The organism is Brevibacillus sp. FIR094 (genome assembly GCF_050477165.1).
In the GTDB taxonomy this organism is placed as follows: domain Bacteria; phylum Bacillota; class Bacilli; order Brevibacillales; family Brevibacillaceae; genus Brevibacillus.
Map to the genome: position 1 here is coordinate 57,672 of NZ_JBEAES010000018.1, position 57,671 is coordinate 115,342.

Below are 57,671 nucleotides of genomic sequence, written 5' to 3' on the forward strand. Positions count from 1 at the left end.
TTTATTCTGCACAAGAATCGTCGCATGGAATGGACGTCCACTCTTGTAATCCGCCTCTTCGTTGCTTTTTTCATTTAGCTCGGCAAGCGATTGGATCTGTGCTTCCTTTATGTCCTTCAACATCTGCTGGAACACCTGGGCAAGTGCCACGGTATCGTCCAGCGCACGGTGAGCATTAATTAGATCCACGTTAAACTTTTTGGCTAATGAGCCCAAGCGATAATTGCGCATTCCTTTGTACATCAGCCGGGCTAATGGCAACGTATCTAAAAATGGATTGTTCCACGGTTCCATGCCAATCCGTTTAGCACATGCGTTGATGAATGCTTTATCAAACTCCGCGTTATGTGCGACAAGAATAGCATCGCCAGCAAAATCCTTGAATTTGCGCAGCACTACATCAAGTGTCTCTTGCCCGCGGAGCATCTCGTTAGTAATACCCGTGATCTCCGTCGTTTTCGGTCCTATCTCCAACTGAGGATCGATCAGCTCTGTCCATTGATCAACAATTTCTGCGCCCTTCATTTTGACCGCAGCGATTTCGATGATCGTATGCTCTGAGGCGTTCAAACCAGTCGTCTCCGTATCAAATACAACGTATTCTGTGTTCTCATCAATGGAAAGATTGTTGTCTGCTTGCAGGTTGTAAACGATATCGATACCATCCTCGACTACGTACGCTTCCATACCGAGAATGCATTTGATGTTATTCTTTTTGGCGATGGAATACGCCTCTGGAAAAGCCTGTACGACACCATGGTCAGTGACAGCAATTGCTTTATGACCCCACTTTGCTGCCGTCGAGACCAGCGATTTTACGGATGCAACAGCATCCAGCGCACTCATCGGCGTATGGCAGTGGAGCTCGACACGTTTTTCTTCCGCGTGATCTTTGCGAATAACCTGCTCAATCTGGTTCAAATCATTGGCATTCATCACAAGATCGCGTACAAATGTGTCATGCTGTACACTTCCGCGTACTTTCACCCACATGCCGTCTTTCAGCAATTCAAGCATTTTCACGTCTTCTTTATCGCGGGAGAACATCTTCACCGTGAGAGAATCCGTATAATCTGAAACGTTGAACGTGAGCAAATGGCGTCCACTGCGAAGCTCTTTAACTTCTACGTTAAATACGGTTCCTTGGATGACAATACGGCGTTCCTCATCTTGAATCTCGCAAATCGGGATCGGCGCATCTTTGATTTCATAGCCCATCATAAGCGTAGTGACAGCCTCAGATTTATCAGACGATTTGTTCTCTTGCTGAACAGCTGTCATCACAACTTCGACGAGAGCACGCTCTTCCTCTTTACGTTGCTCCTCAAAGGCCTTATACGCGTCATCGCTCTCTTCCCCATGGAAAGTAAAGCGCATCGAGCAATCGGTAGCTTTTTGGAAAGCAGCCAAAAGCTCATTATCCGCTCGTTTACGCTTCGCAACCTCAACGGTCATCTCCGTTGGCAAGTACACCTTGACTTCCTGTTGGTCGACTTGCTTACGTGCTTGACGCATCGTAACTGCCAAGGAGTTCAGAGTTGGCTCTAGCCCCGCCAGTAAGACATCCCAATACTCTTCGACTACTTGATCGAGTGATGGCTTTTGGAGATAGCGAAATCGGGTATCTACTTTGGCTAGATGTGAAAATGTATGCGTCAATCGCTTGGTAAAAGCTGCATAAACATCCGCAGGTATTATTCTCGGGAGGGCAAAGTGAAAAACCCATTCTTTGTTCTGCTTATACAGCTCTAACTTTTCAATCTGAGCATCAAGAAAAAATCGCTCCACCCATTCGTCAGGAACTTCCATTTGCTTGACCAATAGGGAGAAGCGATGTTTTTGCTCTTGTAAACGGTCCACGGTTTTCCCACCTTCCCTATAAGTGAGCGTTTAAACAAGAAAAAGAGGCACTCCCCATTAATCTAGGGGAGTACCCCGTAAAAATTCGACAAAATCCTTCTTATTCCTGCATGTAACTAGTTACCGAACAATGCAGCTCCTGTTTGGTCAACACGAGATAAGTGACCTTTCACTTCATCGACCAATTGATCCAGCTTCACATCATGTGTCTCACCGTTTTTGCGGATACGCACTTCAACGGTTCCTTCTTGTGCAGCTTTATCGGAAACTGTAATACGCAGAGGTAATCCAATCAAATCGGCATCTTTAAACTTCACACCAGCACGCTCAGGACGATCGTCAAACAAAACTTCTACGCCAGCCTTGCGCAATGCTTCTGTAATTTGTTCACTAGCTTGACGTTGCTCTTCTACTTTAACATTGACCGGAATCACATGCACATGGAAAGGTGCTACAGATACTGGCCAAATGATACCATTTTCATCATTGTTCTGCTCGATCACTGCTGCAATCGTACGAGATACACCGATTCCGTAGCAACCCATGATCATTGGTTGACTGCGACCGTTCTCATCCAGATACGTAGCACCCATCGCTGTGGAGTATTTCGTACCCAGCTTGAATACGTGACCGACTTCTACACCACGTGCAAACTTGATAACACCACCTGTACGAGGGCACTCATCGCCTTCTGTAATGTTGCGCAAGTCAGCGTACTGGGAAACTGTGAAGTCACGGCCAGCAACTACGTGAGTCAGATGATAGTCTGTTTCATTGGCACCAACGACACCATCATAAACATCTTGAACAAAATTGTCCGCAACGATTTCCACTTTTTCAGGGTCAATGCCAACAGGTCCAACAAATCCTGCAGGCGCTCCTGTTACCGAAACGATATCCGCTTCAGACGCCAGCCCTACGATCGTCGCATCATACAAGTTTTTCAGCTTCACTTCATTGATCTCATGATCACCGCGCACCAGCACCATAACCAGCTTATCGTCTAAGCGATAAATGAGGCTCTTGATGATTTGCTTTGCTTCGATTTGCAGTGCTTGTACCAATTGCTCGATCGTTTTGGTACCAGGTGTATGCAATTTTTCGCGAGTTGGCGCTTCTGTTGCCGGCTTCGCAGATGGCTTGTACACGACTTCTGCTTTTTCCAAGTTGGCCGCATAATCGCCTTCTTCAGAATAAGCAATCGTGTCTTCCCCAATATCGCACAACGCCATGAATTCGTAAGTGCCTTTTCCGCCGATCGCACCTGCATCCGCTTCTACTGCACGGAAGTTCAAGCCTACACGGGTAAAGATGTTCGTGTACGCATCATACATCGCCTGGAAGTTGCGATCCAGACCGTCCTGTGACGTATCGAAAGAGTAAGCATCCTTCATAATAAACTCGCGGCAACGAATCAAACCAAAGCGTGGACGCACTTCATCACGGAACTTGGTTTGAATTTGATAAAGGTTGATCGGGAGTTTTTTGTAAGAGTTAATCTCATCACGCACGAGACTCGTAATGACTTCTTCGTGGGTTGGACCCAAGGCAAAAGGACGATCATGACGATCACGCAGGCGAACGAGCTCGGGACCGTATACATCCCAACGACCCGTTTGATGCCACAGCTCAGCTGGTTGCATCGCTGGCATCAACAGCTCTTGTCCCCCAGCATTATTCATTTCTTCACGCACAATCGCTTGGATTTTGTGCAGGGAACGGAGCGCCAGGGGCAGGTACGTATAAATACCGGAAGCCAGTTGGCGGGCCATACCTGCGCGAAGCAGCAGCTTGTGGCTGGCAATCTCCGCGTCGGATGGCACTTCCCGCAGGGTAGGGATCAACATTTGACTTTGCTTCAACACGTGCGTGTCCTCCTTATGCCTTATCAGCAATCAACGTGCATTACCCTACAGTTGTAGGTTTTTGCTCGTTTACAATTTCATTAATTTCTTTCATCAGCTCTTCAAACAACTCGGTTTCTTTTACTTTCCGAACAATTTCACCATTACGGAAAATCAAACCCTCGCCATTTCCGCCGGCAACGCCTACATCTGCTTCACGCGCTTCACCAGGACCATTTACCGCGCAACCCATTACCGCTACTTTTAACGGTACTTTCAGCGTCGAAATGGCATCTTCGACTTTTGTTGCCAAGCCGATCAGGTCAATTGCGCATCGCCCGCAAGATGGGCATGCAATAACCACTGGATCGTTGTTCACGATATCCAAGCTGCGAAGAATTTGTTTCGCTACTTTAATTTCTTCTACAGGATCAGCCGTCAGGGATACGCGGATGGTGTCACCGATTCCCATCGACAGTACCGTTCCGATTCCTACTGAAGACTTAATGCTGCCGGAAAACTGTGTGCCTGCTTCTGTTACACCGACATGCAGCGGATAGTTGCGTTTCTGTGCCATCAATGAATAGGTTTGGATCATTGTTGGAACATCGGAAGACTTCAAGGAAATGACGATGTTGTCGTAATTCAAGTCTTCCAGAATTTGCACGTGGTCTATCGCACTTTCTACGATCGCTTCCGGAGAAGGGTAACCGTATTTTTCCAAAAGTCTTCTCTCCACTGAACCGGAGTTGACCCCGATACGGATCGGAACATTGCGCTCGCGGCACGCTTCCACTACGCGTTGTGTTTTTTCTTTCGAACCGATGTTTCCTGGGTTAATCCGAATTTTATCAATCCCGCTCTCCAGCGCAATCAATGCAAGCTTGTGGTCGAAATGAATGTCGGCAACAAGCGGCAATGGGGAGCGTTCTTTAATTTTTTTGATGGCACGGGCTGCATCTTCATTGATGACGGCCAAGCGAACAATTTGGCAACCGACATCGTGCAGTCTCTGAATCTCAGCCAGAGTTTTTTCTACATCACGCGTGTCTGCTGTCGTCATCGACTGGATGACTACGCTTTTTTGGCCCCCGATTTGCACTCCACCTACAAAAACCGGTTTCGTCTCCTCGCGCTTGAACATTTTGCACCATCCTTTAAGGTATGTCTGTTTTTCTTTCTATCGTGTTAGTACGTGATTAGGAGAACAATCGTTGCAAATCATTCCAAGTCACTACCAAAATCAGCAACATCAAAAAGGCAAAGCCCAGGAAATGAACCATTCCTTCTTTATGCGGGTCAACAGGTCGACCGCGCAGCGCCTCTACTCCCAAGAATGCGAGACGTCCGCCATCTAAGGCTGGCAGTGGCAACAGATTGAACAATCCAAGGTTAATGCTCAATACAGCAGCCCATTTCAACAGAATCGCCATACCTTGTTGAGCAACCTCTCCTGTCATCTTGAAAATACCGACTGGACCACTCAAGTCCTTCAGTCCATATTCACCCGTCACGAGCATTCCCAAGCTTTTCAGGATCATCATTGTAAACTCGTAAGTGGAAGTTGCACCGTATTTGAGAACTTCTCCTGGAGCAAACGTGAGTGCATTGGTTACCATGATTTTGCCCACGTTATTTTCGTCTTTCCCTACTTTAACTGGCACAGTCATACGTTGGCCATTACGCTCGTACTCAAATGTTAATTGTTGGTCCGGCGCTTTGCTAATCTTCTCTACAACGTCTTTCCACGAGGATACAGGCTGACCTTGAATCGCGATCACCTTATCACCTGGCAATAATCCAGCTTGAGCAGCAGGTCCGCCCGGGATCACATTCCCCAGATAGCTGCCATTCGGTACGCCGTACAAGAAGCCGATCACGATAAACAAAACAAACGCCAGCAAAAAGTTGGCTGCAGGTCCTGCAAAAATCGCCCAAAAACGTTGTGAAACTGTCTTGCCTTTGAACTGTCTGTTCAGAGGAGCAATCTGTACTTCTTGTCCATCCTTGACGAGCTGAGCCTGTGGATGAACAGCAAACGTCTTCTGTTCACCATCCAGTTCAAGCACGATATTTAAATTTTGCTCCAGATCAAATTGTACCACCGTACCGGTAATCGCACGAGCAGAACCAGAGCTTGGTCCATCGAGCAAAATATGTGTGACCTTTCCTAACGCATCCCGCTCCACGGTTACTTCCATGTGCGGTTTCAACATATCCATCTCCGGGTCTTCTCCCGCCATGCGAACAAGACCACCGATGGGTAACAGGCGTAAGGTGTATTCCGTTTCTCCACGCTTCACGCGAAAAATTTTCGGCCCCATTCCCAGTGCAAATTCACGACATAAGATCCCTGCCTTCTTGGCCAGAAGGAAGTGTCCTAGTTCGTGCACAAAGACAAGTACCCCAAATACAACTACAATCGCGAGAATTGATTCAACGGAATCCAGGTTGGGCAAAGGCAAGTGAACAGCCACCTTTCTGTCAAGTATCTAACACTCATATTCCTTAGATGGAGACGAGCGCATAAGAGCGTGCCCACTCATCAGCTGCAAAAATATCTGCAAGCTCTGGACTCGCTACACCCGGGTGAGCTTCGCACGTTTTTCGGACGACCTTTTCGATGTCTAAAAAACTGATCGCTCCCTTTAAGAACCTATCAACTGCGACCTCATTGGCTGCATTCAGTACTGCAGTATGCGTACCACCTGCTATGCCGCACTCATACGCTAATTTTAACAGCGGATAACGCTCATAATCCATGGCTGCAAAATGAAGCGTGGCGATCTTGACCAAATCAAGTGGTTCCGTAGGTAGTTCTTTTCTGATGGGATAGCTCATGGCGTACTGAATGGGAACCTTCATATCCGGCGTACCGAGTTGGGCCATGACCGCTCTGTCTTTGTATTCTACCATAGAGTGTATGATACTTTCATAATGCAATACGCATTCGATTTGCTCATAAGCTAAATCGAACAACCAATGAGCCTCGATCACTTCAAAACCTTTGTTCATCATGGTAGCAGAATCGATGGTAATTTTTGCACCCATGCTCCAATTCGGATGAGCCAATGCTTGCTCTACTGTCACTTGCTGTAGATCCTCTCTGGAGAGGTGACGGAAGGAACCGCCTGAAGCGGTCAAAATGACCCGTGCCACATCTTCCTTGCGCTCGCCTTGCAGACATTGGTAGACAGCTGAATGCTCGCTGTCTACTGGAATAATCGATACGCCTTTTTCTTTCGCTCGTTTCATGACGACAGGGCCAGCGCTCACCAGTGTCTCTTTGTTGGCCAGTCCAATTGTTTTTCCCGCCTCAATCGCAGCGAGTGTAGGTGCGACCCCTACACTGCCGACAACAGCGGTCATAACGAAATTGGCAGCTTCATGACGGGCAACCAGTTCCAATCCTTCCGCCCCGTAAACGATCTCTGGTTGAGAATTACCCGCCAATCTATCTCGCAGTTCAACGGCAGCCTTCTCATTTCCCACAGAAACGAGCTCGGGCTTGAATTTTTCCACCTGGTGTGTCAATAGATCGACGTTTGTTCCAGCAGCCATAGCCACCACCGAAAAATCCTCAGGATGTTGGTCTACAACTTCAAGCGTGCTCGTTCCAATTGACCCCGTTGAACCTAAGAGCGCTATTTTTTTCACGGATTTCACCCTCTATATCTCTTTCTATATGCAAAAGGTTTTAGACAATACCTAATAGATGTAGAACCGGAAAGACGAGCAAAAAACTATCAAAGCGATCCAAAACGCCCCCGTGACCCGGAATGAGCTGTCCTGAATCTTTCACATGGAAATGTCTCTTGAAAGCCGACTCAACCAAATCACCCAATTGCCCGACGATCCCCGCAACAAGTGCGATAATTAAAGCCTGATCAATGGCAAAATGTCCAAAGCTTGCATTGATGGAAAGGACAATCAAGACAGAAGCGACAAGACCTCCTAATGCCCCTTCCACCGTCTTGTTTGGACTTATTTCTGGCCACAATTTGCGCTTACCTATTGCTTTTCCGACAAAATAGGCGCCCGAATCAGTCGACCAGATTCCCATAATGACCATGACCGTCAGCATGAATCCTTCAGGTAGGTTTCGGGTAGCGGCCATATAAGTAAAACCGTAGCCTATGTATAACGCCCCCACCAACGTAAGGGCGACGTGTTCAATGTGGAACTGATTTTTCCGTAAAACGGAGTAAATCAACAAGAGCAGGATGACGGGCAGCATCAGATCCGGCATGCTGATACTGAGCCAATCCGAAATTAATAGAGACGGCCACAAAATGCTTAACATCAATACATATCCGAGTAATCCTGCCAAATAAAATGACTGAATGCCAGCCATTCTCATAAATTCAAAATAGCCAATGACAGCCAGTAAAAACACCAATAGTGAGTACCAAACTCCACCAGCATACATCAATAATAGAAAACCAGCCCCACCAATCAGGCCTGTTATTATACGTTGCTTCAACTGATTCCACCTCTCGGTTATACCGCCCCGTAGCGACGAGCTCGGCCTTGGTATTCCACGATTGCTTGATAAAAATGTTCACGGGTAAAATCAGGCCATAGCACGTCCGTAAACCATAATTCTGTATATGCTAATTGCCACAGCATAAAGTTACTCAAGCGAATCTCTCCACTTGTGCGAATCAAGAGGTCTGGATCGGGAATTTCGCTTGTATACAGGTAGCTCGATATCAATTCCTCAGTCAGTTGCTCTGGTTGAAGCTCACCTGCTTTTACTTGTGCTGCCATCACTGAAAATGCTTTTGCAAGTTCATCTCGCCCACCGTAATTCAAGGCAAAATTCAGTTGCAGACCGCTATTGTCCTTCGTTTTCTCTTCTGCTTCCAACAGTGCTTTCAGCGTATGAGAAGGCAGCTCGTTTTTACTGCCCACCATGCGTATGCGGACACCACGTTCTATTAATTCATCCAATTCTGTCGACAAAAATTCCTGCGGAAGTTTCATGAGAAAATCCACTTCATCACGTGGACGCTTCCAGTTTTCTGTAGAGAATGCGTACATCGTCATATAACGAACGCCAATCTCGTCTGCAGCCTTGACGACTTCTTTTACTGCTTTCATTCCTGCACGGTGCCCGGCAACCCGGGGTAAACTGCGCTTATTGGCCCAACGACCGTTACCATCCATAATAATCGCCACATGTTCCGGAATCTTACCGGAACGATCCAACTCGGCTGGCTCCGATTGCTTTTCTTTGCGGCCCCATTTGCGCGCCAGATGTTCTAACATAAAGTGTTCCCCCGTAATGAGAGATATAGACGTACATCCCCCTCAAACGAGGGGGATTACCATTACCTATACTTCCAAAATGTCTTTCTCTTTGTCCTTGACGGTCTTGTCAACTTCAGCAATGAATTTATCCGTAGTCTTTTGGATCGTTTCTTGGTGACGACGGGAATCGTCTTCAGAAATGGTAGCAGCCTTTTCCAGCTTCTTGATTTCATCGTTTGCATCACGACGGATGTTACGAATCGCTACCTTTGCTTCTTCTCCACCTTTTCCAGCCAGCTTCACTAGATCTTTACGACGCTCTTCTGTGAGTGGAGGAATGATCAGGCGGATGACCACGCCATCATTGGATGGGGAAATACCCAGATCCGATTGTTGCAGGGCACGATCAATTTCTTTGAGTGCCGTTTTGTCCCATGGCTGAATGATCAGCATACGTGGTTCTGGCACGCTGATGTTAGCCAATTGGCTAATCGGTGTTGGTGAACCGTAATAGTCTACCGATACACGATCCAGCATTGCTGGGTTCGCTCGGCCTGCACGCAGGCTGGACAGGTCTTTTTTCAAAGCATTAATCGCTTTATTCATGCGATCTTCCATGTCTTTTAGCACAGTTTGTGGCATAATTATTCCCCTTTCACTAGAGTACCGATTTTATCGCCCATTACTGCCCGGCGAATATTGCCTTCTTCAGAAATGTTAAAGACGATCAACGGGATACTGTTATCCATACACAGGCTAGATGCTGTAGAATCCATGACACCCAATCCTTTGTTCAGCACTTCCAGGAATGTTAACTGGTCGTACTTCTGAGCAGTCGGGTCAAGGCTCGGGTCTGCAGAATACACACCGTCTACCTTGTTCTTCGCCATCAGGATTACTTCAGCTTCAATTTCAGCCGCGCGAAGGGCAGCAGTCGTGTCCGTTGAAAAATAAGGGTTACCAGTACCGGCAGCGAAGATGACCACACGCATTTTTTCCAAATGACGGATGGCACGACGGCGTATGTATGGTTCTGCTACCTGTCTCATCTCAATCGAGGTTTGAACACGAGTCGGGACGTTCACTTTTTCTAACCCATCCTGCAAGGCGAGTGAGTTCATAATTGTGGCCAGCATCCCCATGTAGTCGGCTGTTGCCCGATCCATGCCTTTCGAGCTGCCGGAAAGTCCGCGCCAGATGTTACCTCCTCCGACGACTACAGCGACTTGTACACCCAATTCTACGATTTCCTTGATCTGGTTAGCGACGGAGAAAATAACCTTTGGGTCAATACCATACCCTAAGTCCCCCGCCAAAGCTTCCCCACTCAACTTTAACACAACCCGTTTATAGGCAGGAAGTGGCATGTGAAACGGCCTCCATTCATGAATCATTCTCTGTGCCCAGTCTGCATTCCTTCTAATTGGGAACAGGTGCATACTGCTATTTACATGCAGAAAGTTTCACACAAAGTGAAACTCTCGCTTTAAAAATAGGGAACACGAAGGTGTTCCCTATAACCTTTATTATTGCTTATTAACTTGAGCCATTACTTCAGCTGCGAAGTCTTCTTGTTTCTTCTCGATACCTTCGCCTACTTGGAAGCGAGCGAATCCTTTCAAGGTAGCGCCTGCTTCTTTCAACAGAACAGCTACTTTCTTGTCAGTATCTTTTACGAATGGTTGCTCAACCAGTACGTATTCTTCGAAGAATTTGGAGAGGCGGCCTTCTACCATTTTCTCAACGATGTTAGCAGGTTTGCCTTCAGCCAGTGCTTGGTTTTTCAGAACTTCACGCTCACGCTCGATCTCATCAGCGGAAACTTCTTCACGGTTAGCAAAACGTGGGTTGGACGCTGCTGCGTGCATGCCCAGGTCGCGAGCCAGTGTCTCGTCTTGTGTACCTTCCAAAGTAACCAGAACGCCGATACGACCACCCATGTGGAGGTAAGCACCGAATGCGCCATTGTCTGTTTTCTCGGAGATTACGAAACGACGGAAGGAGATGTTCTCTCCGATAGTCGCGATTTTCTCGTTGATTACATGACCCAAAGTCTCGCCAGCACCTTTGAAAGGTTGCTCCAACGCTTCTTCAACAGATGCAGGGCGTTGGGATACAACGTGCTCAGCGATGTCTTTAACGAGTGCTTGGAACTCAGGGTTTTTACCTACGAAGTCAGTTTCGCAGTTTACTTCAACAACTGCTGCTACGTTTCCAGCTACCGCTGTTGCAGTCAAACCTTCTGCTGCGATACGACCAGATTTTTTTGCTGCTTTCGCTACACCGCGCTCACGGAGCAAGTCAATTGCTTTTTCCATGTCGCCTGCTGTTTCTTCCAGCGCGCGTTTGCAATCCATCATACCTGCGCCTGTACGCTCGCGCAGTTCTTTAACAGCTTGTGCACTAATTGCCATTGAGTGAAACCTCCTCGAAAAGTTACGATCTTATTATAGTCGAAAAGCATGTTGCGTGCTAATCCTGCACGGCAACAATATTCAACAAAAAAGGATGGACGGGGGTTCTGACACCCTCAGTCCACCCATTTTACACACATGCTTACGCAGTTGTTGTTGCTTGTTGCTCTGTACCTTGGTTTCCTTCTTGCAGAGCATCTGCCATTTTAGCAGTCAGCAGTTTTACAGCGCGAATTGCATCATCGTTACCTGGGATCACGTAGTCGATCTCATCTGGATCGCAGTTAGTATCTACGATTGCAACGATTGGGATACCCAATTTGCGAGCTTCTGCTACAGCGATGCGCTCTTTACGAGGATCGATAACAAACAGAGCGTCAGGCAGTTTATCCATGTGAGCGATACCGCCCAAGAATTTTTCCAGACGATCCATTTCTTTGCGCAGAACGATAACTTCTTTCTTAGGCAATACTTCGAAAGTACCATCGTTTTCCATGCGCTTCAGCTCAGCCAAGCGAGATGTACGTTTTTTGATGGTTGTGAAGTTTGTCAGGGTACCACCCAACCAACGTTGTTGATGAAGTAGTGACCTGTGCGTTCTGCTTCTTCTTTAACGGATTCTTGTGCTTGTTTCTTCGTACCAACGAAGAGCACTTTACCGCCGTCTTGAGCGAGTTCACGTACGAAGTTGTACGCTTCCTCTACTTTTTTAACGGTTTTTTGCAGGTCGATAATGTAGATTCCGTTACGTTCGGTGAAGATATAGCGAGCCATTTTCGGGTTCCAACGACGAGTTTGGTGACCGAAGTGTACACCAGCCTCGAGCAATTGTTTCATCGAAATTACTGCCATATTTCACACCTCCTTCAAAAATGGTTTTTGTGATGCGTACCTCCGCCTCACCGCATGTTCCTAGCAATTCTGCCATTGGCAGCACCGTTGCCGGAATTGGTGGACGTGCGATTTCAACACCGTAAATGAATATATCATATGGGAGTTTCAATTGCAACAAACGAATTCCATTTATTTCGTAAAAAAAGTTTTGCCCCTTTTTGGCGGACGACAAATGGACACATTTGGTTACATTGAAAAAACCGCCTATTTTTTAGGCGGCGTTGTTATCAACTTGACGATGTCTGCTTCCTTAGTGGCGCTCGACACTTCATAGGTACCCACACGAATGCGATTTAGCTTGTCGCTCGCACGGAGCTGTGCCACAAATTGATTGTCGGCAGGAAGGATTCCTTCCTTTACTAGAATCTGTGCTACATCCTCTGCGGTTGCTTTGTAAGGAACAGTGAAAGAAACCTTCTTATCTACTACTGGTGCTTCTACTGTCGGAGCTTTAGGTGCTAATGTAGTGGGTGAAGTTGGTATCTGCGTATTTGGTACAGTTGGAGTAGGCTGACCGTTCTTACTCTCTGGATTCGTTGGCGGAATCACCTTTTGTTCCGATGAAGCTGCAGGAGTCGTAGGCTGTACAGTTGGCGTCTGCGGTTGCTTAGTCACAGGCGCCACTGTTTGACCTACCTTTGGCGCAACTGGCTCCTTAGGCACTCCAGGAGCTGGCTGTACGTTTACTTTCTTTTCTTCCTGCCACTGTTTGTATTCTTCTGATGTAAGTACGACCATTTCCAGTTCTTGTGCTGCTACTTTCATTTGATCGACAGTCAGGGCTGGTACTTGCGCAGTTTGCTTAGGCGCTAACAGTCCAATAATGGAGGTAGCCACAATCAGTCCTGCTCCAAATCCAAATAATAGCTCTTGTTTACGCATCGGCAAGACCCCGCTCATGCCTGTCAGCTAAGGAAAAGATCAAATCGATTTCCCCTCTGCCGGCACCGAGTCGTTTTGCGATCTCATCCCGAGACAAACCTTCTTTACTCAGCTCAAAGGCACGGCGATAACGTTCTCGCAGTGCCAGCATATCCACCTCATGAACTTGAGGGGCTGGTTCTATCCTATTCGTTTCATTTGGAGCCTCTTGCTTGTGACTTTCTCTCTTTTGCGATTGCTCTTCCATATTGTCTAATCGCTTGCGCAAACTAGCGATATCCTCAAGAAGATCCACTCTCATCTCCTGCCATTCTGCAGCAAGAAGATTGGTTTCTTGCTTTAGCTGTTTTTGAAGACGCTGCACGCTTTTTTCGAGCTCGTCCTTGTCCGTCGTGCGTTGTGTCGGTATTGAGGAAAAGGAGTCAACAGGCTGCTTCTTTTTAATGACAAAAGCAAGAAGCATACTGATCATTCCTGCTCCAATCAGGATGGGATACACTACGTCCATGTTGTCCACCTTTATTTCTGGCTTGACTTCGTTTATAAAGAAATATCTATAATACGTCCACGCAATGGATCTCTCATGAGATCAGCATTCGTAGATACACCTTCGCTCGATTCGGACAATTGACTTCCAGCGGATTCTTTTTTGTCCTGATGCTCTTGCTGTCCTTGCTTTTTTTCTCGTTCGCGTATCTGGTTCTTTTGTGATTGCTCAATATCGCTCGGGCTCTGGCGCATATGTTTATCCAGGTCTCTTCGCTGGTCAATCATTGATTGCTGTTCATGCATGGTTCGTTGTTGCTGATGCTCCTGAATTCGGCTGACTTCTAGCGTACGTGGTATTGCCACCTGCAATTCAACCGCTTTCAAACTCATATGGCCCCAACTCCCTTTGTCACACTAAGTATGTTAGCATCCTGGATTAGATAAGAGTCGCTGTGCTAATTTCACCGTCTAGCACAATAAATCGCGTTCTGGCATACTCGTGCTTGATAAAGTGCATCAACTTTCCAATCGTCATTTTGATTCCTGGATACATGACATGATATGCTTCAATGGCTGCTGGGCCTTCCCCTTTCAGCTCAAGTTCAATATCATTTCTGCGTGCTTCCAGTTCCTTGCTTTCTTTTTCCAGAACCAAACGAGTATTGGTTAGCTTAACTTGCATGAGACGTTTATCTGATGGAAGTTCTTTGCTGACTTGGAGGATCTGGTTAATAACCCCTAGACCTTGATCAGTTTTGCGTAAATTTTCATACACATTTTGTAGTTCTTTTTGAATATTTGCTAGCTCTTGTCTTAATTCCGGTTTTACTCCTACTTCGAGTATCGTAGGAGTGGCGCTGCTGTTCCCAAATACTCGAGCCACAATCTTTTCCCCAGCTTGCAGCACACCGCCAATGATGAAGCCTTTTGCCCCTTTGCAAATGATTTGCTTTCCGGCTCGTACGGTTGAGAACATGATGCTTTGCGAAACAATCACTTTGTTTCCAGCCGTTACATTGGCGCTTTGAATAAAGGAGGACCGGACATCTTTCCCCGCAACAATGCAGCCTTTGTCCTGGGCGACAATCCCACTTTTGATTTCAATGGAGCCTTCCGCGTACAACTCTGCCCCTTCTACACTGCCAAGTACGCGTATATCTCCTGATGACTTTACGCGAAAGCCATTCAATACGTTCCCGCGAATGACCACCGTTCCCACAAAATCAATATTGCCAACACCAAAATCAACATCCCCGTTTACTTCAAATACGGGAAACACGTTCATTTTTGCCTGTTCCGTAAAGGAGACTTGTCCGTCAATGGCGGCGTATAGCATCGTCCGCTCTTGATTGAGCACAACATTTTTCCCAGGCTTTATGTTTATTTCCTTGCCGGCTTTGGGAGCGATGGGCTCTCCGGTAACTGCTTTGCCTGGTTGTCCCTGGCTTGCTGATATTTTACGTGCCAAGAGTTGCCCTTTTGCCACGTTGGGAATCGTCGTTACATTATAAAAATCAACCCGGCCATCCTCTAACTCTTTTGGACCTTCCCCTTCATTAATAGATGCCAAATAGGGGTACTCGATAGTCGCATCGGTTCCGGCCACCGGAGCAATCCCTTGGGCAATCTTTACTCTCGCGTTTGCATATTTCGCAGGTAAGATACACAAGTTCTGAACCACATCATCGAGAATTCCATACTTCACATTGCTTGCCTGTAATGCTTTGTATACATCGGTTTCCAAGACGACAATTTCGTCGATATCTTGTTCGTCCACACGTAGAAGAACCTCAGCCTCCAGTTTATCAGCTGAAATTTTTACTTCTATTTTATATTTCCCGATCCCTTCCATCATTCTACCCCTCTCAAGCTTGGGTAATTTCTTCTTACATCAATTGTGATTTCCATCTGGACAACGCAGAACGAAGTCGGAAAAGAGCTTTGGAGTGCAACTGGGATATTCTTGAAGGTGACAAGCTCATGATTTCCGCAATTTCTGATAAGGTCATTTCTTCGAAATAAAACAAGGAGACGACCAGTCGTTCCTTTTCTGGCAATTTGTCAATGACCGTAACAAGAACCTCTTTTAAGCTGGATACTTCCGCCACATTATCAGGGCGTGGTGTGAGCTCGTCGATGATATACGAATGTCTTGCTGTTTTTTGTTCGTCTTCATCCCCTACTGCCTCATCGATAGAAACCATGCTGGCAAGAGAGGTTTCCAAGAAAACCTGTTGAAGCTCCTTTTTGCTTATTCCCAGATAATCAGATATTTCTTGATCGGTTGGCATTCGCAGCATTTGCTGTTCCAAGGTGGTGTATGCTTCTTCGATTTTTTTGGCCTTGTCTCGAACAGTACGAGGGATCCAGTCGTTCTCGCGTAGTCCATCGATCATTGCACCACGAATCCGCCACATGGCGTACGTCTCAAATTGGAGACCCCGGGTATGATCGAATTTAGCCAAAGCGTCCAATAGTCCAAAGCGCCCATAACTAATCAAGTCATCCTTGTCCACATTTGCTGGCAGATTAATCGCCAACCGATTTGCCACCTTATCTACCAGTGGCAAAAACCGCGTGATCAAGTCAACTTCCGCCTCGCGACTTCCCTCTTGCTTCCACATGACCCATTTATCGAACTCTTTTGCTTTTTCTTGACTGGTTAGCCGTGCCACGAATAGTCACCAACCTTTACTCATCTGATAAGCGCCTAACGACCTCTGCAACGGTGGCTGGATCCTCAGTAGGATGAATCCTTTCCATCTTGTTGATTGAGAGTGGTGCAAATGTTAGATCTTCCTGTTTTAATTGTTGTCCAATTTCCAGTACGACCCCACCTTCTGCTAGAGGAGAGCCTGTCCCCTCTAGCGTGTCCGTAACCATTGGTGGAGCAGAGGACTGTATGAATGTTGCGATCAACCAACGAATTGGAAATGCAGCGAGGAAGAATAGGACAAATGCGATACCAGCTCTCTCCAGTGATACGAGCCAGACATTACTCGCCACAGCTGTACCCAGCGTCACAAGAAATGCGAGCATTCCTAATCCAAAATTAATCCAAATGGTTCCTAACATTTGTTATACTTCCTTCACACCTTGATTTACGGTCCTGATTTGAAGAATGCCGTTTGTGGCATCTAACTCTATTGTCCGACCGCAGTTTCCCCCTGTATCTTCTGCCACGATCTTTATATGAGCATCCTTCAATGCAAGTTTGCACGCCTCTACATTCCGAGGCCCAATCCGCATGGTGTCATTATTCCCTAAAAATGCAAACATTTGTGCACCGCCAGCCAATTTCGCAACTGTGTGTCTGGTCTCAGCACCAGCCTTCACCATCAACTGAATCAGATGGGGGATTGCTGTATCCGCATACTTGCCTATCGTTAGCTCCCCGCTTTTAGCCAAAGACGATTCAGGGAGCATAACATGTGCCATTCCTGCAATTTTATGGATATGATCGTAGAGTACTACCCCTACGCAAGAACCTAAACCGGTAGTACGCAGCTTACTCGGCGGCTTTGCCACACCAAGATCAGCCATCCCTATCTTAATAATCTCCATCGAACGGAACCCCTAATGAACGAAATAGTATTGGGAGCGATTCAGGATCAGGAATTAAGAAAAAGTTCCCTTTTACTTGATCATTGCCTTCGAAAAAAGCGGTGTCAATCGTGAGGGCAAAGTCACCCGCTTGACCCAACGCTATTAATCCATAACTTAGAATAGCTCCAGCCATATCCACAGCAAGTGCAGGTACAGACGGTTGTAAATTTAATTGTGTAAAATCAGCTAACGATGATAGATAAGAGCCTGTTAAGATGTTACCAATCTCATGAAGCGCTGAGATCTCCAGCTCTTCCCACTCGTACACATCTTTATTAATTCCTGTAATTTGTTCGAGCAGGTGCTTGGCAGAATCCAAATCAAGGATGAAAAACATGTTCCCTGGACAATCGCCTTCAACCCGGAGGAAGACGGTCACTACAACAGTTTCCGCTCCTCCTACACAATCTGCAACTTCGTCGAAGGGGATGATCATAACTTGTGGAACTTTCATATCTATTTCTTTTTGTATGAGCTTGGAGAGAGCCGTGGCAGCGTGACCAGCACCGATGTTCCCGATTTCCCGTAAAACGTCAAATTGGAAATCTCCAAACTTCGTAAAATCGCCCATTTTACTTACCCCTCAATTGCATCCAACTGCTTGATTTCCTCAGTGCTCAATACTTTATCGAGATTTAAGAGGATTAACAGTCGTTTATCCAGCTTAGCGACGCCTCGCAAATAAGCAGCTTCCACTCCTCCAACAACCTCTGGAGGCGGTTCAATCGCATCAACTGGTATATCGATAACATCGTTAGCAGCATCTACAATGAGACCCACTTCCAATTCACCTACGGCCACGATAATGATTCGAGTTGCTTCGGAATAGACGCCTTCTTCAAGACTAAAGCGATTGCGCAGGTCGATAATCGGTGTCACAACGCCACGCAGATTAATAACCCCTTTGACGAAACTAGGCGTTCGCGGAACTCTTGTGATGTGTTCCAGCTTTTCAATGGATTTGACCTGATGAACCTCTACGCCATACTCTTCGTCCTTCAATCGAAAGACAATCACTTTGACTTCGCTAATGACTTCTTTTTGATCGAGCATGTGGCTACCCCTCCTTTTACTTAATCAGCGAGTTACAATCTATAATGAGTGCGACCTGACCGTCTCCCAGGATCGTTGCACCTGAAATAGCAAATACATTGACCAGATATTTGCCGAGAGATTTTAGAACAATCTCTTGTTGACCGATGAACGAATCGACGACAAGGCCTGCCATTTTCTCACCTTTACGTACGATGACGACTGCCACTTCATCTTCCGTCGTTTCTCCATTATCAGGCACTTGGAAAATGTCCTGCAGCGAAACGAGCGGAACTACACGTCCCCGGAAGTCTATCACTTTTTGACGGTGGGCCATCATGATTTGATCTTTTTTAAATACAGCCGTCTCAATGATAGAGCTGAGTGGGACAGCGTACTTTTCATCTTTCACTTGTACCAGCATCGCGGAAATGATAGAGAGCGTAAGCGGCAATTGAATGAGGAAAGTCGTGCCCTGACCGCGCACAGAATCTACGCCGACACTACCACCCAATGATTCAATTTTGGACTTAACGACATCCAGTCCAACACCACGACCGGAAATATCAGATACAACCTCCGCTGTACTAAAGCCTGCTGCAAAAAGCAACTCGTGGATTTGCTTGTCACTCATGCTATCTGCAGTAGCAGGGTTGACAATCCCTCTCTCAAGCGCTTTTTTGAGAACTTTATCTTTATTGATTCCAGCACCGTCATCTTTTACTTCAATAAATACATGGTTCCCACTGTGGAAAGCGCGGAGCTCGATTTTTCCTTCCTCTGGCTTACCCGCCTTTTTCCGATCTGCTGGAGACTCAATCCCGTGATCAAGCGAGTTACGCAGTAAGTGATTGAGTGGGTCCCCGATTTCGTCGATGACGGTACGGTCCAATTCTGTCTCCGCACCAATAATCTCCAGATTCACTTTTTTATTCAGATCTTTTTGCAGATCGCGAATCATACGTGGGAAACGATTGAATACTTGCTCCACCGGAACCATGCGCATGGTCAGAATGATGTTTTGCAAATCGCCACTAATCCGGCTCATGTGCTCCACAGTTTCCTGCAGTTCATTCTTACCGATCTCGCGTGCCAACTGCTCCAAACGACCGCGGTCAATAACTAATTCGCTAAACAGATTCATCAAGATATCCAAGCGTTCGATATCCACACGAATTGTTTTTCCACCTGCCGCCGCCTTCTTCACAGGTGCTTGAGGAGCTTCTGCTGCTCCTTTTTCAGCTGGCGCTGGTGTCTGTTGCACTACGGGAGCCGGTGGAGCTTCACTCTTCAATTGAATCGTTTCGATTGTCACATCTTGGATTTCCGAAATGTTAAGAATCGTGGTTCGTACTTTTTCAATCGATTGCTCCGTCACATAGGCGATTTCAAACGATTGTTCAAATCGCTCATTCTCGATATCTTCAACAGCTGGTTTCGTTTTGATCACTTCACCCATGGATTCCAATTGATCAAAAACCATGTAAGAGCGAGCAGCCTTGAGCAAGCAGTTTTCATTCAATGTCACTTTGATCCACAAAACGTTATTTCCGAGCTCCTGCGACTGCTTCAAGACCATCATTGCATAATCATCCAGCTCATGATCTTCAGCTGGTGTACTTTCCTCTTGGGGTGCTTCCACTACCATCGTAGCAGCTGCTACTTCCTGCTCAGCTGAAAAGTCCCCAGCTACAATTGCCCGCAGCTTCTTTACAATAGCGGATACATCCGCTGAACCGTCTCCACCTTCTGTGATATCGATGACCATGCCTTCAATCAAATCTACGCTCTGAAAAATAGCGTCCATAATATCACTGGTAATCGTTAACTTCTGATTTCGAATCAGGTCAAGAACATTTTCCGCTTCGTGAGTCAAACTCGCCATGTCTTCAAAGCCCATGGTCGCCGACATCCCCTTCAATGTATGAGCGGAACGAAAAATCTCTTTGACGTGGCCAATATTGCCCGGATCACTTTCCAAGAGTAACAAGTTGGCGTTGATTGCCTGTAGGTGTTCCTTTGACTCCTCAATAAACATGTCCAAATACTGATTCATATCCATAGGTGATCCACCTCCCAAAAATCAGTGCAAGAGCTTGCACAACAGCTCTGGAATCTTTTCTAATGGGGCCACGTTGTCTGCCAAGCCTGCTTGAATCGCTGCCCGTGGCATTCCGTATACGACACAACTCGACTCATCTTCGACAATACTTGTGACAACGCCAAGCTCCTTCATGCGCTTTAGCCCTTTAGTCCCATCATTTCCCATGCCTGTCATGATGATTGCCCATTTGTCTACATTTGTCAATTGACTGACTGATTCAAACAGGATATCGACAGACGGTCTGTGACCGCCTCGTGGCTCCTCTTGATGTAAATAGGCCTGAAGTCTCCCATTTACTTGTCGAACTTCGAAATGGAAGCCTCCTGGAGCGATGTAAGCTGTACCATTTTCCAAATACTCGCCATCGACAACCTCGGTTACTCGAATGTGGCATAACGAGTCTAGCCGATTTGCTAACGATTTTGTGAAACCTGCTGGCATATGCTGAACGATGGCAATTGGTGCCGGAAAATTCGCCGGAATTGCAGTCAGTACACTCTGCAATGCTTTAGGCCCACCCGTGGAAGTACCTAAAACCACCAGTCTTGCCTTTCCGCCCACTTGTGATCGCATCACAACAGGCGGGCTCGGTATTTTCGTACGTATTACTGGAGATGCCGGTGCGGCTTTGGATTCGGAAGATACCGGTTTGACTACGCGAGGGATCTGCTTTCTCAAACGCACTTTCGATGCTGCCGCAGCCTTCACGCGCTCGATAAGACGATCGCCCACTTTGTGAATGTCCAGAGAAATTGGACCAGAAGGCTTCGTTACAAAGTCAAACGCGCCTAGCTCCAACGCATGAATCGTAGCTTCGGCCCCTTCTTTTGTCAGGCTGCTCAACATGACGATCGGAACCGGACACTCATTCATCAGCTTTTCCAGAGCGTCCAAACCGTTCATAACCGGCATTTCAATGTCGAGTGTGAGCACATCCGGCGCCAGTTCCTTACATTTTTCAATACATTCGAGTCCATTCTTAGCTCGATCAATCACTTCAATCTCAGGATCCGTTGATAAAATGTCCGAAATCACTTTACGCATGAATGCAGAATCGTCCGTAACGAGAACGCGGATTTTGCTCATTCGAATGTCGCTCCCTTCCTACTTTTATGTCTCATCGTATGAAGTGCCTCAACTTCGCAAGAAAACCTTTGAGACCACTGACAGAAGCATCTGAAGTAACCGGACGATCCAAATACTGTTCTACCAGATTTCGTATGCTTCTCGCGGCTTGCGATTGTGGATATGTAAGTAGAAAAGGACGCTGCAGTTTAACAGCTTTTGAAACAATAGGATCATCCGAAACATATCCAAGCGATTGAATATCCATATTCAAAAAGCGTTTGGAAACCATCGCAAGCTTGTCCGCCGTCATTCTCCCTTCTCTCTCCGACGACGCTCGGTTTATCACCAAGCGAATGGAGACAGCGGGATTACGTGCGTGTAGCATCTTGATTACTGCATATGCATCCGTTATCGCTGGCGGTTCGGGGGTGGTAACGAGAATGACCTCGTCTGAGGAGAGCATGAATCGCATGGATTCTTTTGAAAAACCTGCTCCCGTATCAAAAATGATTGTGTCGGCATAGCCTTGCAGCGGGTCCAGGTGCGAGAATAAGCGATCAAGCTTGTGATCATCTAACTGCATAATCTGCGTAAATCCAGAACCACCCGCGATAAATTCTAAGCCTCCTGGCCCGTGCTCGATAATGTCCCAAACAGTCGTATCCGACTCTAACAAATGAAACAGATTCTTTTTTGGTGTAATTCCCATTAATACATCCAGATTTGCCAGACCCAGATCCAAGTCAAACAAAACCGCCTTATGACCCTTCTCAATCAAACCAAGTCCAAAATTCAAGCTAAAATTGGACTTGCCGACACCACCTTTTCCACTCGTCACTGTCACAAGTCTAGTTGGTCGTGTCTTCTTGTTTTGTAGCATCCGCTCACGGAGTTGCTCTGCTTGGTCACGCATCTGCTTACTCTCCCATAATCATCGTTGAAACCAGCTCGGGTGTAGCTACAACGATATCATCTGGTACATTTTGACCTGTCGTTACATAGGAGAGCTGTAGATTCATCTCCTTACAAACATTCAACATCGTGCCAAAGCTGTTCGTTTCATCTGCTTTTGTAAAAATGACTTGCTTCACTTGAACTTCCGCAAAATTTTGGACGATCGCTTTCATATCGTTGAATTTGGAGCTCAAGCTAAGTACTAGGTAGTTCACGCTGTCTTTTCCATGCTCCAACAATTCACGAATGCCTTCCACGTACTCATCGTTGCGAAAATTTCGTCCAGCCGTATCCACAAAAATGAGGTCACAATCGCTTAAGCGTTCCATCGCTGCTGCCATTTCTCTCGGAGAAAAGACAACCTCCAGCGGAACATTCAAAATGTTTGCGTACGTCTTCAATTGCTCTACAGCTGCCATTCGATACGTATCAGCCGTGATAAAGCCGATTTTTCGTTTTTCCTTCAACATGCTGTTCGCCGCAAGCTTCGCAATGGTCGTTGTTTTTCCAACCCCTGTCGGACCGAAAAAGAAAGCATACCGTACGTTCTTACCCAGCTTTGGCGAAGAGGCTGTATATGGCTCGATCATCGAAGTGATAATCTTTTGGCATACAGCAAACGCTTCTTCATCCGTCCACTTTTCACCCGGTTGCGACATTTCCATTACTTTTCGAATGATTTCCGCTGTTAGCTCTTCAGTCACTTCTTGATTCAATAACTTTGCACGAATAGACTGTATCGCCGGAGGAAGTTGTTCACTTAAGTCATGCACCAACAGCTTTTGAAACATTTGACGCATATCTCGCATTTCAGTGGCAATCGCGTCATGATTGCTTGCGGGTAAAGCTTTTTCTTGTGATGTCATGACAGGAGCATACTGCTCAACTGGCTCTCCTTGCTTTTGCACAGCTCTCGTATCTAGGATCGCTTCTTTTGGAGGCGTCGCAACCGCGGTTTGTGTCATCGCGGCTACGACCTGCTCCCTACCTGTTGATTCGACTTGTTGATTGTCCGATGTTTTTGTCACCGGCGGTCTTCGATACGCTTGAGCAGCCGTGTACGTACCCGTCTGCGATTTGGGCAAAACGTTGTTGGTTCGATGTTCAGCTGCTACTGTTGGATTTTCTCGCTCGGATGCCTTTTCATCGACAGCAGCGATTACTTCGATTCGTTGTTTGCCAAACATCCCGAACAATCCACCTGTTTTGATCGGCTTGGAATTAAGAATCACTGCATCCATTCCTAAGTCCGTCCTGATTTTTTCCATTGCTTCTGGCATCGAATCGACCATGTAACGTTTTACCCTCACGAAATGTTCACCATCCCTACGCTTTGCACTTCAACATGTGGTTCGAGCTCGCTGTACGACAAAACGGGAACGTCTGGCATCATGCGATCTACTAATTGACGCAAGTACATTCGGACCGCTGGTGATGAAAGAATGATCGGCTGTTGACCCGAATTAATCATTTTGCTCACTTCAGTCGACATGTTTTGGAATATTCGCTGAGACGTTTCCGGATCCATCGCCAGATAGCTTCCTTGCTCAGACTGTTCCACACGTTCAGAGATTGCTTTTTCCAATCCTGCTCCAGCTGTTAGCACGCGAAGTGGTTGCCCTGGCTCCGTAAATTGGAGTGTGATCTGTCTCGCCATCGCCTGTCTCACATATTCTGTCAGTACATCTGGATCTTTTGTATACAAGGCTTGATCCGCAAGTGCTTCAAGGATGACGTGGAGATTTCGAACAGACACTTTTTCCCGCAACAACTTTTGCAATACTTTTTGTACGTCCCCAATGGCGAGCATACTTGGAATCAGCTCGTCTACGAGAACTGGTGCTGTCTCCCGTACATTGTCGATCAGGGCTCTTGTTTCCTGGCGACCTAACAATTCGTGTGCATGTCGCTTGATAACCTCTGTCAGATGCGTAGCCACAACTGATGGCGGATCGACAACTGTATAGCCAGACAGCTCAGCAATCTCCTTATTCTCTTCTGTTACCCATAATGCAGGCAATCCAAACGCAGGTTCTACTGTTTCTATACCAACAATGGAATCATCTTCGATCCCCGGGCTCATCGCCAGATAGTGATCCAGCATGATTTCCCCTTTTGCGACCTGGTTGCCTTTTATTTTAATCATATATTCATTCGGTCGAAGCTGGATGTTGTCACGTATACGAATGACCGGTACAACGATCCCCATCTCGAGTGCGATTTGTCTTCGAATCATAATGACCCGATCTAACAAATCTCCTCCCTGCTTCACATCTGCAAGCGGGATTAAGCCATAACCGAACTCGAATTCGATCGGATCGACCTGTAACAGGTTCACGACGCTTTCTGGACTGCGTACTTCTTCCAATTGCTGCTCTTCCACCTGGTCGGCGGATTCTTGGATTTGCATCTTTTGATTCTTCTCCATTTTCCAAGCAGCAAATCCCATTATCCCGCATACCGGAAGTACAGGCAGAATTCCTATCGGTGTAAAGAGACCCAGCAATAACATGCACCCGGCTACGATATAGAGAAGACGCGGAAAGCTGAACATTTGCTTGACGATGTCTTCACCCAGACCTTCACCAGAAGTGGAACGCGTTACAATAATACCCGCTGCGGTCGAAATTAAGAGCGCTGGAATCTGGCTCACCAGTGCGTCACCGACAGACATGGTAGTGAATCGAGAGGCAGACTCAGCAAAGCTCATATCGTGAATGAGCATCCCGATGATAAAACCACCGATAATATTTACGATAAAAATGATAATACCCGCGATGGCGTCCCCTTTTACGAATTTGCTGGCACCATCCATTGCTCCATAAAAGTCAGCTTCGTTCTCAATCTTTTTTCTGCGGACACGTGCTTCTGTTTCTGTGATCATTCCTGCATTCAAATCTGCGTCGATACTCATCTGTTTACCAGGCATCGCGTCGAGCGTAAAACGTGCTGCTACCTCAGCTACACGCTCAGAACCTTTCGTGATTACGATAAACTGAATGATGATCAAGATCAGAAACACGACGAAACCGACGACTTGATTACCACCGACTACAAAGCTACCGAACGTTTCAATAACTTTACCGCCTTCACCGTGCGATAGAATATTTCTCGTCGTCGACACGTTCAAGGCTAGTCGAAAAAGTGTTGTAATAAGCAAAACCGTCGGAAAGATCGAGAATTCCAAAGTTTCTTTTGTATACATCGACACAAGCAAGATGGTCAATGCAAGGGAGATATTCAAAATCAACAGCAAATCAAGTAGCGCTGAAGGAAGTGGGATTACCATCATGACAACAATGCTTATGACAAAAAGGATCGTACCAACTTCTTTAAATTTGAATCCCACTGGTTATCCTCCTTCCATTTATTTCACTTTCCCTTGCAGCTTGTAGACGTACGCGAGAACTTCCGCGACCGCTTTAAACATCTCTTCGGGAATTTGTTGCCCAACTTCAACTTGACTATAGAGAGCCCGGGCCAAGGGCTTGTTTTCCATGGTAACGATACGATGCTTTTTCGCTACTTCCCTTATTTTTAATGCTAGATAGTCTTGCCCTTTGGCGATTACCGTCGGTGCACTCATCGCACTTGCGTCATAGCGAACGGCAACGGCAAAGTGAGTCGGGTTCGTAATAATGACATCCGCTTTGGGAAGCTCCTGCATCATACGGCGAATGGCCATACTTCTTTGCCGTTCACGAATCTTCCCTTTAATGAGCGGATCACCTTCCGCTTGCTTATGCTCGTCCTTGAGATCCTGCTTGGACATCCGCAGATTCTTTTCATGCTCATAACGCTGATAGGCGTAGTCCAGAGTCGCGAGAATGAAAAGCAATAACCCGAGATAGATTCCCAGCTTTGTCACCTCTTCGGCAGTAAACGATAGGACTGCTCCGAGAGACAATAAGGAAAGCTGTACAACTTGTTCCTTGGCATTCCACAAAATGACGTACGCGACATATATGCCTGCGCTTATTTTTAATAAAGATTTCAGTAGCTCTACGAGCGAGCGTAAGGAAAAAATTCGTTTTGCCCCTTTAATTGGATCGATCTTTTCCAGTTTCATTTGGAGGGGTTCTGTACTAATTAGCCAGCCTACCTGCATGTAGTTCACCGCGAATGCGACAAGAAAACTCAAGCCTAGGATAGGTCCTACAATTTTTATCGCTTCAAATACGAGCTGCATCACGATGACTTTTAAATTTTCTTCATTTACTTGCCACGTCGTGTATGTAATCAATGACTCCCGCATCAAATCTTGAAATGTGCCTAACATGGTTGAGCCAAGCATCATTAACAGAAAGAAAAATGCTGTCAAAGATAGGGCTGGGGAAAGATCCTGACTTTTCGCGACTTGCCCTTTTTTTCGTGCGTCTTGCTTTTTCTTGGGCGTAGCTTTTTCTGTCTTTTCCCCATTAAAAAATTGAAGATCTACTTGATAAGAAAGCCTCAATTGATTCATGGTGATCCTCCGAGCGATTTCATCATTTCTGCAAGTGCCCGGAACATGTTCCCAAACAATCCGTTCAGGGTCAGCAAGAACGCAGGCATCACCACGATTAGCAGTAAAAAGCCCGCAAGCAGTTTAATGGGCAAGCCCACCACAAAGATATTAAACTGCGGAACAGATTTGGCGATAATACCAAGAGAGAGATCAACCAGAAACAATGCAACGACGATAGGTGCCGCAATCATAAAAGCACTCACAAACATCGTTTGAAATGTTTTTACTGCTGTCATCATGACATTTTCGCTTCCGAAAGCCGCCCACATGATGTCCACCGGTATAACCTGGTAACTGCTTATCACACCTTGTATCAGCATGTGATGCCCGTCAATACTGAAAAAGTACAGGACAGCGAGAATGTTTTTGAAGTTACCTGTCACCGGGATATATGTACCCGTTTTGGGGTCAATCACGTTTGCCATTGCGAGACCCATCTGCATGTCCATCAGTCCGCCGGCAACCTGAATGGCGATAAACATCATTTCACATATGTAACCAAGAATGGCACCAACAAGCGCTTCCTTCATGACATACAGAATAAATGTCAAATCCATCGGAATCTCGCCTTGTACCGGCAAGGATTGAAAACTGATGACGGCAATGATAAACGCGAGACCGATTTTAAACTGATTCGGTACACCACGAATCGAAAAGAACGGAGCCGTTACAAAGAAGGCACTCATTCGGACAAAAACAAGCAAGAATACGGGCAGATACATCAGAAAAAGATTCATATGCTACCCAACAAAACGATGAAGGTTACCGAAGATCCCCATCGTAAAATCAAGCAGTACCCGAAGCATCCATGGACCAGCAGCCAAGATCACGACAAATACGGCCACGATCTTTGGAATGAAAGCGAGTGTCTGCTCCTGAATTTGTGTCGTTGCCTGAAAGACGCTGACCATCAAACCGACCAGTAAGGCGACCCCAAGTGCGGGTGCCGAAATGAGCAGGATGGTATAAACAGAGCTTTGGGCAATCTGCATAAGTAATTCTTGTGTCATGCTCTACCTCCTGAGGCATTCGGAATGTCGCTAAAAACTGGTCAAAAGTGATCTCACAATGAGATACCAGCCGTCCACCATGATGAACAATAAAATCTTAAACGGCAATGAAATCATAACCGGCGGTAACATCATCATCCCCATCCCCATCAAAATACTGGAGACGATCATATCAATTACCAGAAAAGGAATGAATATCATAAAGCCGATCTGAAAAGCCGTCTTCAATTCACTAATGGCAAAAGCAGGTACCAGTGCATTCAAAGGAATATCTTGGATCGATTTTGGACGTTCGGCTTTTGTGTATTCCAGAAAAAGTGCTAAATCTTTTTCACGCGTCTGCTTAGCCATAAATTCCTTAAAGGGTATGACCGCAGCGTCAAGTGCCTGCTGTTGCGTTAGTTTTCCATGCATAAATGGCTGCACGGCTGTTTCGTTTACTTGTCCGAGTGTCGGAGCCATAATGAAAAATGTCATAAACAGCGCAAGGGCAATCAATACCTGGTTCGGTGGCATTTGTTGAGTTGCCAACGCATTTCGTACAAAAGACAAGACAATGATAATTCGCGCAAAACTGGTCATTAAAAGCAAAATCGCTGGAGCTACAGATAGTACTGTCAAAATCAGTAACAGCTGAATGGCCGTCGATGTCTCCTGCGGTGTTCCGGTTCCGCCGCCTATCTTCAAATCAATGCTCGGAACAAGCGGTGTCCCCGCTGGCGCCGCCATGACCATATCAGGTACGGATAGCAACACTGCGACAAGCATCAGCACCTGCAAAAAATATTTCATTTTTGGTCCCCTCTGTCCTGAGCTTGCTCTTTCTTCCAATGTTCTGTTTGGTCTGGACGATTTTTCAAGTCGTTCCATTGACCTTGCAACAGATCTTGAAAGCTTTTGCCGTCCATATCAGAAGAAAACAAGATTTCTTCTTCTGCCTGCTTTTTCTTACCGAACGGGAGCCATTCTAGCGAGAATGGGCTCTTCATTGGTTTGATCTCAGCGTCTGCCAAGATCAAATCTACCTCTTCACCCGGTTCGATCCTACGAAGCAATTGAACGTTTTCTCCCACGCCCACGATGTACAATGAGTCGCCGATCATAACAACCTGAAGTGTTTTGCCATTGCCTAGCGCAGTAGCGCTAATCACTTTAATCGGTCCATGACTTTGAGCCCCTTGACGTCGACCAAGAAAACGGAGCAATAAAAAGATCAATACTGCAATAAAGCCAAGCGAAAAGATGACTTGAACTAGATACCCGATCATACTTCCTGTTCCGCTGCCCGGAATGGCCGCCGGCTGTTCACTGCCGGCGGGCGCATTGCTAGTTGGCACTTTTCCCTGGTTGTACGCATCCGCTACTGAACCTTCCGCAAAAGCGGTACTCGGCAGGGAGGAGACGAAAAGCAACAGGATCAGACTGAAGGCTAAAATGAGTCTTGCCCCTGCATTCCGGATCATCATCATTAGCTCATTGTCTTTTTGATCGCTTCCAGAACGCGATCCGCCTGGAATGGTTTTACGATGAAGTCTTTTGCGCCCGCCTGGATCGCATCGATTACCATCGCTTGTTGACCCATCGCGGAGCACATGATCACACGCGCGTTAGGATCCAACTTTTTAATTTCTTTCAATGCAGAAATTCCATCCATCTCTGGCATGGTGATATCCATGGTTACGAGATCAGGTCCCAATTCTTTATATTTTTCAACTGCTTGTGCACCGTCACTTGCTTCCCCTACGACGCTGTACCCGTTTTTCGAAAGAATTTCCTTGATCATCATACGCATGAATGCTGCATCGTCTACGATTAAAACTTTGTTAGACATGAATAGCTCCTCCCTAATACTTCCCTCTTGATTGTATTATTGTAATTTTTGAACACGATCTATCTGACTGATGATGTCTGTAACACGAACCCCAAAGTTTTCATCAATGACGACAACCTCGCCCTTGGCAATTAATTTGTTGTTCACCAAAATGTCTACATGCTCACCTGCCAGCTTGTCCAACTGTATAATCGATCCAGCGGACAAGTCAAGGATTTCTCTAATAAGCTTTTTCGTACGACCTAACTCAACTGTTACTTGCAAAGGAATATCGTGAAGCAAGTTCAAATTCTGTATGTCTCCTGTATACATAGGAGCACCTCCAAGTGGAGCAAATTGTGCTGGAACTACATTCGCCTGACTAGCTGCAGGACCTCCGAAATGCTGTGGTGTTGGTGGAGCCATTGGAGGCTGCTGATACATACCTGGGTACGCAGCGTAGCCTGGTGGCATCATTGGTTGTCCATACGCGTCAGGATACATCGGTTGTCCTGGGTAGCCCATTGGCTGTGCGTGCCCGGACGGTTGCTGATACATCGGTTGTTGCTGTTGTAGTGGCGCTACAGGCGGTACGTGGCTCTGTGATTGCTCTTGCGTACTGGGTTGGATAGAAGGAGCCGACAGACTCATAGCAGGCAGAGAAGGCATCTCTATCTCATCTATGAGGGCCGCCGCTGCTGCTTCATCCTCTGAACCTCCAACCAGTCTATCAATCATCTTTTTCGCAAAGGAGAGCGGGAGAAGCTGCATAATATTTGAATCGATAAGTTCGCCTTGCTCTCCTACCTTTAAACGGAAAGATACTTTCACCAGAGGACTGTCATCTTCAGAGAAACTGTCTCCACCCTTGCCTTGCGCCAGATCCATTACATCGATGCCTGGTGGCGTAATATTAATGAACTGGTTGAAAATCGTCGACATGGATGTAGCAGCGGAACCCATCATCTGATTCATTGCTTCCTGAACCGCGCTGATATGCAGCTCAGACATTTCAGTGTTCGACGGTCTGCCATCTCCGCCCATCATCAGATCCGCGATAACTGCAGCATCTTCCATGCGAATGACTAACAGGTTAATTCCTTGGAAACCATCTGTGTATTCCACATGAACTGCCACGTGAGGAATCGGAAATTCGCTTTCCAATTCATCGACATTGACTACGGTAACAGTAGGGGTTGTAATATCTACTTTTTGACTTAATAAAGTAGATAACGCAGTAGCTGCGCTCCCAAAGGAGATATTACCTATTTCTCCGAGTGCATCCTGTTCAAACGGGGATAGAAAATCGGCAACATCCTGGGCTACTGCCGACACAGCTTCCTCTTCGTCCTCAACCAAGTTGTTCGCACGTAATAGCGCGTCTATCTCGTCTTGAGAAAGCATATCTCTACTCATTTTGTTCCTCCCCCTCCTCAATGACTTCATCAATCTGTACGGCGACTCTTCCTTTAAGTGTTCCTGGCTGACCCAAGAACTTTATGTGGTCGCCAACTTTAATTTTCAACTTGTTGTCGATAGATTGATCTAATTGAATGACATCGCCTTTTTGTAGCTGTAGGAAATCTCCTACTGTAATCGTAGCTGTTCCCATTTCAGCAACAATCGGCAATTTTGCAACTTTTACTCGCTCTTCTACACGCAGACGCTCTTCTTCATCCCGCGTTTTCTTTTGTTTGGAGAACCAGTATTGTCCAGACAGCTTTGTCATGATTGGCTCCAGTACCACGTGAGGCAAACAGAGATTGATCATTCCTGTTGTATCGCCGATTTTGGTACTAAAGGAGATTACCACGACAATCTCGTTAGGTGAGACGATCTGCATGAACTGTGGATTCATCTCCAAACCTTCCTGATACGGATCTAGCTCAATGATTTGCTTCCATGCCTCGTGGAAAGTATCCAGCGCTTTGCCAAATACACGTTCCATCACCGTTGTTTCAATTTCCGTAAGGGCGCCCATCTTTTCCGGAATCGCCCCCTGTCCTCCCAGAAGTCGATCCAGCATGGTATAGGCGATGTTTGGATTTACTTCCAAAACCATTCGCCCTTCCAGCGGAGGAGCTTCAAAGATGTTCAAGATGGTCATCTTGGGAATAGAACGTATAAATTCGTCATACGGCAATTGATCGACGGAGGCAACCGTAATTTGCACGAAGGTACGGAGCTGAGCTGAAAAATACGTAGTCAACAGCCTCGCGTAGTTTTCATGGATTCGCGTTAAACCACGGATCTGATCTTTTGAGAACCGCAGGGCGCGTTTGAAATCATATACTTTGACTTTACGCTCAGTTTCTTCCTTTTTCAGCTCGTTGGCATCCATTTCGCCCGAAGATAGGGCAGCCAACAGCGCATCAATCTCACTCTGTGAGAGAACCTCGGCCATATGTCGTCACCTCCTTGCTATGTATACCATAATCGCTTCCTATGACAAGACGCGTTTGGTTGTCACTACTTGAACAATCTTACCTTCTTGCATCAGGGAGCTGATTTCATTCATAATTTTTGCTTCCAGCTTGTTCACACCTTCAGTTCCTTTTATGTCTTCTGGTGTCAACCCCGCCAATGTTTTAATAATCACCTGATTGACTTGCGGCAAACGCTGCTCCAACTCTGTTTTCGCATCAGCACTGTCCGCCGTAATACTAAAGCGTACAATCATGTAATTATTCGTTAGCAAGTTCGTAGTAATTTCGCCAGTGTCAACGGAGAACTCTTTCATTTCCTCTGCCGTGAGCGGCTTGACTGCTTGCTCATCCGTCGTGGCTGTTTGCGCAGCCGGGGAGAGATACGTTTGCCAGAGAACAAACGAGATCACTCCAAGTAGCGATATCGCGATGATAATGATTAGAGCCATGTTAAACAATCGATTTTGAAACATCGCTAATGCCTCCCGCTATTCATTTGAATCAACCGGCATTTTCGGTACAGATGTTGCCGGAGGAACGTTATGATAAAAAGCCTGAACACGTTCAGCGATGGATTCCACCGAATCCTTCACGATGTACTTTCTGTCGTTGAACAGCGTGATCACGCTATCCGGAGTTGCCTCAACAGTTTCAATGTGAGTGATGTTCAGATAAAAAGTAGATCCATTAAACCGAGTTAACTTAATCATTGGCTGCTCCTTTCCGGTTCAAGCTGGGGAAGGCTTAGAACACTTCCCCGGCTTTTTTCCGTTAAACGAAATTATCGTTTCAGGTTCACCAGTTCTTCTAGTACTGTGTCAGATGTCGTGATGATCCGAGAGTTTGCTTGGAAACCGCGTTGTGCCACGATCATTTCTGTAAATTCTTCAGAAAGGTCCACGTTGGACATTTCCAGTTGTCCTGCGATGATGCTTACTTTTGCATCTGCTGGCGTCACTGGTGTCATCGGGTCACCATCATTCGCTCCAGCGTTTACTGTGTTTTCGTAAAGGTTGTTCCCAATCTTCTTCAAACCACCTGGGTTATTGAAGGTCATTACCCCAATGGTATTCGTAGAGTCTAAGGCACCTGTTTCATCTACCGTTGTGATGACTCCGTCTTTTCCGATGGAGTAAGAAACAATCCCATCATCTTGACTGATCTGAATTACACCTGGATCAGAGTTCATGAGCTTCATCCCTTGGGAGTTCACCAGATATCCCTCGGCATCACGTGTAAAGTTACCTGCACGCGTATAATAGATCGTGGCTCCTTCATCCGGGCTTACCATAAAGAATCCATCGCCCTCAATTGAAAGGTCTGATGGCAGATTGGTTGTCATCGGACTACCAGCAGAGAAGACGGTATCAATGGATGCGATTGAAGCCCCCAGTCCAATCTGAGTTGGGTTCGTTCCGCCCTTCCCACCTGCTGTAGGAGCCCCAGCCCCTTGAACGTTTTGGCTCAATATATCTTGGAACATAACGCGACCCTTCTTGAAACCAACCGTGTTTACGTTCGCGATATTATTACCAATAACGTCCAACTTAGTTTGAAATCCACGCAGACCTGAAATACCTGAATACATAGATCGAAGCATGCTAACTTCCTCCTTTACCTTCTCATTTACAGCGGCTACCTCTGTCAGTCGGTAGCCGAATGGGCTTCCTCATAAGGAGGTCCAGCCCAGTAAACAGTCACCTACACGAAAATGGCACTGTCAATGTTAGTAAATACGTTGTCCTTCATGCTGCCATCGTCTACGGCTGTAATAATTTTCCGATTTACGATGCTCACGACGTAGGCCACATTATCCATCATAACGAGAGACTCTCTGGCGCCTTTGGCGGCTGCTTTTTGCACAGCGGATTCCAAACGCTCCATCTGCTGTCTTTCTAACGTAATACCCCGCTCCTGCAAGCGATTGACGGCATGCTGGCTAAAACTAAGTGGCTCCACCTTGGTTGCAGCGCCAATCGATTCCGTCAAATACTGCTGAAATAACGTGTTGTTTCCCGGAGCAGTTTGGGTAGTAGCTTTTGCGACGTGATTCGTTTTCGGAGGAAAATAGGGTTGCCCCACACGAAAATGGTTCATGTTGCTTCCTCCTTTATCCAATCCTAGACGATGTCGTCAATGCCGCGAGCCGTTTCCCGCAATCGATTCCATAGCACTTCTGTTGATTCATTGCTGTCTACCAGGGCATCGAGAGCAAATTCTTGCTCGTCTTTCTCTTGCTGTTGTCGATTTTCTTGTTGTTGTCGTGCCTGTTCTCGCTGCTGTTGGAAGTTAAAAGCTGTATCCTGCTGCTGGTTTACCTCTAAGCGATCAACCTGCAAGCCTTGTTGGGTCAACGCAGCTCGAAGCTGCGGAAGCTGATTGTCCAGCATTTCCTTTCCAGCCTGTGTTTCGGCATGGAACTGTGCTGTAATCACACCATTTTGAGAAGTAATTGTTACATCTACTTTGCCCAGAGCTTGTGGATTCAGAATCAGCCTTGCCTCATGTACGCCATTGTGTTGCGTCAACTGCATTTTGGACACGAAAAGCTGTGTGACTTGCTGGGTCAGTTGATTGGCGTTCACATGATGTGTTGGAACCGTCTGCTGCGAAAAGGTCTGTACAGATTGTGTCTGTGTATTAGATGAAGCAATAATTGGTGTCTGACCATTTCCATTCAACATGCCCTCTTGTGCATCGCCTTCTTGATTCAAAACGCCACCTTGTACGGTTGGAGACTGAATCCCTGCCTCTAGCTTGTAAGCCGAGAGACCTTGATTCAACCGCAGTGGAGAAATCGTCTTAAACGCGTCCTGTTGCGTTGTGTTCATGTTTGCCATCACATCGGATCGCAAGTTCAGGCCACTTCTTTTTGTCTCTTCTGCATTTCCTTTTTGATTCTTCAGGGATTCGAGAAGTGCTGCCAGCTTGTCCAGTTCGTTTGGAGTTGCTTCCCCTTTTTTCAGGTTAGCTAGAATCTGCTTCAAATCCTCACTTACTTGACCAGCATTTCCTTGCGCTTTACCCAAGAGTTGTTCAATTGCAGTTGCAAATTTTTCTTGAGCGTCAGGCGGTAATTCGTCTTGCGTAGTTTGACCAGAACCAAGCAGTTGGGCAAATAATGCCATGAGCTCAGCTAATGCTAGCATTTCCTCTTCACTTAAACCCTCTGGCGCCACCATGGTCTCTTCTGGGTTCCCCACCTGATCCAACACCTGCATCAATTGCATGGAAAACATTTGACCTAAGCCAGTTCCTCCGGCATTCGCTGCAGGTGTCGCTGTAACAGATCCTGCGGATCCTACGGCAGGAGTCAAATTGGCCACATTCATCTCGTTCACCTCCTCTTCTTTATTTGTTGCTTATAGAAACGAAAACAGATGATTACTCAATCTATTTTCGAAGCAACTCTGTCGTGATGCGAGCCGCCAGATTGCCATCTTCTTTCTTGTCATCATTGGCGATCGCAGAGAGAGTTTGTGCCCGTTTATCCACAGGCAAATTTTTCATTAAGATGATGGCTTGGCCCTGGTTTGTCTGCATAAGTGAACGAATGATAGCAGCTGCATCCGCTGGAGGCAATTGAGCGAACGTCTTTTTTAGATCCTCTGCAGATTCAGAACCATCACGCGTATCGCTTAATGCCTTTGTCAGCACATCAACACGTTGTTGCAAGGCCGCAATGTCATCATCCTTGTTCACTACTGAATCTTTTAACAAGATCGAAATATCGGCAGCTTTCTTCGGTTCCATCTTGGCCAAAATGTCTGCCTGTTGTGCAGGTTTCATTTTTGTCATGACCGCAACTGACTCTTGCAGTTTTAGATTTTCAATGATGGCTGCCGCATTCTTTGGAGACATGGTCGTATACACTTTTGCCAAGTCTGTAAATTGCTTTTGACGTTCTTCCTCAGTCGCACGCTTGTCTTCCATTGCCTTGTTTACATCATCGAGTTGCTTTTCCAATGCCACAATGGTAGCGTCTTTCTTTGCTGACTCTTCTTTTAAAGCGGTAATCTGCTGCTGGTTATTTGCTTGATCTCGCTGTAGGGTTGCCACTTGTTTGTCCATGTCAGGTTGTTCTTCTGAATCGGGAGTTGCCGCATATTCGTCCGGGACTAATTTTTCCACGTACGGTATGGAGTTAGCCCAGTGGAGAACAGTCCCTAACACGTTAACTCCGAGCAAGCTCAGGAGCACACCGCCAAGGAGGCTGGCAAACAGTGCAGGAATGACAATCATATAAAAGAACCATTCCCACCTGCCGTATTCCCGTTCTTCTTGGATTTCTTCCATTTGGAACCTCCCTCAGTAGCTTCGGCGAAGATAGAGCTGCGTACCGATTTCATCCAACTCTTTTTGCTCTTTTTGCTTCTGGTCGTCCAGAAATTGGTGGAGCGACTTTTCCCGAAGGCGTTGCCATAATTGGGACTCTTTCATACGTTCCGTCAATCGTGACTGACAGCGTTCCACATCCTGTTCACAACCGTGCAAGGTACGTTGCTGATTGTGTATGGATCTCGCAACAGATTGCTGATATTGCGTAATGGAAATGAGCTGTGCAGCACTGCATGTCTGCATCTGTACTTCCTGGAGCTTCACCGTCATCTCGTCATGATGATCGGTTAGTTGAGAAAGCTTCCACTCTTCTTCGTTTTTACGCTGGATCGACTTTCCGAAAGCCCACTCTGCTTGTTCTTTTTCTTTTTCCTTTAAATCAAGAACCTTTTGGAGATGAAACTGAAACACTCGCACGTTAGTTCACTCCTCCGAAATGAGCTGTCAACGCTTGGATAGCGCCCTGCAAAGTAGATGGCTCATGCGTTCCTTGTGCCGTAAAACCAGAAATGATATCACGATAGCGAATAGCCGCATCGATTTCCCGGTTGCTTCCAGGCTTGTACGCCCCAATATTAATGAGGTCCTCCGCTTCACGAAACGTAGCCAAATGCTTTTTCAGCTGACGAGCAGCATCCAAATGGTTACTATCGACGATTTCATTCATGACACGACTTACACTCGCCATCACATCAATGGCAGGAAAGTGACCTTTGTGAGCGATTTTTCGGTCAAGAACGATGTGACCGTCCAAAATTCCCCGCGCCGCATCCGCAATCGGATCGTTCATGTCGTCAGAATCAACCAGTACGGTATAAAAGGCTGTAATACTTCCCTTATCCGCTGTTCCCGCGCGCTCCATCAGTTTTGGCAGCATCGCAAACACCGATGGCGTATAACCACGCGTAGCCGGCGGTTCTCCGATTGCCAAGCCCACCTCACGTTGTGCCATGGCAAAGCGGGTGACGGAATCCATCATGAGCATGACATTCATTCCACGATCGCGGAAATATTCCGCTATGGATGTTGCAATCATTGCTCCCTTGATTCGAATCATGGCAGGTTGATCGGAAGTAGCTACAACAACAACAGACCGCTTTAGTCCTTCTTCCCCAAGATCGCGCTCAATAAACTCCATGACTTCACGACCGCGTTCTCCAATAAGACCAATGACATTGATGTCTGCCGTAGTATTTCGGGCGATCATTCCCATCAATGTACTTTTTCCTACCCCTGATCCCGCGAAGATACCGACCCGCTGACCTTTCCCGATGGTAAGCAGACCATCTATCGCTCTCACACCTACACTCAATGGTTCTTGAATACGCGGTCGAAGGATCGGATTTGGCGGCATATTGTTGGTAGGATAAGACGCCAACCCAAATGGCAGTGAACCTTGATAGGGTCGTCCTAATCCATCAAGGATTGAACCCAATATTTCAGGTCCAACTTTTACATCTAGCGAACGTCCTGTCGCGACCACATCACAACCTGGACCAATTTCGGTTAATTCGCCTAATGGCATTAACAGCACTTTGTTTTCGCGAAAGCCAACGACTTCTGCGATAATCGGTTCCTTAGTGTTGGCCGGATATAGATGGCATATCTCGCCTAATTTCACTTCTGGGCCTTGCGACTCAATAGTGAGTCCAACAACCTGTGTCACTTTGCCATTCACGCGCATCGGATCTAATCCATGCAGCATGTGCTTGTACTTCGAGAGATCTAGGATGCTCATGGAGCCTCACTTCCTCTGGCAATCGTAAGCAGCGCCTGCTTAATCTCCTCCATTTGTGTATCAATACGGGCATCGACACTCCCCAAAGCAGTACGGATGACACAGCCACCATCTTGTACGGTATAGTCAGGATAAATGGAGAGTTCTGCTTGTCCATCTAACAATTCCAGAAAACCAGCTCGATGTTCGAGCACATAATCGAAGTACTTATGGTTGACACACACCGTAATTTCGCCATGAACACGTGAGCGGCGGAGTGCTTTTTTGGTCATTTCCAGGACCTGCTCGGGATGCTGTTGCAAATCCTGTCCAATGATTTTTTTAGCAATTTCCACGCTGAGTTCCACTAGAAAAGGCTCCGCCTCGGCTATAATCTGCTTTTTCTCGGCAAACGCCTGTTCCAGAATGGTTTTTGCTTGGCTGAGTGTAGCTGTTTGCTCCTCGTACGCCTCACTTTTACCCGTTTCGAAACCTGCCTCGTGCCCTTCCGTCATAGCCTGCTCTTGTACTTGTTGAAACAGTTGCGCAGCTTCCTGACGCTTTTGTTCCCACCATTCTTCCATCTGAGTAAGCGTCTCTTGTCTTAATTGCTCTGCTTGCTCCGCAGCTTGCTGCAAGATGTTTTGAGCGGTTTCTTCTGCATCTGAGATGATCGTTTTTGCCTCGATCTCAGCTTGATTTAAAATTTCTTGATTTTCTTGCAACCTTTCGGCAACTTCTTCCGTCTTAAGTGGTACAGGCGTTACCGAGAGGAGAAAAGATTCCTCAGAAGGCCGATAATTGGCGCTTTTGATGATCCTAGACAATGATATCATCTCCTCCACCGCGGGCGATGATGATCTCACCAGCCTCCTCTAAGCGACGGATGATTGCAACGATACGAGATTGTGCCTCTTCGACGTCGCGAAGGCGAACTGGACCCATAAACTCCATTTCTTCTTTGAAGGTATCCGCCATCCGTTTGGACATGTTCCGGAAAATAACTTCCCGAACTTCTTCGCTGGATACTTTGAGAGAAAGTTGCAGATCAGCATTTTCCACATCGCGGATAACGCGCTGAATCGAACGGTTGTCGAGTGTAGCAATATCTTCGAAGACGAACATGCGCTTCTTGATTTCTTCTGCCAGTTCTGGATCTTGAATTTCGAGGGAATCCAGAATCGTGCGTTCGGTTCCACGATCGACACCGTTGAGTACAGCCACGATCGCTTCGATCCCGCCTGCCTGCGTGTAATCTTGGGTAACTGTGGCAGAGAGCTTTTGCTCCAATACCTGTTCAACTTGAGCGATTACTTCCGGTGAAGTACTGTCCATAGTCGCAATACGTTTCGCAACCTCTGCTTGACGTTCTTGCGGTAGAGCGGACAGGATCATAGCTGCTTGTTGAGCCTCCAGATAAGAAAGCACCAAGGCTATCGTCTGCGGATGCTCATTTTGGATAAAGTTAAGGATTTGACCTGGGTCAGCCTTTCTAGCAAAGTCAAACGGTCGAACTTGAAGGTTTGCCGTTAAGCGATTAATAATATCCATCGCTTTGGTCTCACCCAAAGCTTTTTGCAAAATTTCTTTTGCGTACGTAATCCCGCCTTGTGCAATTACCTCTTTGGCAACTGCTATCTGGTGAAATTCAGATAAAATTTTATCTTTTTCATCTGTATCCACTTTTCGCACATTGGCGATTTCTAATGTCAGTTGCTCGATCTCATCCTCACGTAAATGCTTGAACACCTGGGCGGAAACTTCCGGCCCGAGTGAGATGAGGAGGATAGCTGCCTTTTGTCGTCCTGACAACTCTTTAGCGCCGCGAGCCATACCATTCACTCCTTAATCTTCTGCTAACCAAGTACGAAGCAGAACAACAAACTCATCTGGTTTGCTTCGCGCCAATTTTTCAAGTTGCTTTCTGACCACTACCTGGTCTCCATCTTCTTGGTAAATCAAGTCTGGTATTTCGGCCGCGTTTAACGGGGTCAGCAAATCTGGCAATTCTTCTTCTTGTTGTTGCTTCGCTAGACTGCGTCTGCGATAAACGAGGAAAGCAACAGCAGCAAGTGCCAAGACTGCAATACCACCAACTGTCCAAAGAACAGCAGGACTTAGTGCACTCGAATTCTCAATTTCAGCTTTTCCTGAGAACTGTCGAGGGAGTACAGAAATATGCTTGTCCAACTCAGCATCCGTTAAATCAGAAACCTGATCACTTAAAGTGACACGAACAACATTGCGCAACACTTGTTTGATGCTCTCGAGCGTAGCAGCATCCAACGTTCCACCAACTGGCGGTTCTACTCCAACATTGATTGTGATGTCTTCGATCTTATACGGGCTTGATGTAACATTTCTTGTGATGCGATTTACTTCACGATTAATCGTATCATTCAACTCTTCGTATTGACTGTTACTTCCTTGAGGGGTAGCCCCGGGGTAGTTCGGAACTGCATTATTATTGGTTCCCGCAATTCCCCCTGGAGGTTGACCTTGTCCAGAGAAGGCTTTTGATAATTTTTGAGAAGAAATGATAAGTCCTTCGTTATTCTCTTTGTCAGGTGCCTCAACTATGTTCTCTACGCGATTTTCTTTGTCAAAGTTCATTTTGATGAACGTATGGACAATGACTTTATCGCGTCCCATGATTGTCCCCAACAAGTTGTACAGGTTTTGTTGAATTTTCTTTTCAACATCTGCTTTGATTGTTTCCTGTTGCTTAAAGCTACTCAATGTGCCTTCGTTTTCATTGCCTTCGGAACGTTCTAGCGGATTGGAATACTGGTCTGTAATCGCAATCGCTTCCATCGGCAATTTCGGAACGCTTCGGGAAACAAGCAGATATAGCGAGTTAATTTGCTTTTGATCAAGCGTTGTTCCAGGTTCAACATCGACGATAACGGAAGCCGTCGCTGTATCCGGAGTCTCCGTCACCCAAACGCTTTCCTGCGGCAATGTAATCATCACTTGTGCGGAGCGTACACCTTTTACACGTTCCAGCATCTTGCGCAGCTCTTGTTGTAAAGCCTCTTTCTTCATGACATCAAATTGACGATCTGTAACTCCAAGGGTACTCGAGAAAATTTCTGCATTAATTCCTGCTTGACTCGGAATACCTTGTGCAGCCAAATCCACAATGACATCTTGTGCCATTTTTTCTGGAACCTCGATACTTGTACCATTCCCCGTGATTCGATATGGAATTTGTGAAGTTTCCAACTCTTGCTTGATAGTCCCGATTTCTTGTTCACTCAATCTTTGGTTGTAAAGTGGTTTGTACACCGGCTGAGAAGCGATGTATATGTATAGACCAAGAGAAATCAAGAGGAAGAGCGAAATACCGAGAATCATCCATTTTTGTTTCTTGGAAAATTGGTTCCATTTTGACGTAATCTGGTCTTTGTATACTGCTAAACGTTCGTTCATGTTTCACCTCTCAAAGGATACCAACAACGATCAAATCGACATGCGCATGATTTCTTGATAAGACTCAATCATCTTGTTCCTGACCTGCATAGTCATTTGTAGCATCACGGAAGCTTTTTGACCTGCAACAGTCACTTGGTGCAAATCTGTAATTTCTCCCGCTGCAAACCTGTCGGCAAGATTCGACGATTCTACTTGCGCCTGATTTACTTTATTCATGGCATCCGATAGAAACGATGAGAATTCTTGGGAAACTTCTGCTGGGGTTGGCTTGTTCACACTCGGTGTACGAATTGACGTTAGTTGGGAGATTGCACTCATTTCCATTCCTTACTGTCACCCGCTTTACTTGATTTCCAATGCTTTTAGCATCATCGATTTGGAAGCGTTCAGTGCTGTCACGTTGGCTTCGTATGATCTTGATGCGGAGATCATGTCCACCATCTCTTTCATCGGGTCGACATTCGGCATCAAGAGATACCCGTCTTGATCTGCATCTGGGTGAGATGGATCAAATACTCGCTTAAACGGAGTATTGTCTTCTTGAATCGCTGTAACCTTCACACCTTGTCCACCCCGACTTCCTGAGACCGTCCCCACGGCTGCTTGTAGGAAGTTATCAAATGTTCCATTTGTTTGAGGGGACAACTCCACCATTTTCCTCCGATATGGCTGCCAGGCGCCATCTACGAAGTTTCCTCGAGTGACTTCCGCATTCGCAATATTGGAAGCAATCGTATCCAATCGTAAGCGGTTAGCTGTTAAGGCAGAAGCACTTGTGTTAATTCCTTGAAACAAGCTCATCTTTATTTACCTCCACCATCAATTACACTGCGCAGTTTTTGAAAATGTCCTGCTGTCAATTGCGTTAAACCGCTGTACCAAATTTGGTTTTTGGCCAATTCTGTTGTTTCTGTTTCCAAGTCAACATCATTGCCACTGTTCTGAATGAAGTTATTCGGATTGGACACAACCTGTGGTACTGCAACGCCCCCTGCATTTCCAAACGGAATGTGTCGTTGATTGGTCCGATACGCTTCTAACTTGCCATTTCCCGCTCTTGCGCTCAACTCATCTTGCAAAAAGCTCTCGAAGATGACTTGTTGACTTTTGAATTGAGGGGTGTCTATGTTGGCAAGGTTGTTAGCGATCGTTCTATGTCGCAATGTTGCAGCGTCGAGTGATCTCTCCAGGACCTGCAGATGGTAACTATCCAGCATTTTTCCTTCTCCCCCAATATGAGTCAATTACTTTCCCTAAAACCACCTATATTTCCTGTATTTTCGACACCCTAATACGATTCAATCATAGCAAAATCAATTTGGACAAAAAAGCCCCTTTTCATGTCGTTTTTCAAAATGATTCAATGGGACTAAATCCCTTATCTTTCCTGTTTTTTTACTGCTTTTTACAAGGAATCCATATTCAAAGCATTACAAATCTCAATGAATGCATTCAAAATCAACATATAATTTATGGTAATAATGTGTCGTTTTTCGTTATAAATAGGAATAAAGTCCCATGAGAAAAGGTGCAGCAACATGAGTTGCTACACCTTTTGTTTACTTTCTTGTAACTTTTGGCAAGGTATATTACGAGGTTTTGAGCTTCTCCAGCTCAGGCAACAGCTTTTCATTCAGCACTTTAATGAAGGTACCTTTCATCCCCAAAGAACGGGATTCGATAACGCCCGCACTCTCCAGCTTGCGCAGTGCGTTTACAATTACGGAGCGAGTAATCCCTACGCGATCCGCGATTTTGGAGGCTACGAGCAAGCCTTCTTTGCCTTCGAGTTCTTCAAAGATATGTTCAACTGCTTCCAACTCACTATAAGAGAGGGAACCAATCGCCATTTGTACAACCGCTTTGCTGCGTGCTTCTTCTTCGATGGCTTCAGAACGCTCGCGCAAGATTTCCATACCTACTACAGTTGCCCCTACTTCTGCAAGAATCAAGTCGTCATCGACAAATTGATCGTTAATACGACCCAAAATCAGCGTACCAAGACGATCTCCTCCACCCATAATTGGAACAAGCGTCGTCCAACCTGTGCGGAATACTTCTTTCATTTCAACTGGGAAAATGGTGTATGGGCTATCTACATCCAGGTTCGCAGATGTTTCATCTACTTTCAGTAATCCCATGCTGTACTCTTCTGGAAAACGACGCTCTTCCAGCATTTTGCGCATACGGCTGTTATCCATCTCTTGATGAATCGCAAAACCGAGAAGTTTTCCTTTGCGGCTTACAACATAAGTATTTGCTTCAATAACGTCACTCAAAACTTGGGACATTTCATTGAAGTTCACGGCATGACCCGCAGATTTTTGCAACATGCGGTTAATTCTTCTTGTTTTTGACAGTAGATCCATCTCTATTTCCTCCTAATTATATGTGCTGCCTATCCAATGTTTATAAAATATATTGACTCAAATCTTTGTTCCCCACGATTGTACCTAATTTCTGTTTGACATAATCGGGGGTAATCTGTACAACTTCTAGGTGGATTTCTGGGGCTTCAAAAGAGAGATCCTCCAGTAGCTTCTCCAATATGGTGTGCAATCGTCTAGCACCAATGTTATCTGTGCTCTGATTGACCTCAGCAGCGAGACGAGCGAGTTCCTGAATGGCTTCCGGTGTAAATTCAATACGCACACCTTCTGTTTCCAAGAGGGCCACGTACTGCTTAAGCAACGCGTTTTTAGGCTCAGTCAAAATTCGGACAAAATCTTCAACGCGCAAGCTAGTCAGTTCCACCCGAATCGGAAAACGGCCTTGCAATTCAGGAATTAAATCTGATGGTTTTGCCATGTGAAAAGCACCAGCTGCGATAAACAGAACATAATCTGTTTTGACAGGACCATACTTGGTCATGATAGTTGAGCCTTCCACAATCGGTAAAATATCACGCTGGACCCCTTCACGGGATACATCCGGGCCACGCCCATCCTTACCCGCAATCTTATCAATTTCGTCAATGAAGATAATACCGTGTTGTTCAGCTCGACGAATTGACTCCTGCGTAACTTCGTCCATATCCACCAGTTTTTGCGCTTCCTGCTGAATTAATACCTTTCGCGCATCTTTTATTCGCAATTTTCGTTTCTTCATCCGCTTAGGCATTAGGCTACCGAGCATATCTTGCATTTGCATCCCCATTTGTTCTGTACCCGGAACCTGGAACATGTCAAACATCGAAGGTGATTGATCTTCGACTTCAATCTCAATCATTTGCTCTTCTAACTGGCCATTCGTCAATTGCCACATGACTTGTCTGCGTTGCTGCTGGATCGACACTTCTTCTTGATCAGAGGTATCCTGCTGCTGTTGCTGCTGTCCACCAAAGAACATCTCTAACGGATTTTTGAACGAGTTCGACTGCTTGCGAGATGGGACCAGTACGTTCACAATCGCTTCATTCGCAAGCTTCTCAGCTTTCTCTTTCACCGACTCTACTTTTTCCTGTTTGACCGTACGGATAGAAGCTTCCACCAGATCACGGACCATCGATTCCACATCTCGACCTACATAACCGACTTCCGTAAACTTCGTTGCTTCTACTTTAATAAAAGGAGCACCTGTCAGTTTTGCAATCCGACGTGCAATTTCCGTTTTTCCAACACCAGTAGGTCCGATCATCAAGATGTTTTTTGGAACAACCTCTTCAATCATTTGCTCTGGCAAACGACTGCGACGATAGCGGTTGCGAAGCGCTACAGCAATAGCTTTCTTGGCTTGTGCCTGCCCGACAATGTATTTATCCAAATGCTCTACGATCTTACGCGGGGTTAATTGCTCAAGATTCAGCACAGTAGGTTCCTCCCTTTCGCTCAATTCAACTCATCCACAACAAGATTGTTGTTTGTGAACACGCAAATTTCAGCAGCGGTACGAAGCGATGCTTCCGCAATTTCACGTGCGCCGAGATCCGGCGCATATGTTTTCAATGCACGACCTGCTGCAAGGGCAAAGCTACCACCTGAACCAATTGCAAGAATCCCATCATCAGGCTCAATGATTTCGCCATTTCCGGAAATAAGCAACAAATGTTCCTTATTGGCAACAATCATCATGGCTTCCAAACGACGCAAAATTTTATCCATGCGCCACTCTTTCGCCAGCTCTACAGCCGCACGCTGCAGATTGCCGTGATACTCCTCCAGCTTTCCTTCAAACTTCTCAAAAAGCGTAATGGCATCAGCAACAGAGCCAGCGAATCCTGCTAAAACTTCGCCGCGATATAGACGTCTTACTTTTTTGGCACCGTGCTTCATTACCATGCTGTTGCCAAAAGTAACCTGACCATCTCCGGCCATCGCTACAGAACCATTGTGCTGTACAGCAAATATGGTTGTTGCGTGAAACTGTTCCATCACTGATTCCTCCCGTTATGTCCGATTGGCGGAACCTGTATTGCCCGGGTTTGCTCGTGGGTGAGCGGTGTCATATACATGCCGAAGTCGCTCTTTGGTCACATGGGTGTACACCTGTGTCGTCGAAACATTGACGTGTCCCAGTAATTCTTGTACGGTACGCAGATCAGCGCCGCCGTTCAACATATGGGTCGCAAACGTATGACGAAAGGTATGTGGTGAAACCCGCAATTGAAGAGCGTACGTATCTACGTATTTGTCTACAATCCGCCGAACACTGCGGTCGGATAACGGTTCTCCCCGATAGTTAACCAGCAAATTGCCGTGTTCTACTTTTCCAGCCAACAGTTTTTCTCTTCCGTATTCTAGGTATTGCCGAAGAACGTCGCAGGCATAACTTCCAACCGGCACATATCGTTCTTTCGCTCCTTTTCCGTAAACCAAGGCGACTCCCATGCTCAGATTCACATCACTTACAGATAAAGTGGTGAGCTCCGTAACACGCATGCCACTTGCATACAACAGTTCAAAAATCAGCCGATCACGAATTCCCAATGGAGTGGTTGTATCAGGCAGATCGAAAAAAGCTTGAACTTCTTGCGGATATAAAAAGGAAGGAAGTTTCTTCTCCATTTTGGGAGTGGAGACTAGTTGAAATGGATTTTGTTCCAGTTGACCTTCACGCAACAGAAATCGGTAAAAGCTACGCAAACTGGATAGCTTGCGGGCAATACTTCGCCGGGAAAGCCCCCTGCCAGCCAATTGCGCGAGAAAGGAGCGACCATGCAAATAAGAAACAGCAGCAAATACGGTGATTTGGTGCTGTTCCATAAAGGAGACAAATTCGCTGATATCTGCCACATACTGCTTCACCGTATGAGGAGAGGCGTTTTTTTCAACTCGCAAGTAGCGGGTAAACATCTCAATATCCGCAGAATTTTGTTGCGAAATTTCCATACGGGATGCACCCTCCTCGAAGCACCTATATAGTAACACAGACGAAAATCGGATATCAATGTTAATTGTGTCGTTCTTGTGTAAAATTCTGAATTGTATCTAGCGCCCGCTCAGCGAGCTTTTCATTTTTCAAACGCTTGTCTCGGATTCTTTCTGGCCATTCCGGTACCAATCCGAAGTTTGCGTTCATTGGTTGGAAATGCTTTGGATCTGCCGTTGTAATATAACGAGCCATGCTGCCCATAATTGTTTCTGGCGGAAGCTCGATCAATTCTTCTCCTTTTGCGAGTCGTGCTGCATTTATCCCCGCAAGCAGGCCAGATGCTGCTGACTCTACATATCCTTCTACGCCAGTCATTTGACCAGCAAAGAAAAGTGTTTCCCGATCTTTATACTGATACGTAGGCTTCAACAGTTTTGGCGAGTTGATAAAGGTGTTGCGGTGCATGACACCATAACGAACGATTTCGCAGTTTTCCAACCCAGGAATGAGTGAAAAGACTCTTTTTTGATCCGGCCATTTTAGATGGGTCTGGAAACCTACGATGTTATACAATGTCGCAGCACTATTATCCTGACGAAGCTGTACAACCGCGTAAGACTTTTTGCCTGTACGTGGATCAATCAGACCTACTGGCTTCATGGGACCAAATGTCATGGTTTTGTGCCCACGCTTTGCCAATACTTCAATCGGCATGCAGCCTTCGAAGAAGATTTCCTTTTCAAATTCCTTCAATGGAACGGTTTCTGCAGAGATCAGCGCATCATAAAAGCGATTGAACTCCTCTTCTGTCATCGGGCAGTTCAGGTAGGCTGCTTCACCTTTATCATATCTGGAAGCAACGAATACCTTGTTCATATCAATCGAGTCTTTCTCAATTATGGGCGCAGCTGCATCATAGAAGTACAGATATTCTTCACCAGTCAGCTCTTTTAACTTTGTAGACAAAGCTGGAGAAGTAAGTGGCCCTGTCGCAATTACGACAATCCCATCAGGAATTTCGGAAATCTCTTCCGAAATGACCTCAACTAAAGGATGATTACGAACGGCATCTGTAACATGAGCCGCGAACTCGTGTCTGTCTACGGCAAGCGCGCCTCCAGCTGGAACCGCGCAACGATCTGCCGCGTCGATAATGACAGAGTTCAGTCGACGCATTTCTTCTTTTAATACACCCACTGCATTCGTCAACGTGTTAGCACGCAATGAATTACTGCATACCAACTCTGCAAATTTATCGGTATGGTGTGCAGGCGTTTGTGTCTTCGGTCTCATTTCATACAGCTTTACTTTTACACCCGCCTGCGCGATTTGCCATGCTGCCTCACTACCAGCGAGACCAGCGCCCACTACTGTAATTGTTGGTTGTGACATGCTGTTAATCCTCCAAACTACAAAATCGAATCAGGCTGCTTAGGAGTCCGCCTCTTCTTGATAATCACACTTGGTGCAAACAATGCTAACTCCTTGCTTCTTCCGCTTTTTCTCCACGAGCATGCTAGAGCATTTTGGACAAGGTCTGGCAATCGGTTTGTCCCACGATACAAATTCACATTCCGGATATTGATTGCAGCCGTAAAAAATACGACTCTTCTTAGATTTACGTTCGATAATCTCTCCGGTTTCACACTGTGGGCATTTTACTCCGATATCTTTTACAATCGGCTTCGTATTACGGCAATCCGGGAATCCGGAACAAGCTAAAAACTTGCCAAATCGACCAAGCTTATATACCATCACACGGCCGCAAAGCTCACATGATTCATCCGACTCTTCGACTTTCAGCTCTACTTCTTTCATTTCTTCTTCTGCAACAACTACACGCTTTGCAAAGTCGTGATAAAAATCGTCCAGCACCTGCACCCAATTGGTGGACCCTGCTTCGATATTATCCAAACCTGATTCCATATGCGCAGTGAATTCAACGTTGAGAATCTCTGGGAAAAACTCCTCGACAAGCGTGATCACAATCTCGCCCAATTCTGTCGGAACAAATCGTTTCTCCTCTAACGCCACATAGCCCCGCTTTTGAATGGTCTCTAATGTAGGCGCATAGGTAGATGGACGTCCAATCCCCATCTCTTCCAATGATTTAAGCATGCGCGCTTCAGAGAATCGAGGTGGTGGCTGTGTAAAGTGCTGACTCGGCTCGATTTCTTTTTGTTCGAGGATTTGTCCTTCTTCAATGGGCGGAAGAAAGCTTTCTTCTTCTGCACTATCATCGCTTCCTTCAATATATACCTTCATAAATCCAGGAAACTTCACTTTGGATCCTGTTGCTCTGAAGGTAACTCCACCTGCGTCAATATCTACGCTCATCGTATCAAGAACAGCAGATGACATTTGACTGGCAAGGAAACGTTCCCAGATTAATCGATACAAGCGAAGCTGATCTCTCGACAAGTATTCCTTGATTTCATCCGGTGTACGCATTACACCTGTTGGACGAATCGCTTCGTGAGCGTCTTGAGCATTTTCGTTTTTCGCCTGATTGCGTGGCTCAGTTAACACATAGTCTGGACCATATTTCTCAAGTATGTATTCTCTTGCTTCATTCTGTGCAGTCGCAGATAGACGAGTAGAGTCTGTACGCATATAGGTAATCAAACCAACTGCGCCTTCTTTATTGCCAACGTCGATCCCCTCATAGAGCTCTTGAGCAATTCGCATGGTCTTAGAAGTGCGGAAGTTCAGCTTACGCGCTGCCTCTTGCTGTAGAGAACTCGTGATAAAAGGAGGTGCAGGATTGCGCTTACGCTCACGCTTGGTTACCTTTTGTACCACGTATGGTTTGTTCTTCATTCGTTTTAATACCGCTGCTACATCATCTTCTGAATGAAGCTCCACCTTTTCATCGTCATAACCATAGAACTTAGCGTTAATTTCTTTTCCGTCGCTGATCAATGTACTCGCAATCGTCCAATACTCTTCCGGTATAAACTCTTGGATCTCCCGTTCACGATCCATGATAAGCTTTACCGCTACCGATTGAACACGTCCGGCACTCAAGCCTTTTCGAACCTTTTTCCATAGAATTGGACTAATATTGTAGCCAACGAGTCTGTCGAGAATGCGACGTGCCTGTTGAGCATTAACCAAGTCCATGTTTATGTGTCGTGGATGCTTGAACGCTTCTTTGATGGCATCTTTGGTAATCTCATTAAATACCACACGAAGCGGCTGATTCAAATCGAGCCCAAGGTATTGTGCCAAATGCCAAGCAATTGCCTCCCCTTCGCGATCCGGGTCGGCTGCGAGATAAACTTTTTTCACTTTTTTAGCGGCATCTTTTAAGCCCTTCAATACATCGCCTTTGCCGCGAATGGTTATGTATTTGGGTTCAAAATTATTCGTAACGTCTACACCCATTTGACTTTTCGGCAAATCACGTACATGCCCGATAGACGCTTTCACGATATATTTACTACCCAGGTATTTTCCAATGGTCTTGGCCTTCGTAGGGGATTCTACGATTACTAGCGTATCAGCCATTTTTTTCCTCCCCTTTTAGTAAGGAATCTTCCCTATTATTAAATACCCTTATCCGGTTTGTCAAACACTTGTACGTCTAGACATTACCAAATATCTGGAAATAACACTAGCAACGAGCAAAATAACCACCCGGAAGTGCCACGATGGCCCCTTTTGCTTCCAAACGAATCACCAGTTGATGTAGCATCCTGCGTTGGTCTTTTTCTAAACTGCTCATTAACTCATCCAGATGAATGCCATCATATGTTACGGCTTCTACAATCGCTTTTTCTTCATTAGATAAGGGAATAACATCGGTTGCCTTTCTGTTTTCGACCTGCTGCATCTGCTCAACTTCTGGAAAATGATGTTTGATTTCCTCCCATATATCGTTACTGCACGTTACTAGCTTTGCACCTTGTTTGATCAAGTTATGCGGTCCCGCACTCATCAATGAAAAAATCGGGCCAGGAATTGCAAAAACTTCCTTGCCTTGCTCAAGTGCACAGTCTGCCGTAATCAAGGATCCGCTTTTTTCTGCTGCTTCCACCACTAATACTCCGATAGAAAGTCCACTTATGATACGATTTCGCTCTGGAAATAATCCAGAAATAGGTGGAATATGAGGGGGATATTCACTAAGGAGTAGGCCAAAAGATTCAATTTCGCGATAAAGTTCTCGATGCCGAGAAGGATAAACATGATTCATTCCGCAACCGAGCACACCAATGGTCTTACCGCCTGCTTTCAACGTAGCTTGGTGAGCTTCCGCATCAATTCCATACGCTACCCCTGAGACAATAACAAGACCCGCTTGTACCAGCTCTCGGACCAGAAAGCTACAGCCCGCTCTTCCATATGGTGTCGTTTGCGCGAACCAACGACGCCAATCGACAATTTTTCCAATAATTTGTGATCGCCACGATAGAACAACGTCCATGGAGAATCGGGGATATTGCGGAGCGAGACAGGATAAGCATCATCAAAAGGACATAAGAAGTGTGTTCCCTCTTCTTCACGCTTTTCCAATAGTGCCATAACTGAAGCTTCATTGCTTTGCTTGTCAACCTGCCCAGTGATCAAGGAAGTCAATCTGAGCTCCTGTGCCAGTTCATGCCAATTTTCGATGGCAACCTGAAAAGAACCTGTGATATCAAAGATTTCTCGGATTTTCTTTCTTCCCAAACCCGATATCATCGTTAACACATACAGCCAGTCTCTCTCGTCGAGCTTCGCCTTTCCCATTCCGAAGTCCTCCTTCATCCCGATCGCTATTGTCACAGGGGACGGGTTTTGAAAGTTATTCTATCGAAAGAAAGAGGCTACTTCAAAAATAAAAAAGTGGACAAGCCTAAGCCTGTCCACTTCTGTCTTTATGCTTACTTGCCCATTACTTTCTCGAGCATACCGCGCTCTTTCAGCAATTCAACAAGCGTTTCACCGATAACTGCAGGTGTTTTCGCTACGCGAATTCCACATTCTTCGAGCTTCGCGATTTTCTCAGCAGCTGTACCTTTACCACCGGAGATGATCGCACCAGCGTGGCCCATACGTTTTCCTTCAGGAGCGGTTTGTCCGCCGATGAAGCCTACAACTGGTTTTTTCATGTTAGCAGCGATCCACTCAGCTGCTTCTTCTTCTGCAGTACCACCGATTTCACCCAGCATGATAACTGCTTCAGTGCCTGGATCTTCGTTGAACATTTTCAGTACATCGATGAACTCCATACCTTTTACTGGGTCTCCACCGATACCTACAGCTGTGGATTGACCAAGGCCGCGAGTAGAAGTTTGGTGAACTGCTTCATAAGTCAAGGTACCGGAGCGAGATACGATACCTACTTTACCTGGAACGTGGATGTAACCAGGCATGATACCGATTTTGCACTCACCTGGAGTGATTACGCCAGGGCAGTTAGGACCTACGAGAAGGGTTTTCTTACCTTCCATGTAGCGCTTAACTTTTACCATGTCCAAAACTGGGATACCTTCTGTGATGCAGATTACCAGATCCAGTTCAGCGTCAACTGCTTCCATGATCGCGTCAGCAGCGAAAGGAGGAGCAACGTAGATAACGGATGCAGTAGCACCAGTTGCTTCAACTGCTTCTTTTACTGTGTTAAAAATTGGAATACCGTCAACTTCGGTTCCACCTTTACCAGGTGTTACACCGCCCACCATTTGTGTACCGTATTCAACGGCTCCGCGAGTGTGGAACAGACCAGTTGCACCCGTAATCCCTTGCGTAATTACTTTTGTATTTTTATTAACGAGAATACTCATCGCGTAATTTTCCCACCTTTTTTAACGTGTAGGAATTTATAAGCTCAGCTTATAAATTTCCGGAGCGCATGAAAACTTTCCGAAGAGTCGCGGTCGCTCAGCACTGAGTAACGTATCTACTCGAGATAACTTACTTTACCAAGGATACGATTTTCTCAGCGCCATCAGCCATAGATTCTGCAGCTACGATGTTCAAACCGGACTCATTGAGGATTTTCTTACCCAAATCTACGTTTGTACCTTCGAGACGTACAACGAGAGGTTTGTCCAATTTGATTTGTTTTGCTGCATTCACTACGCCGTTTGCGATAACGTCGCATTTCATGATGCCGCCGAAGATGTTGACGAAAATACCTTTTACTTTTTCGTCACGGAGAATAATTTTAAACGCTTCCGTTACTTTCTCTTCAGTAGCTCCGCCACCAACGTCAAGGAAGTTAGCAGGGTCTCCACCGTAGAATTTCACGATGTCCATTGTTGCCATCGCCAGACCTGCACCGTTTACCATGCAACCGATGTTACCATCAAGTGCGATGTAGGACAGATCGAACTTGGAAGCTTCGATTTCTTTCTCATCTTCTTCATCCAGATCGCGCAGAGCTACGATGTCAGGGTGACGATAGAGAGCGTTGCTGTCGAAGTTCAGTTTCGCATCCAGTGCCATTACTTCACCATCGCCAGTTACAACCAGTGGGTTGATTTCAGCGATAGAAGCATCTTTATCAACAAAAGCTTGGTACAAGCTCATCATGAACTTGGCAGCTTTGTTAATCAATTCTTTTGGAATGTTGATTGCGTAAGCCAGGCGACGAGCTTGGAAGCCATTCAGACCTGTTACTGGATCAACTACTTCTTTGAAGATTTTTTCTGGATTGTTTGCTGCTACTTCCTCGATGTCCATACCGCCCTCTTCGGAAGCCATCATTACAACGCTTCCAGTAGCACGGTCAACAACTACACCAACGTAGTATTCTTTCTTGATGTCGCAGCCTTGCTCGATAAGAAGGCGCTTAACTTCTTTACCTTCTGGTCCTGTTTGATGAGTAACCAGTACTTTGCCAAGAATTTCGCTGGCATATGTACGAACTTCATCAAGATTTTTTGCAACCTTTACACCGCCAGCCTTACCACGGCCACCAGCGTGAATTTGCGCTTTTACTACGTTTACTTGGGTGCCCAGTTCTTTCGCTGCTTCAACAGCTTCTTCCACTGTGAAAGCTACGCGTCCTTCAGGAACTTTTACACCGTACTGCTTAAGTATCTCTTTACCTTGATACTCATGAATGTTCATTCTCCATCCTCCTATGGCAGATAAAGATCGGCAGGCTTTTAGACCGGTTCAAAGACGTCTGTCTTTTTCCGGTCATAACCTCCACTATCAGTGCAACGTAACTATTCTACGACAAAAACTGCAAAAGTGGTAGTAATATGTTCTTTTTATCGTGACCAGAATTGCGAAACTTCATGAGGGTATTCCTCATTTTCGTAGAGATTGAAACATTTTCCACTCGTTTTCAGCGAGTTCATCGTGGATATACCAAGTTTGATCATACTTAAAGTAACGTGGATATATTTCAATTCTCTGTTCTGTATCATTCACAAAAAAATGAAGTTCGTATTGTTTTGAACCCGGATCTTTCGGTGGAACATTAAGTGGATCTCCACTTTTTAGCAATCGGACGGATTGATGGGCAATTCCTTGCTCGATTGTCGTTTGGGTGACATCCAACTCTGTGTCTTGAACGTTCATTGCGCCATTTGCTGTAATGCGAATCTGTGTAGATTTAAATAACTGATCGAACCTATCTTCCTTACGATTGCTTGGCGGCATCCATTCTGTTAACCGCGAAAATAGGCTACCCTCTACGTGAAAGAAAAACGTTTCTCTCCCAAAGGGGACAGCAATCAGCGTCGGCGTCAAAATGGCCACTTCCACCGGCTTGTCAGCAGAATTTATTCTCATCCGATAGTTCGGGTAGAGTGGATACTGCTTGCTGCGACTGTCCACCTCTGGGACTGCCGATCCCATTACTTTCCTGATGTATTCTGCTTCTGATTCGTTCAACACGCGCGCCTGACCAAGGTCCTCTGCCGCTAAGCGTACGCTTTGAATGTTTTGTGAGAGCACTCCTTTGCCAGTTAACTTGTTTACCCACTGATAAAAATAGCTGGCACCCGCTCCACGATAAGTGTGTCCTCCAAACTCACTTGCCGACTCCCCCACTGTCACGACAAGTGGAGCCTGCTGTGTTCGGTAGAGGACAAGCGTAAAACGTACATCCTCTTGCTTTAAAGGCTCGGATGATATTTGTAAATCTCGTCCTTGTCCGGACAGTTCTTGCAAAAACAAGCGCAAGTCCAATAATACTTCCTGACCATCCGTTGACATGACTGTTACTTTTTCAACCGCACCAAGCTCTGTCTCGATATGATCTTTCATGTCATCAGATACCTTACCTGACTGTGCGCAGCCAGTGACGAACAAGGTACTCACCATCATAACCAGTAGACACGTACGTAAAGACGATATCACGCAGTAACCCTCCTCGTGTATTCCTGTAAGATAACGCTACAGAAGTCCCAATCGACGGCTGATCTCACTGCCAAGCTTTCGTTTCACGTAAATTTCACCAATTTGGTGCGGATCTTTCACGATAACGGAGCGATTGTTCGTACGAATCACCACGTACTTTTCATTGTTTTTCTCCAAACCACAAATCAAATCTGATGAGGCTTCTACAAAGATAGCTACCACTGTTTTCCCATCTATTTTTTTCAATGAAATTTTTGGGAAAGGGGTCACAAACGGTGACGTCTTATCTTGGATGTATTGCGTAATAGCAAGAATGTATTTGTCCGGGTCTCCATACTGCTCGATCTCATGATCAATCCCGCACACTGTCCCCTCATCTGTAATACCTAAAAATAAATTCCCGTTGTTTGAATTCGCAAACGCCACAATAGACTTAATAATTCCCGTCTTTGAATAAAGAAAGTCGCGTTTGAATTCAATCATATCGTTCTCACCTAGTTTTGTTGCTGTCACGGGATCATCGATTCGACCTAAATAGCGAAAGCGACTGATTGCCCCTAAGCGATAGACGTATTCTTCAAATATATCTGCAGGCAGAGAAAGGTCTTCTATACTTGCATCTGTGTTTTGCCACAATTTATATGTTTGCGGAGCAAAGCACATGTCAAACAATACGTTTCCGCCGAGCGAGCGTATGTTCATACCGATGGAAGCAGGCATGATCTTCCCCGGTTGATAAGAGGCATCTGTTTCCACTTCCAATACTCCTGAATGAATTAAATAATCGAAATAATGACGCGGTAGTTGTGCATGATGCTTTAATAACTGACGTTCTGGCTTGGGTCGTCTGATTTCTTGATAAAAATCAAAACGCACAGATTGTTCTTCCAGTTGGCTTACAATCGCAATCAATGAACAAATATGGCGCATGTTTCCCCTCGTTTGGTGTTAGAGTAGGTGTCATTGTTTGGTCATATTTTAACGCAACTTTTAAAGAATTGACTAGTTTTTTCGTTATTTTTTCGTTTGATAGTGATGTAAGATTGTTTGTAATTTAAATGAAAGTCCCATTTCTCCGCTAATTTTTAGCTTTCCCGTTACAAAAGCAACGGTGGGATTCAAACGTCCCTCTACGAGTTTAATAAAATCTTTGTCTGATAACTCCAGCTTGCAGCCTGCTTCCCTTGTCACACCCATCTTGTAGTCCGACTGATTATCGGCAAAAACAATCTCGTAGGTGCCCCCCTCTTCTCCACTTAGGACAAAATGATAAACCGCATGTAATCCAACGATCCCTTGTGGCTGGTCATTTATTCTATTCGATAAATCCTGAAGAGTTTTTTGTACTTGCATGCTCACTTCTCCCTGCTTGCTATGTATTACGACCGCTTCCGGTAAAAAAAGAAAGCCGGGTGTTTACCGGCTTACTTCACTCGGACAGCAGTGCCTGTGGCAATAACCATCATCATACCTTCTCGCAATGTTTCGAAGTCGAGATCAACCCCAATCACTGCATTTGCACCTAATACCCGTGCTTTTTCTTTCATTTCACGCAAGGCCAGTTCACGACCTTCTGAGAGCTTGCTCTCATACGAGCCGCTTCTACCTCCGATGATATCCGTAATCCCTGCGAGAAAGTCACGGACTACGTTTGCGCCCATGATTACCTCTCCACTGACGATATCCAGATACTCTTCCACTTCTTTTCCTTGGATCATGCTGGTAGTCGTTACAATCATGTCATTGCCTCCTCATATCGATCTATTCACAATATTTATTACGTACCATAAAATAATTGGTTGCAAAGAAAGATCTTAGCCTGTCCAAAAGTGTATGCGCATTGCTGGCAAACTATACTTTTCCTATCCGACCGTGGAAGAAAGTGATTTGGATAATTTGGCAGCTGAGGAGCCTAAGCTTGCTTCAGCGATTAATTCCCGCCAGGATCTGGCGAAGAAGTCTGGTGTATCGTACCCGTTCACATGACCAACAGCTGCAGATACGAAGATATCCAGAACGTTGGTTGGACGTGTAATGAGCGATATGTATTCCTCAATCTGTTTATCGGAAATCGTAGAGATCAAAACAAACTCGTCCCCTGCATAACGACATAAGTAATCACCCTGTTCTTCAGCCAAAGAAGAGAGGACCGAAGAATAGGTGCGAATGACATCATCCCCGAATGGATGTCCATGCAGCTTATTAATTCGGCCAAAGTCGTTCAAATCGATAAAAAGCAAATGGAAAGGTTTTCGCTCCTTTAAAAAATTTTCCCCAATAAACTGGATGTATGGAGCGCGATACAAACCCGATAATGGGTCTCGATATTCTGCTATTTTCATCTCTACGATTTCTTTTGTAATGAATCCAATCAGTTGATCCTCTTGTTTGATCAAAGCAAGGCCATTTTGTTC

59 protein-coding genes and 2 pseudogenes (2 of these 61 cut by a window edge) are annotated in these 57,671 nt (G+C 45.9%); all 61 read right to left on the reverse strand.

Annotated elements, in window-relative coordinates:
• Positions 1–1,860 carry the start of a PolC-type DNA polymerase III gene (locus ACQ5DJ_RS17425; RefSeq protein ID WP_429843587.1) on the reverse strand. 2,445 nt of this gene lie to the left of the window's left edge, so the window shows 1,860 of its 4,305 coding nt (coding positions 1–1,860); the start codon lies at positions 1,858–1,860; the stop codon falls past the left edge of the window.
• Between the two features lie 116 nt (positions 1,861–1,976).
• Entirely contained in the window at positions 1,977–3,722 is a 1,746-nt protein-coding gene (locus ACQ5DJ_RS17430) for a proline--tRNA ligase (RefSeq protein WP_429843634.1), read from the reverse strand.
• A gap of 43 nt (positions 3,723–3,765) precedes the next feature.
• Entirely contained in the window at positions 3,766–4,848 is a 1,083-nt protein-coding gene (ispG, locus tag ACQ5DJ_RS17435; RefSeq protein WP_007719240.1) for a flavodoxin-dependent (E)-4-hydroxy-3-methylbut-2-enyl-diphosphate synthase, read from the reverse strand.
• A 55-nt stretch (positions 4,849–4,903) separates the two neighbouring features.
• A complete protein-coding gene (rseP, locus tag ACQ5DJ_RS17440; protein ID WP_144614587.1) occupies positions 4,904–6,169 on the reverse strand; it encodes an RIP metalloprotease RseP in 1,266 nt (421 codons plus the stop codon).
• A gap of 43 nt (positions 6,170–6,212) precedes the next feature.
• Complete coding sequence (locus tag ACQ5DJ_RS17445; RefSeq protein WP_429843588.1) at positions 6,213–7,361, reverse strand: 1-deoxy-D-xylulose-5-phosphate reductoisomerase; 1,149 nt, start codon at positions 7,359–7,361, stop codon at positions 6,213–6,215.
• Positions 7,362–7,401: 40 nt separating this feature from the next.
• A complete protein-coding gene (locus ACQ5DJ_RS17450) occupies positions 7,402–8,187 on the reverse strand; it encodes a phosphatidate cytidylyltransferase (protein WP_429843589.1) in 786 nt (261 codons plus the stop codon).
• A gap of 17 nt (positions 8,188–8,204) precedes the next feature.
• Positions 8,205–8,975, reverse strand: coding sequence for an isoprenyl transferase (locus ACQ5DJ_RS17455; RefSeq protein WP_144614581.1), 771 nt, complete (start codon positions 8,973–8,975; stop codon positions 8,205–8,207).
• Positions 8,976–9,041: 66 nt separating this feature from the next.
• A complete protein-coding gene (frr, locus tag ACQ5DJ_RS17460; protein ID WP_144614579.1) occupies positions 9,042–9,599 on the reverse strand; it encodes a ribosome recycling factor in 558 nt (185 codons plus the stop codon).
• 2 nt (positions 9,600–9,601) lie between these two features.
• The gene (pyrH, locus tag ACQ5DJ_RS17465) at positions 9,602–10,324 is read right to left on the reverse strand and encodes a UMP kinase (RefSeq protein WP_144614577.1); all 723 of its coding nucleotides are present in this window, start codon (positions 10,322–10,324) and stop codon (positions 9,602–9,604) included.
• 159 nt (positions 10,325–10,483) lie between these two features.
• A complete protein-coding gene (tsf, locus tag ACQ5DJ_RS17470) occupies positions 10,484–11,371 on the reverse strand; it encodes a translation elongation factor Ts (protein ID WP_429843590.1) in 888 nt (295 codons plus the stop codon).
• 142 nt (positions 11,372–11,513) lie between these two features.
• Positions 11,514–12,223 (reverse strand): annotated as a pseudogene (rpsB, locus tag ACQ5DJ_RS17475) (30S ribosomal protein S2).
• Positions 12,224–12,469: 246 nt separating this feature from the next.
• Complete coding sequence (locus ACQ5DJ_RS17480) at positions 12,470–13,147, reverse strand: DNA polymerase III subunit gamma/tau (RefSeq protein WP_429843591.1); 678 nt, start codon at positions 13,145–13,147, stop codon at positions 12,470–12,472.
• Positions 13,140–13,655 carry a DUF6115 domain-containing protein gene (locus ACQ5DJ_RS17485; RefSeq protein WP_429843592.1) on the reverse strand — a complete coding sequence of 172 codons (516 nt, stop codon included), beginning with the start codon at positions 13,653–13,655 and terminating at the stop codon, positions 13,140–13,142. Before ACQ5DJ_RS17485 ends, ACQ5DJ_RS17480 begins: the two co-directional genes overlap by 8 nt.
• A 32-nt stretch (positions 13,656–13,687) precedes the next feature.
• Positions 13,688–14,026 carry a hypothetical protein gene (locus tag ACQ5DJ_RS17490; RefSeq protein WP_429843593.1) on the reverse strand — a complete coding sequence of 113 codons (339 nt, stop codon included), beginning with the start codon at positions 14,024–14,026 and terminating at the stop codon, positions 13,688–13,690.
• Positions 14,027–14,072: 46 nt separating this feature from the next.
• Positions 14,073–15,491, reverse strand: a complete 1,419-nt coding sequence (locus ACQ5DJ_RS17495) for a DUF342 domain-containing protein (protein ID WP_429843594.1) — start codon at positions 15,489–15,491, stop codon at positions 14,073–14,075.
• Positions 15,492–15,522: 31 nt separating this feature from the next.
• Positions 15,523–16,311 carry a FliA/WhiG family RNA polymerase sigma factor gene (locus ACQ5DJ_RS17500; protein WP_173624780.1) on the reverse strand — a complete coding sequence of 263 codons (789 nt, stop codon included), beginning with the start codon at positions 16,309–16,311 and terminating at the stop codon, positions 15,523–15,525.
• 16 nt (positions 16,312–16,327) lie between these two features.
• The gene (locus ACQ5DJ_RS17505; RefSeq protein WP_429843595.1) at positions 16,328–16,711 is read right to left on the reverse strand and encodes a hypothetical protein; all 384 of its coding nucleotides are present in this window, start codon (positions 16,709–16,711) and stop codon (positions 16,328–16,330) included.
• 3 nt (positions 16,712–16,714) lie between these two features.
• Complete coding sequence (locus tag ACQ5DJ_RS17510) at positions 16,715–17,200, reverse strand: chemotaxis protein CheD (RefSeq protein WP_007719270.1); 486 nt, start codon at positions 17,198–17,200, stop codon at positions 16,715–16,717.
• Positions 17,187–17,813: a chemotaxis protein CheC gene (locus ACQ5DJ_RS17515; protein WP_429843596.1), complete on the reverse strand. Its 627-nt coding sequence runs from the start codon at positions 17,811–17,813 to the stop codon at positions 17,187–17,189. The genes ACQ5DJ_RS17510 and ACQ5DJ_RS17515 overlap by 14 nt, the downstream gene beginning before the upstream one ends.
• A 5-nt stretch (positions 17,814–17,818) precedes the next feature.
• Positions 17,819–18,295 (reverse strand): chemotaxis protein CheW, encoded by a 477-nt coding sequence (locus ACQ5DJ_RS17520; RefSeq protein ID WP_429843597.1) that lies wholly within the window; start codon positions 18,293–18,295, stop codon positions 17,819–17,821.
• 16 nt (positions 18,296–18,311) lie between these two features.
• The gene (locus ACQ5DJ_RS17525) at positions 18,312–20,336 is read right to left on the reverse strand and encodes a chemotaxis protein CheW (RefSeq protein ID WP_429843598.1); all 2,025 of its coding nucleotides are present in this window, start codon (positions 20,334–20,336) and stop codon (positions 18,312–18,314) included.
• Between the two features lie 21 nt (positions 20,337–20,357).
• Positions 20,358–21,464 (reverse strand): protein-glutamate methylesterase/protein-glutamine glutaminase, encoded by a 1,107-nt coding sequence (locus ACQ5DJ_RS17530; protein ID WP_429843599.1) that lies wholly within the window; start codon positions 21,462–21,464, stop codon positions 20,358–20,360.
• 31 nt (positions 21,465–21,495) lie between these two features.
• Positions 21,496–22,359, reverse strand: coding sequence for a MinD/ParA family protein (locus ACQ5DJ_RS17535; protein ID WP_429843600.1), 864 nt, complete (start codon positions 22,357–22,359; stop codon positions 21,496–21,498).
• Between the two features lie 4 nt (positions 22,360–22,363).
• Positions 22,364–23,710 (reverse strand): flagellar biosynthesis protein FlhF, encoded by a 1,347-nt coding sequence (gene flhF / locus ACQ5DJ_RS17540; protein WP_429843601.1) that lies wholly within the window; start codon positions 23,708–23,710, stop codon positions 22,364–22,366.
• Complete coding sequence (gene flhA, locus ACQ5DJ_RS17545; protein WP_429843602.1) at positions 23,707–25,749, reverse strand: flagellar biosynthesis protein FlhA; 2,043 nt, start codon at positions 25,747–25,749, stop codon at positions 23,707–23,709. Before flhA ends, flhF begins: the two co-directional genes overlap by 4 nt.
• A gap of 18 nt (positions 25,750–25,767) precedes the next feature.
• Positions 25,768–26,865 (reverse strand): flagellar biosynthesis protein FlhB, encoded by a 1,098-nt coding sequence (gene flhB, locus ACQ5DJ_RS17550; RefSeq protein WP_429843603.1) that lies wholly within the window; start codon positions 26,863–26,865, stop codon positions 25,768–25,770.
• Positions 26,862–27,644, reverse strand: coding sequence for a flagellar biosynthetic protein FliR (fliR, locus tag ACQ5DJ_RS17555; RefSeq protein WP_429843604.1), 783 nt, complete (start codon positions 27,642–27,644; stop codon positions 26,862–26,864). The genes flhB and fliR overlap by 4 nt, the downstream gene beginning before the upstream one ends.
• 3 nt (positions 27,645–27,647) lie before the next feature.
• Positions 27,648–27,917, reverse strand: a complete 270-nt coding sequence (fliQ, locus tag ACQ5DJ_RS17560; protein WP_007719290.1) for a flagellar biosynthesis protein FliQ — start codon at positions 27,915–27,917, stop codon at positions 27,648–27,650.
• 30 nt (positions 27,918–27,947) lie between these two features.
• Complete coding sequence (fliP, locus tag ACQ5DJ_RS17565) at positions 27,948–28,709, reverse strand: flagellar type III secretion system pore protein FliP (RefSeq protein WP_429843605.1); 762 nt, start codon at positions 28,707–28,709, stop codon at positions 27,948–27,950.
• The gene (locus ACQ5DJ_RS17570) at positions 28,706–29,386 is read right to left on the reverse strand and encodes a flagellar biosynthetic protein FliO (RefSeq protein WP_429843606.1); all 681 of its coding nucleotides are present in this window, start codon (positions 29,384–29,386) and stop codon (positions 28,706–28,708) included. Before ACQ5DJ_RS17570 ends, fliP begins: the two co-directional genes overlap by 4 nt.
• The gene (locus tag ACQ5DJ_RS17575) at positions 29,386–29,748 is read right to left on the reverse strand and encodes a response regulator (RefSeq protein WP_007719294.1); all 363 of its coding nucleotides are present in this window, start codon (positions 29,746–29,748) and stop codon (positions 29,386–29,388) included. The genes ACQ5DJ_RS17570 and ACQ5DJ_RS17575 overlap by 1 nt, the downstream gene beginning before the upstream one ends.
• Before the next feature lie 36 nt (positions 29,749–29,784).
• Positions 29,785–31,143 (reverse strand): flagellar motor switch phosphatase FliY, encoded by a 1,359-nt coding sequence (gene fliY, locus ACQ5DJ_RS17580; protein WP_429843607.1) that lies wholly within the window; start codon positions 31,141–31,143, stop codon positions 29,785–29,787.
• Positions 31,136–32,131 (reverse strand): flagellar motor switch protein FliM, encoded by a 996-nt coding sequence (gene fliM, locus ACQ5DJ_RS17585; protein WP_429843608.1) that lies wholly within the window; start codon positions 32,129–32,131, stop codon positions 31,136–31,138. The genes fliY and fliM overlap by 8 nt, the downstream gene beginning before the upstream one ends.
• Positions 32,132–32,170: 39 nt before the next feature.
• Positions 32,171–32,626, reverse strand: a complete 456-nt coding sequence (locus ACQ5DJ_RS17590; protein WP_429843609.1) for a flagellar basal body-associated FliL family protein — start codon at positions 32,624–32,626, stop codon at positions 32,171–32,173.
• Between the two features lie 15 nt (positions 32,627–32,641).
• A complete protein-coding gene (locus tag ACQ5DJ_RS17595; protein WP_007719303.1) occupies positions 32,642–32,863 on the reverse strand; it encodes a flagellar FlbD family protein in 222 nt (73 codons plus the stop codon).
• A 71-nt stretch (positions 32,864–32,934) separates the two neighbouring features.
• Complete coding sequence (flgG, locus tag ACQ5DJ_RS17600) at positions 32,935–33,753, reverse strand: flagellar basal body rod protein FlgG (RefSeq protein ID WP_429843610.1); 819 nt, start codon at positions 33,751–33,753, stop codon at positions 32,935–32,937.
• Positions 33,754–33,854: 101 nt separating this feature from the next.
• Complete coding sequence (locus ACQ5DJ_RS17605) at positions 33,855–34,250, reverse strand: TIGR02530 family flagellar biosynthesis protein (protein WP_429843611.1); 396 nt, start codon at positions 34,248–34,250, stop codon at positions 33,855–33,857.
• 23 nt (positions 34,251–34,273) lie between these two features.
• Positions 34,274–35,485 (reverse strand): flagellar hook-length control protein FliK, encoded by a 1,212-nt coding sequence (locus ACQ5DJ_RS17610; RefSeq protein WP_429843612.1) that lies wholly within the window; start codon positions 35,483–35,485, stop codon positions 34,274–34,276.
• A gap of 61 nt (positions 35,486–35,546) precedes the next feature.
• Positions 35,547–36,449, reverse strand: coding sequence for a MotE family protein (locus tag ACQ5DJ_RS17615; RefSeq protein ID WP_429843613.1), 903 nt, complete (start codon positions 36,447–36,449; stop codon positions 35,547–35,549).
• Between the two features lie 12 nt (positions 36,450–36,461).
• Positions 36,462–36,908, reverse strand: a complete 447-nt coding sequence (fliJ, locus tag ACQ5DJ_RS17620) for a flagellar export protein FliJ (RefSeq protein WP_429843614.1) — start codon at positions 36,906–36,908, stop codon at positions 36,462–36,464.
• Between the two features lies 1 nt (position 36,909).
• A complete protein-coding gene (gene fliI, locus ACQ5DJ_RS17625) occupies positions 36,910–38,229 on the reverse strand; it encodes a flagellar protein export ATPase FliI (protein WP_429843615.1) in 1,320 nt (439 codons plus the stop codon).
• Entirely contained in the window at positions 38,226–39,044 is an 819-nt protein-coding gene (fliH, locus tag ACQ5DJ_RS17630; RefSeq protein WP_429843616.1) for a flagellar assembly protein FliH, read from the reverse strand. Before fliH ends, fliI begins: the two co-directional genes overlap by 4 nt.
• Positions 39,028–40,041: a flagellar motor switch protein FliG gene (gene fliG / locus ACQ5DJ_RS17635; protein ID WP_007719331.1), complete on the reverse strand. Its 1,014-nt coding sequence runs from the start codon at positions 40,039–40,041 to the stop codon at positions 39,028–39,030. Before fliG ends, fliH begins: the two co-directional genes overlap by 17 nt.
• A 12-nt stretch (positions 40,042–40,053) precedes the next feature.
• Positions 40,054–41,640, reverse strand: coding sequence for a flagellar basal-body MS-ring/collar protein FliF (gene fliF / locus ACQ5DJ_RS17640; protein ID WP_429843617.1), 1,587 nt, complete (start codon positions 41,638–41,640; stop codon positions 40,054–40,056).
• A gap of 30 nt (positions 41,641–41,670) precedes the next feature.
• Entirely contained in the window at positions 41,671–41,967 is a 297-nt protein-coding gene (gene fliE, locus ACQ5DJ_RS17645) for a flagellar hook-basal body complex protein FliE (RefSeq protein ID WP_429843618.1), read from the reverse strand.
• A gap of 18 nt (positions 41,968–41,985) precedes the next feature.
• Positions 41,986–42,444 (reverse strand): flagellar basal body rod protein FlgC, encoded by a 459-nt coding sequence (gene flgC, locus ACQ5DJ_RS17650; RefSeq protein WP_429843619.1) that lies wholly within the window; start codon positions 42,442–42,444, stop codon positions 41,986–41,988.
• Between the two features lie 2 nt (positions 42,445–42,446).
• A complete protein-coding gene (gene flgB / locus ACQ5DJ_RS17655) occupies positions 42,447–42,860 on the reverse strand; it encodes a flagellar basal body rod protein FlgB (RefSeq protein ID WP_429843620.1) in 414 nt (137 codons plus the stop codon).
• A gap of 372 nt (positions 42,861–43,232) precedes the next feature.
• On the reverse strand, positions 43,233–44,012 hold the full coding sequence (codY, locus tag ACQ5DJ_RS17660) for a GTP-sensing pleiotropic transcriptional regulator CodY (protein ID WP_016743316.1): 780 nt from the start codon (positions 44,010–44,012) through the stop codon (positions 43,233–43,235).
• A gap of 40 nt (positions 44,013–44,052) precedes the next feature.
• Complete coding sequence (gene hslU / locus ACQ5DJ_RS17665; protein WP_429843621.1) at positions 44,053–45,450, reverse strand: ATP-dependent protease ATPase subunit HslU; 1,398 nt, start codon at positions 45,448–45,450, stop codon at positions 44,053–44,055.
• A 20-nt stretch (positions 45,451–45,470) separates the two neighbouring features.
• Positions 45,471–46,013 (reverse strand): ATP-dependent protease subunit HslV, encoded by a 543-nt coding sequence (hslV, locus tag ACQ5DJ_RS17670; RefSeq protein WP_017249336.1) that lies wholly within the window; start codon positions 46,011–46,013, stop codon positions 45,471–45,473.
• Positions 46,014–46,028: 15 nt separating this feature from the next.
• On the reverse strand, positions 46,029–46,970 hold the full coding sequence (xerC, locus tag ACQ5DJ_RS17675) for a tyrosine recombinase XerC (protein WP_429843622.1): 942 nt from the start codon (positions 46,968–46,970) through the stop codon (positions 46,029–46,031).
• A gap of 61 nt (positions 46,971–47,031) precedes the next feature.
• Positions 47,032–48,345, reverse strand: a complete 1,314-nt coding sequence (gene trmFO, locus ACQ5DJ_RS17680) for an FADH(2)-oxidizing methylenetetrahydrofolate--tRNA-(uracil(54)-C(5))-methyltransferase TrmFO (protein WP_429843623.1) — start codon at positions 48,343–48,345, stop codon at positions 47,032–47,034.
• 39 nt (positions 48,346–48,384) lie between these two features.
• The gene (topA, locus tag ACQ5DJ_RS17685) at positions 48,385–50,463 is read right to left on the reverse strand and encodes a type I DNA topoisomerase (RefSeq protein ID WP_429843624.1); all 2,079 of its coding nucleotides are present in this window, start codon (positions 50,461–50,463) and stop codon (positions 48,385–48,387) included.
• 106 nt (positions 50,464–50,569) lie between these two features.
• Positions 50,570–51,705, reverse strand: a pseudogene (gene dprA, locus ACQ5DJ_RS17690) (DNA-processing protein DprA).
• Positions 51,706–51,821: 116 nt separating this feature from the next.
• On the reverse strand, positions 51,822–52,724 hold the full coding sequence (gene sucD, locus ACQ5DJ_RS17695) for a succinate--CoA ligase subunit alpha (protein WP_007719376.1): 903 nt from the start codon (positions 52,722–52,724) through the stop codon (positions 51,822–51,824).
• 130 nt (positions 52,725–52,854) lie between these two features.
• Positions 52,855–54,015, reverse strand: a complete 1,161-nt coding sequence (gene sucC / locus ACQ5DJ_RS17700) for an ADP-forming succinate--CoA ligase subunit beta (protein ID WP_007719385.1) — start codon at positions 54,013–54,015, stop codon at positions 52,855–52,857.
• A gap of 186 nt (positions 54,016–54,201) precedes the next feature.
• Positions 54,202–55,257, reverse strand: a complete 1,056-nt coding sequence (locus tag ACQ5DJ_RS17705) for a hypothetical protein (RefSeq protein WP_429843625.1) — start codon at positions 55,255–55,257, stop codon at positions 54,202–54,204.
• Positions 55,258–55,293: 36 nt separating this feature from the next.
• On the reverse strand, positions 55,294–56,187 hold the full coding sequence (locus ACQ5DJ_RS17710) for an AlbA family DNA-binding domain-containing protein (protein WP_429843626.1): 894 nt from the start codon (positions 56,185–56,187) through the stop codon (positions 55,294–55,296).
• An 84-nt stretch (positions 56,188–56,271) separates the two neighbouring features.
• Positions 56,272–56,610: an SCP2 sterol-binding domain-containing protein gene (locus tag ACQ5DJ_RS17715; RefSeq protein ID WP_429843627.1), complete on the reverse strand. Its 339-nt coding sequence runs from the start codon at positions 56,608–56,610 to the stop codon at positions 56,272–56,274.
• A gap of 71 nt (positions 56,611–56,681) precedes the next feature.
• Positions 56,682–56,996 (reverse strand): YbjQ family protein, encoded by a 315-nt coding sequence (locus ACQ5DJ_RS17720; protein WP_048033469.1) that lies wholly within the window; start codon positions 56,994–56,996, stop codon positions 56,682–56,684.
• A gap of 123 nt (positions 56,997–57,119) precedes the next feature.
• Positions 57,120–57,671, reverse strand: the 3' portion of a protein-coding gene (locus tag ACQ5DJ_RS17725) for a GGDEF domain-containing protein (RefSeq protein ID WP_429843628.1). 261 nt of this gene lie beyond the right edge of the window; 552 of the gene's 813 nt are visible here — the last part of the coding sequence; the start codon falls outside the window, past its right edge — the gene reads right to left on this strand; it ends in the stop codon at positions 57,120–57,122.

Bases quoted from the DNA above. Each gene is read 5' to 3' on its own strand.
- flgB (WP_429843620.1), bottom strand. From the start codon at position 42,860: ATGCTGGATAGTTACCATCTGCAGGTCCTGGAGAGATCACTCGACGCT.
- ACQ5DJ_RS17505 (WP_429843595.1), bottom strand. From the start codon at position 16,711: ATGTTAGGAACCATTTGGATTAATTTTGGATTAGGAATGCTCGCATTT.
- ACQ5DJ_RS17490 (WP_429843593.1), bottom strand. From the start codon at position 14,026: ATGAGTTTGAAAGCGGTTGAATTGCAGGTGGCAATACCACGTACGCTA.
- fliG (WP_007719331.1), bottom strand. From the start codon at position 40,041: ATGGCTCGCGGCGCTAAAGAGTTGTCAGGACGACAAAAGGCAGCTATC.
- ACQ5DJ_RS17605 (WP_429843611.1), bottom strand. From the start codon at position 34,250: ATGAACCATTTTCGTGTGGGGCAACCCTATTTTCCTCCGAAAACGAAT.
- ACQ5DJ_RS17570 (WP_429843606.1), bottom strand. From the start codon at position 29,386: ATGATGATGATCCGGAATGCAGGGGCAAGACTCATTTTAGCCTTCAGT.
- sucD (WP_007719376.1), bottom strand. From the start codon at position 52,724: ATGAGTATTCTCGTTAATAAAAATACAAAAGTAATTACGCAAGGGATT.
- ACQ5DJ_RS17615 (WP_429843613.1), bottom strand. From the start codon at position 36,449: ATGGAAGAAATCCAAGAAGAACGGGAATACGGCAGGTGGGAATGGTTC.
- ACQ5DJ_RS17590 (WP_429843609.1), bottom strand. From the start codon at position 32,626: ATGTTTCAAAATCGATTGTTTAACATGGCTCTAATCATTATCATCGCG.
- tsf (WP_429843590.1), bottom strand. From the start codon at position 11,371: ATGGCAATTAGTGCACAAGCTGTTAAAGAACTGCGCGAGCGTACAGGC.
- flgG (WP_429843610.1), bottom strand. From the start codon at position 33,753: ATGCTTCGATCTATGTATTCAGGTATTTCAGGTCTGCGTGGATTTCAA.
- ACQ5DJ_RS17710 (WP_429843626.1), bottom strand. From the start codon at position 56,187: ATGCGCCATATTTGTTCATTGATTGCGATTGTAAGCCAACTGGAAGAA.
- topA (WP_429843624.1), bottom strand. From the start codon at position 50,463: ATGGCTGATACGCTAGTAATCGTAGAATCCCCTACGAAGGCCAAGACC.
- frr (WP_144614579.1), bottom strand. From the start codon at position 9,599: ATGCCACAAACTGTGCTAAAAGACATGGAAGATCGCATGAATAAAGCG.
- flhB (WP_429843603.1), bottom strand. From the start codon at position 26,865: ATGAATCAATTGAGGCTTTCTTATCAAGTAGATCTTCAATTTTTTAAT.
- fliP (WP_429843605.1), bottom strand. From the start codon at position 28,709: ATGAAATATTTTTTGCAGGTGCTGATGCTTGTCGCAGTGTTGCTATCC.
- ACQ5DJ_RS17530 (WP_429843599.1), bottom strand. From the start codon at position 21,464: ATGAGCAAAATCCGCGTTCTCGTTACGGACGATTCTGCATTCATGCGT.
- codY (WP_016743316.1), bottom strand. From the start codon at position 44,012: ATGGATCTACTGTCAAAAACAAGAAGAATTAACCGCATGTTGCAAAAA.
- xerC (WP_429843622.1), bottom strand. From the start codon at position 46,970: ATGGAAATTTCGCAACAAAATTCTGCGGATATTGAGATGTTTACCCGC.
- fliH (WP_429843616.1), bottom strand. From the start codon at position 39,044: ATGATATCATTGTCTAGGATCATCAAAAGCGCCAATTATCGGCCTTCT.
- flgC (WP_429843619.1), bottom strand. From the start codon at position 42,444: ATGAGCTTGTTTCAAGGAATTAACACAAGTGCTTCTGCCTTAACAGCT.
- ACQ5DJ_RS17610 (WP_429843612.1), bottom strand. From the start codon at position 35,485: ATGAATGTGGCCAATTTGACTCCTGCCGTAGGATCCGCAGGATCTGTT.
- fliM (WP_429843608.1), bottom strand. From the start codon at position 32,131: ATGGCCGAGGTTCTCTCACAGAGTGAGATTGATGCGCTGTTGGCTGCC.
- ACQ5DJ_RS17535 (WP_429843600.1), bottom strand. From the start codon at position 22,359: ATGCGTGACCAAGCAGAGCAACTCCGTGAGCGGATGCTACAAAACAAG.
- fliR (WP_429843604.1), bottom strand. From the start codon at position 27,644: ATGAATCTTTTTCTGATGTATCTGCCCGTATTCTTGCTTGTTTTTGTC.
- pyrH (WP_144614577.1), bottom strand. From the start codon at position 10,324: ATGCCACTTCCTGCCTATAAACGGGTTGTGTTAAAGTTGAGTGGGGAA.
- trmFO (WP_429843623.1), bottom strand. From the start codon at position 48,345: ATGTCACAACCAACAATTACAGTAGTGGGCGCTGGTCTCGCTGGTAGT.
- ACQ5DJ_RS17525 (WP_429843598.1), bottom strand. From the start codon at position 20,336: ATGGATATGAATCAGTATTTGGACATGTTTATTGAGGAGTCAAAGGAA.
- fliQ (WP_007719290.1), bottom strand. From the start codon at position 27,917: ATGACACAAGAATTACTTATGCAGATTGCCCAAAGCTCTGTTTATACC.
- ACQ5DJ_RS17715 (WP_429843627.1), bottom strand. From the start codon at position 56,610: ATGCAAGTACAAAAAACTCTTCAGGATTTATCGAATAGAATAAATGAC.
- ACQ5DJ_RS17575 (WP_007719294.1), bottom strand. From the start codon at position 29,748: ATGTCTAACAAAGTTTTAATCGTAGACGATGCAGCATTCATGCGTATG.
- ACQ5DJ_RS17510 (WP_007719270.1), bottom strand. From the start codon at position 17,200: ATGGAGATTATTAAGATAGGGATGGCTGATCTTGGTGTGGCAAAGCCG.
- ACQ5DJ_RS17495 (WP_429843594.1), bottom strand. From the start codon at position 15,491: ATGATGGAAGGGATCGGGAAATATAAAATAGAAGTAAAAATTTCAGCT.
- fliF (WP_429843617.1), bottom strand. From the start codon at position 41,640: ATGAACGAACGTTTAGCAGTATACAAAGACCAGATTACGTCAAAATGG.
- fliE (WP_429843618.1), bottom strand. From the start codon at position 41,967: ATGGAAATGAGTGCAATCTCCCAACTAACGTCAATTCGTACACCGAGT.
- ACQ5DJ_RS17515 (WP_429843596.1), bottom strand. From the start codon at position 17,813: ATGGGCGATTTTACGAAGTTTGGAGATTTCCAATTTGACGTTTTACGG.
- ACQ5DJ_RS17520 (WP_429843597.1), bottom strand. From the start codon at position 18,295: ATGCTCGATCAAAAAGAAGTCATTAGCGAAGTCAAAGTGATTGTCTTT.
- ACQ5DJ_RS17720 (WP_048033469.1), bottom strand. From the start codon at position 56,996: ATGATTGTAACGACTACCAGCATGATCCAAGGAAAAGAAGTGGAAGAG.
- ispG (WP_007719240.1), bottom strand. From the start codon at position 4,848: ATGTTCAAGCGCGAGGAGACGAAACCGGTTTTTGTAGGTGGAGTGCAA.
- ACQ5DJ_RS17480 (WP_429843591.1), bottom strand. From the start codon at position 13,147: ATGCGTAAACAAGAGCTATTATTTGGATTTGGAGCAGGACTGATTGTG.
- fliY (WP_429843607.1), bottom strand. From the start codon at position 31,143: ATGAGTAGAGATATGCTTTCTCAAGACGAGATAGACGCGCTATTACGT.
- fliI (WP_429843615.1), bottom strand. From the start codon at position 38,229: ATGAGCATCCTAGATCTCTCGAAGTACAAGCACATGCTGCATGGATTA.
- hslV (WP_017249336.1), bottom strand. From the start codon at position 46,013: ATGGAACAGTTTCACGCAACAACCATATTTGCTGTACAGCACAATGGT.
- ACQ5DJ_RS17595 (WP_007719303.1), bottom strand. From the start codon at position 32,863: ATGATTAAGTTAACTCGGTTTAATGGATCTACTTTTTATCTGAACATC.
- sucC (WP_007719385.1), bottom strand. From the start codon at position 54,015: ATGAACATTCATGAGTATCAAGGTAAAGAGATACTTAAGCAGTACGGT.
- ACQ5DJ_RS17485 (WP_429843592.1), bottom strand. From the start codon at position 13,655: ATGGACGTAGTGTATCCCATCCTGATTGGAGCAGGAATGATCAGTATG.
- ACQ5DJ_RS17455 (WP_144614581.1), bottom strand. From the start codon at position 8,975: ATGTTAGAACATCTGGCGCGCAAATGGGGCCGCAAAGAAAAGCAATCG.